This window comes from Flagellimonas lutimaris (assembly GCF_051494225.1).
Taxonomy (GTDB): domain Bacteria; phylum Bacteroidota; class Bacteroidia; order Flavobacteriales; family Flavobacteriaceae; genus Flagellimonas; species Flagellimonas lutimaris_A.
On the sequence record NZ_JBNPYE010000002.1, the window covers coordinates 519043 to 576713 of the forward strand.

At 40.3% G+C, this 57671-nt stretch carries 53 protein-coding genes (2 of these 53 only partly in view); 25 read left to right on the forward strand and 28 right to left on the reverse strand.

From position 1 onward, the window contains the following. Both ACQQ5U_RS07545 and ACQQ5U_RS07550 read left to right on the forward strand, forming a co-directional pair. Positions 1-2 carry a 2-nt sliver of a TolC family protein gene (locus ACQQ5U_RS07545; protein ID WP_437396444.1) on the forward strand. Its footprint begins 1414 nt before the window's first position, so a 2-nt sliver of its 1416-nt coding sequence is all that appears in the window; the start codon falls outside the window, past its left edge; the stop codon is cut by the window's left edge — 2 of its three bases fall inside, at positions 1-2. Between the two features lie 197 nt (positions 3-199). Then, complete coding sequence (locus ACQQ5U_RS07550) at positions 200-862, forward strand: thioredoxin family protein (RefSeq protein ID WP_437396446.1); 663 nt, start codon at positions 200-202, stop codon at positions 860-862. Here ACQQ5U_RS07550 and ACQQ5U_RS07555 read toward each other — a convergent pair. From ACQQ5U_RS07555 to ACQQ5U_RS07575, 5 genes are all read right to left on the reverse strand, one after another. Further along, a complete protein-coding gene (locus ACQQ5U_RS07555) occupies positions 845-1564 on the reverse strand; it encodes an energy transducer TonB family protein (RefSeq protein ID WP_437396447.1) in 720 nt (239 codons plus the stop codon). The genes ACQQ5U_RS07550 and ACQQ5U_RS07555 overlap by 18 nt on opposite strands. Positions 1565-1612: 48 nt before the next feature. Then, entirely contained in the window at positions 1613-2317 is a 705-nt protein-coding gene (gene truB / locus ACQQ5U_RS07560) for a tRNA pseudouridine(55) synthase TruB (protein WP_437396449.1), read from the reverse strand. A gap of 391 nt (positions 2318-2708) precedes the next feature. Continuing rightward, positions 2709-3503, reverse strand: coding sequence for an undecaprenyl-diphosphate phosphatase (locus tag ACQQ5U_RS07565; protein WP_437396450.1), 795 nt, complete (start codon positions 3501-3503; stop codon positions 2709-2711). A 1-nt stretch (position 3504) separates the two neighbouring features. Further along, positions 3505-3771 (reverse strand): DUF3098 domain-containing protein, encoded by a 267-nt coding sequence (locus ACQQ5U_RS07570; protein ID WP_437396451.1) that lies wholly within the window; start codon positions 3769-3771, stop codon positions 3505-3507. A gap of 9 nt (positions 3772-3780) precedes the next feature. Then, on the reverse strand, positions 3781-4659 hold the full coding sequence (locus ACQQ5U_RS07575) for a cell division protein FtsX (RefSeq protein WP_437396453.1): 879 nt from the start codon (positions 4657-4659) through the stop codon (positions 3781-3783). Between the two features lie 89 nt (positions 4660-4748). Here ACQQ5U_RS07575 and ACQQ5U_RS07580 point away from each other — a divergent pair, with 89 nt between their 5' ends. From ACQQ5U_RS07580 to ACQQ5U_RS07590, 3 genes are all read left to right on the forward strand, one after another. Continuing rightward, positions 4749-7778, forward strand: coding sequence for a leucine--tRNA ligase (locus ACQQ5U_RS07580; protein ID WP_437396455.1), 3030 nt, complete (start codon positions 4749-4751; stop codon positions 7776-7778). 286 nt (positions 7779-8064) lie between these two features. Continuing rightward, positions 8065-9165 (forward strand): alanine dehydrogenase, encoded by a 1101-nt coding sequence (gene ald / locus ACQQ5U_RS07585; RefSeq protein WP_437396457.1) that lies wholly within the window; start codon positions 8065-8067, stop codon positions 9163-9165. Between the two features lie 97 nt (positions 9166-9262). Beyond that, entirely contained in the window at positions 9263-9964 is a 702-nt protein-coding gene (locus tag ACQQ5U_RS07590) for a zinc metallopeptidase (protein ID WP_437396459.1), read from the forward strand. A gap of 72 nt (positions 9965-10036) precedes the next feature. Here ACQQ5U_RS07590 and ACQQ5U_RS07595 read toward each other — a convergent pair whose 3' ends face one another. From ACQQ5U_RS07595 to ACQQ5U_RS07610, 4 genes are all read right to left on the reverse strand, one after another. Beyond that, entirely contained in the window at positions 10037-10555 is a 519-nt protein-coding gene (locus ACQQ5U_RS07595; RefSeq protein WP_437396460.1) for a ferritin, read from the reverse strand. Positions 10556-10663: 108 nt separating this feature from the next. Then, positions 10664-10984, reverse strand: a complete 321-nt coding sequence (locus ACQQ5U_RS07600) for a hypothetical protein (RefSeq protein ID WP_437396461.1) — start codon at positions 10982-10984, stop codon at positions 10664-10666. A 39-nt stretch (positions 10985-11023) separates the two neighbouring features. After that, positions 11024-11494, reverse strand: a complete 471-nt coding sequence (locus tag ACQQ5U_RS07605; RefSeq protein WP_437396463.1) for an Lrp/AsnC ligand binding domain-containing protein — start codon at positions 11492-11494, stop codon at positions 11024-11026. A 47-nt stretch (positions 11495-11541) separates the two neighbouring features. Further along, positions 11542-12915: a saccharopine dehydrogenase family protein gene (locus ACQQ5U_RS07610; protein WP_437396464.1), complete on the reverse strand. Its 1374-nt coding sequence runs from the start codon at positions 12913-12915 to the stop codon at positions 11542-11544. 79 nt (positions 12916-12994) lie between these two features. Here ACQQ5U_RS07610 and ACQQ5U_RS07615 point away from each other — a divergent pair, with 79 nt between their 5' ends. Together ACQQ5U_RS07615 and pckA are read left to right on the forward strand one after the other, a co-directional pair. Next, a complete protein-coding gene (locus ACQQ5U_RS07615) occupies positions 12995-13387 on the forward strand; it encodes a DUF423 domain-containing protein (protein ID WP_437396465.1) in 393 nt (130 codons plus the stop codon). A gap of 64 nt (positions 13388-13451) precedes the next feature. Then, complete coding sequence (pckA, locus tag ACQQ5U_RS07620) at positions 13452-15068, forward strand: phosphoenolpyruvate carboxykinase (ATP) (RefSeq protein WP_437396466.1); 1617 nt, start codon at positions 13452-13454, stop codon at positions 15066-15068. A gap of 56 nt (positions 15069-15124) precedes the next feature. On the opposite strand, the gene ACQQ5U_RS07625 is transcribed toward pckA, so the two are convergent. From ACQQ5U_RS07625 to ACQQ5U_RS07635, 3 genes are read right to left on the reverse strand one after another with little or no spacing between them, the layout of a single operon-like run. Beyond that, entirely contained in the window at positions 15125-15868 is a 744-nt protein-coding gene (locus ACQQ5U_RS07625; RefSeq protein WP_437396467.1) for a uroporphyrinogen-III synthase, read from the reverse strand. Positions 15869-15874: 6 nt separating this feature from the next. Beyond that, positions 15875-16534 carry a DUF4271 domain-containing protein gene (locus tag ACQQ5U_RS07630; RefSeq protein WP_437396469.1) on the reverse strand — a complete coding sequence of 220 codons (660 nt, stop codon included), beginning with the start codon at positions 16532-16534 and terminating at the stop codon, positions 15875-15877. Next, on the reverse strand, positions 16531-18186 hold the full coding sequence (locus ACQQ5U_RS07635) for a glycosyltransferase family 39 protein (protein ID WP_437396471.1): 1656 nt from the start codon (positions 18184-18186) through the stop codon (positions 16531-16533). Before ACQQ5U_RS07635 ends, ACQQ5U_RS07630 begins: the two co-directional genes overlap by 4 nt. Positions 18187-18308: 122 nt before the next feature. Here ACQQ5U_RS07635 and ACQQ5U_RS07640 point away from each other — a divergent pair, with 122 nt between their 5' ends. Genes ACQQ5U_RS07640 through ACQQ5U_RS07650 form a run of 3 tightly spaced genes read left to right on the forward strand, consistent with a single transcriptional unit; the run spans position 18309 to position 20824 of the window. Then, on the forward strand, positions 18309-19037 hold the full coding sequence (locus tag ACQQ5U_RS07640) for a polyprenol monophosphomannose synthase (RefSeq protein ID WP_437396472.1): 729 nt from the start codon (positions 18309-18311) through the stop codon (positions 19035-19037). A 2-nt stretch (positions 19038-19039) separates the two neighbouring features. Continuing rightward, positions 19040-20374 (forward strand): dihydroorotase, encoded by a 1335-nt coding sequence (locus ACQQ5U_RS07645; protein WP_437396474.1) that lies wholly within the window; start codon positions 19040-19042, stop codon positions 20372-20374. Positions 20375-20377: 3 nt separating this feature from the next. Then, positions 20378-20824 (forward strand): DUF4296 domain-containing protein, encoded by a 447-nt coding sequence (locus ACQQ5U_RS07650; protein WP_437396476.1) that lies wholly within the window; start codon positions 20378-20380, stop codon positions 20822-20824. Here the strand turns inward: ACQQ5U_RS07650 and ACQQ5U_RS07655 are convergent. After that, positions 20808-21812 carry an NAD-dependent epimerase/dehydratase family protein gene (locus tag ACQQ5U_RS07655; protein WP_437396478.1) on the reverse strand — a complete coding sequence of 335 codons (1005 nt, stop codon included), beginning with the start codon at positions 21810-21812 and terminating at the stop codon, positions 20808-20810. The genes ACQQ5U_RS07650 and ACQQ5U_RS07655 overlap by 17 nt on opposite strands. 85 nt (positions 21813-21897) lie before the next feature. Here ACQQ5U_RS07655 and tyrS point away from each other — a divergent pair, with 85 nt between their 5' ends. Further along, positions 21898-23193 carry a tyrosine--tRNA ligase gene (gene tyrS, locus ACQQ5U_RS07660; RefSeq protein ID WP_437396480.1) on the forward strand — a complete coding sequence of 432 codons (1296 nt, stop codon included), beginning with the start codon at positions 21898-21900 and terminating at the stop codon, positions 23191-23193. Positions 23194-23230: 37 nt separating this feature from the next. Here tyrS and ACQQ5U_RS07665 read toward each other — a convergent pair whose 3' ends face one another. From ACQQ5U_RS07665 to ACQQ5U_RS07690, 6 genes are all read right to left on the reverse strand, one after another. Beyond that, complete coding sequence (locus ACQQ5U_RS07665; RefSeq protein WP_437396482.1) at positions 23231-23776, reverse strand: quercetin 2,3-dioxygenase; 546 nt, start codon at positions 23774-23776, stop codon at positions 23231-23233. Between the two features lie 118 nt (positions 23777-23894). After that, entirely contained in the window at positions 23895-24881 is a 987-nt protein-coding gene (locus tag ACQQ5U_RS07670; protein WP_437396484.1) for an acyl transferase, read from the reverse strand. A gap of 68 nt (positions 24882-24949) precedes the next feature. After that, positions 24950-25273, reverse strand: a complete 324-nt coding sequence (locus ACQQ5U_RS07675) for a T9SS type A sorting domain-containing protein (protein WP_437396486.1) — start codon at positions 25271-25273, stop codon at positions 24950-24952. A gap of 148 nt (positions 25274-25421) precedes the next feature. Further along, a complete protein-coding gene (locus ACQQ5U_RS07680) occupies positions 25422-25733 on the reverse strand; it encodes a T9SS type A sorting domain-containing protein (RefSeq protein WP_437396488.1) in 312 nt (103 codons plus the stop codon). A gap of 152 nt (positions 25734-25885) precedes the next feature. Continuing rightward, the gene (locus ACQQ5U_RS07685) at positions 25886-27082 is read right to left on the reverse strand and encodes a multidrug transporter (protein ID WP_437396489.1); all 1197 of its coding nucleotides are present in this window, start codon (positions 27080-27082) and stop codon (positions 25886-25888) included. A gap of 20 nt (positions 27083-27102) precedes the next feature. After that, positions 27103-29928 carry a TonB-dependent receptor domain-containing protein gene (locus ACQQ5U_RS07690; RefSeq protein WP_437396491.1) on the reverse strand — a complete coding sequence of 942 codons (2826 nt, stop codon included), beginning with the start codon at positions 29926-29928 and terminating at the stop codon, positions 27103-27105. A 186-nt stretch (positions 29929-30114) separates the two neighbouring features. Here ACQQ5U_RS07690 and ACQQ5U_RS07695 point away from each other — a divergent pair, with 186 nt between their 5' ends. Further along, positions 30115-30801 carry a response regulator transcription factor gene (locus ACQQ5U_RS07695; RefSeq protein ID WP_437396493.1) on the forward strand — a complete coding sequence of 229 codons (687 nt, stop codon included), beginning with the start codon at positions 30115-30117 and terminating at the stop codon, positions 30799-30801. Continuing rightward, positions 30801-31877 carry a sensor histidine kinase gene (locus ACQQ5U_RS07700; RefSeq protein WP_437396495.1) on the forward strand — a complete coding sequence of 359 codons (1077 nt, stop codon included), beginning with the start codon at positions 30801-30803 and terminating at the stop codon, positions 31875-31877. Before ACQQ5U_RS07695 ends, ACQQ5U_RS07700 begins: the two co-directional genes overlap by 1 nt. Here ACQQ5U_RS07700 and ACQQ5U_RS07705 read toward each other — a convergent pair. Continuing rightward, positions 31781-32893 carry a glycosyltransferase gene (locus ACQQ5U_RS07705; protein WP_437396496.1) on the reverse strand — a complete coding sequence of 371 codons (1113 nt, stop codon included), beginning with the start codon at positions 32891-32893 and terminating at the stop codon, positions 31781-31783. The genes ACQQ5U_RS07700 and ACQQ5U_RS07705 overlap by 97 nt on opposite strands. 84 nt (positions 32894-32977) lie before the next feature. Between ACQQ5U_RS07705 and trmB the strand changes: the two genes are divergently transcribed. The 3 genes from trmB to ACQQ5U_RS07720 are packed head-to-tail and all read left to right on the forward strand — an operon-like array spanning position 32978 to position 34610. Next, entirely contained in the window at positions 32978-33646 is a 669-nt protein-coding gene (gene trmB, locus ACQQ5U_RS07710) for a tRNA (guanosine(46)-N7)-methyltransferase TrmB (RefSeq protein WP_437396497.1), read from the forward strand. Between the two features lie 3 nt (positions 33647-33649). Next, the gene (locus ACQQ5U_RS07715) at positions 33650-34285 is read left to right on the forward strand and encodes a LysE family transporter (RefSeq protein ID WP_437396499.1); all 636 of its coding nucleotides are present in this window, start codon (positions 33650-33652) and stop codon (positions 34283-34285) included. A gap of 1 nt (position 34286) precedes the next feature. After that, a complete protein-coding gene (locus ACQQ5U_RS07720) occupies positions 34287-34610 on the forward strand; it encodes an MGMT family protein (protein WP_437396501.1) in 324 nt (107 codons plus the stop codon). Here the strand turns inward: ACQQ5U_RS07720 and ACQQ5U_RS07725 are convergent. After that, positions 34607-36274, reverse strand: a complete 1668-nt coding sequence (locus tag ACQQ5U_RS07725; protein WP_437396503.1) for an amidase — start codon at positions 36272-36274, stop codon at positions 34607-34609. The genes ACQQ5U_RS07720 and ACQQ5U_RS07725 overlap by 4 nt on opposite strands. 226 nt (positions 36275-36500) lie before the next feature. Here ACQQ5U_RS07725 and ACQQ5U_RS07730 point away from each other — a divergent pair, with 226 nt between their 5' ends. From ACQQ5U_RS07730 to ACQQ5U_RS07745, 4 genes are all read left to right on the forward strand, one after another. Then, positions 36501-37640: a P-loop NTPase gene (locus ACQQ5U_RS07730; protein ID WP_437396505.1), complete on the forward strand. Its 1140-nt coding sequence runs from the start codon at positions 36501-36503 to the stop codon at positions 37638-37640. A gap of 11 nt (positions 37641-37651) precedes the next feature. Beyond that, on the forward strand, positions 37652-37888 hold the full coding sequence (locus tag ACQQ5U_RS07735; RefSeq protein WP_108246045.1) for a NifU family protein: 237 nt from the start codon (positions 37652-37654) through the stop codon (positions 37886-37888). Between the two features lie 63 nt (positions 37889-37951). Beyond that, positions 37952-39010 (forward strand): NAD(P)/FAD-dependent oxidoreductase, encoded by a 1059-nt coding sequence (locus ACQQ5U_RS07740; protein WP_437396507.1) that lies wholly within the window; start codon positions 37952-37954, stop codon positions 39008-39010. 57 nt (positions 39011-39067) lie between these two features. Continuing rightward, complete coding sequence (locus ACQQ5U_RS07745) at positions 39068-39400, forward strand: ferredoxin (RefSeq protein WP_437396509.1); 333 nt, start codon at positions 39068-39070, stop codon at positions 39398-39400. On the opposite strand, the gene ACQQ5U_RS07750 is transcribed toward ACQQ5U_RS07745, so the two are convergent. Continuing rightward, positions 39397-41133, reverse strand: a complete 1737-nt coding sequence (locus ACQQ5U_RS07750) for an ABC transporter ATP-binding protein (protein ID WP_437396511.1) — start codon at positions 41131-41133, stop codon at positions 39397-39399. The genes ACQQ5U_RS07745 and ACQQ5U_RS07750 overlap by 4 nt on opposite strands. Positions 41134-41251: 118 nt before the next feature. Here ACQQ5U_RS07750 and ACQQ5U_RS07755 point away from each other — a divergent pair, with 118 nt between their 5' ends. Both ACQQ5U_RS07755 and ACQQ5U_RS07760 read left to right on the forward strand, forming a co-directional pair. Further along, positions 41252-42289 carry a TPM domain-containing protein gene (locus ACQQ5U_RS07755; RefSeq protein ID WP_437396513.1) on the forward strand — a complete coding sequence of 346 codons (1038 nt, stop codon included), beginning with the start codon at positions 41252-41254 and terminating at the stop codon, positions 42287-42289. A gap of 51 nt (positions 42290-42340) precedes the next feature. After that, positions 42341-44515 (forward strand): acylase, encoded by a 2175-nt coding sequence (locus ACQQ5U_RS07760; protein ID WP_437396515.1) that lies wholly within the window; start codon positions 42341-42343, stop codon positions 44513-44515. 9 nt (positions 44516-44524) lie between these two features. Here the strand turns inward: ACQQ5U_RS07760 and ACQQ5U_RS07765 are convergent, their stop codons facing one another. The 3 genes from ACQQ5U_RS07765 to ACQQ5U_RS07775 form a co-directional block, all read right to left on the reverse strand. Further along, complete coding sequence (locus ACQQ5U_RS07765) at positions 44525-45190, reverse strand: hypothetical protein (protein ID WP_437396517.1); 666 nt, start codon at positions 45188-45190, stop codon at positions 44525-44527. 76 nt (positions 45191-45266) lie between these two features. Further along, positions 45267-46409, reverse strand: coding sequence for an acyltransferase family protein (locus ACQQ5U_RS07770; protein WP_437396519.1), 1143 nt, complete (start codon positions 46407-46409; stop codon positions 45267-45269). A gap of 89 nt (positions 46410-46498) precedes the next feature. Continuing rightward, positions 46499-47662: a helix-turn-helix domain-containing protein gene (locus ACQQ5U_RS07775; RefSeq protein ID WP_437396521.1), complete on the reverse strand. Its 1164-nt coding sequence runs from the start codon at positions 47660-47662 to the stop codon at positions 46499-46501. A gap of 79 nt (positions 47663-47741) precedes the next feature. On the opposite strand from ACQQ5U_RS07775, the gene ACQQ5U_RS07780 reads away from it, so the two are divergent. Beyond that, complete coding sequence (locus ACQQ5U_RS07780; RefSeq protein ID WP_437396523.1) at positions 47742-49001, forward strand: aminotransferase class V-fold PLP-dependent enzyme; 1260 nt, start codon at positions 47742-47744, stop codon at positions 48999-49001. On the opposite strand, the gene ACQQ5U_RS07785 is transcribed toward ACQQ5U_RS07780, so the two are convergent. Further along, positions 48998-49894 carry a metallophosphoesterase gene (locus ACQQ5U_RS07785; protein WP_437396525.1) on the reverse strand — a complete coding sequence of 299 codons (897 nt, stop codon included), beginning with the start codon at positions 49892-49894 and terminating at the stop codon, positions 48998-49000. The two genes, ACQQ5U_RS07780 and ACQQ5U_RS07785, sit on opposite strands and share 4 nt — an antisense overlap. A 117-nt stretch (positions 49895-50011) precedes the next feature. Here ACQQ5U_RS07785 and ACQQ5U_RS07790 point away from each other — a divergent pair, with 117 nt between their 5' ends. Beyond that, the gene (locus ACQQ5U_RS07790) at positions 50012-52387 is read left to right on the forward strand and encodes a GAF domain-containing protein (RefSeq protein WP_437396527.1); all 2376 of its coding nucleotides are present in this window, start codon (positions 50012-50014) and stop codon (positions 52385-52387) included. Position 52388: 1 nt separating this feature from the next. Here the strand turns inward: ACQQ5U_RS07790 and ACQQ5U_RS07795 are convergent, their stop codons facing one another. Next, positions 52389-53582: a Pycsar system effector family protein gene (locus tag ACQQ5U_RS07795; RefSeq protein ID WP_437396529.1), complete on the reverse strand. Its 1194-nt coding sequence runs from the start codon at positions 53580-53582 to the stop codon at positions 52389-52391. A gap of 53 nt (positions 53583-53635) precedes the next feature. Between ACQQ5U_RS07795 and ACQQ5U_RS07800 the strand changes: the two genes are divergently transcribed. Beyond that, complete coding sequence (locus ACQQ5U_RS07800; RefSeq protein WP_437396531.1) at positions 53636-57349, forward strand: metallophosphoesterase; 3714 nt, start codon at positions 53636-53638, stop codon at positions 57347-57349. 2 nt (positions 57350-57351) lie between these two features. On the opposite strand, the gene ACQQ5U_RS07805 is transcribed toward ACQQ5U_RS07800, so the two are convergent. After that, positions 57352-57671: the 3' end of a hypothetical protein gene (locus ACQQ5U_RS07805; RefSeq protein ID WP_437396533.1), read on the reverse strand. The gene runs 538 nt beyond the window's last position; the window shows 320 of its 858 coding nt (coding positions 539-858); its start codon lies off the right edge, out of view — the gene reads right to left on this strand; it ends in the stop codon at positions 57352-57354.

Consider the following 57671-nt stretch of genomic DNA (forward strand, 5'->3'; position numbering starts at 1 on the left):
AAGAGCCCGTTTCGAATTATAATTGAAATCCATCAGTTAGAGTAATTTTTTGGTGATTGAGCGAAGTCGAAACCAAAGGAAAATCGTATCGAGAAATAGAATTTCACTCGAATTGACGGTTTTTGGGATATGAAACCTTCAAAATAAACAAGTTTGTAAGGATTAGGTTGTAAAAACAACCAATGACAAAAGTCAATATATGGCCAGATTGCCATATGTACTTTTGAAAAAAATAATTTTTATGGAAGTATTGGAGAGAAATAGATTGGAAATTGTTCAGAAATACATTTCAAAAGGAATGGATTATCTCAAATATCGTGAGTTGGTTCATCAATTGGCAGAAATTGGAAAAACAACTGGGGATGAGCAATCCGAAGCTAGGATAGATTTCACCAAATTGAATGACCGCAGGATGACTCGATGGGATAAAACTTTTAAAATTCCGGAAGACATCCAACAAAAATTGCAAGCATTAGATAAGGAGCTCATGTTTTTGGTAATTACCGAAGGTTGGTGCGGAGATGCAGCAGCCAGTTTGCCTGTGGTAAATAAAATAGCCGAAATAAGCCCAAATATTTCTTTGAAGGTAGTTTTAAGGGATGAAAATCCAGAATTAATTGATGCTTTTTTAACCAATGGCGCCCGTTCCATTCCTAAAGTAATTATTTTGGATACAGCCAATAATGAAATAATTGGAGAGTGGGGTCCTAGACCGAGCATTGCCACTCAAATGGTAGCGGACTTCAAAGAAGAGCATGGAAAATTAACCGCTGAGTTCAAACAAGAACTACAGGTTTGGTACAACAAAAACAAAGGACAAAATATTCTAGAAGATATCTTAGGATTACTTGCTTTGGAATAGATAAGTAATCGTTCCAATCTGCGAATTTCGGGAATCTGAACTAAAACGGGCTTTAAGGGCATAAGCGATTGCATTGTCTACCAAACAACCGTTATCTGTTCCGGAACTTTTATCGTTAAAACTTGCTTCGGTTACATACCCATTGTTGTCCACGGTTATGTTTACAACAACCTTTCCGCCTTCAATACAGGTATAAATGGGTGGTGGAAGATGATAAGCGTTCCGGTCTACCAGGGAATACGAAATGGAAGTACGTCTATCCTTTAAATAATTGGTGTATTCTTCTTTTTGGGCATCACGTTCGCCTAATTTTTCCTTGTTCTCGTCTCGCTTGGCCTTTAATTGTTTCAACTGCTCTTCAAAACCGGAGTTGTCCGCATATTCTCCTGTTTCACTGTTAAGGGCTCTCTCTTCCATGAGCTCTTCCAAAGTTTTTAAGGGTTCGGGGTTTCCAACGCTGGGCTTTGCGGTTTCATTGAGCGCCATATGACTTTTAATGGGGTCACTGTTGGCCTTCAGTTCTTCAAGTCGTTCTTCTTCCTCTTCGAGAAGTTTCTCAATGTCCTCATCGGCCAGGCTCATTTCAATGACATACTCATCCTCTTGTACGCCTCCTAAGTGAATATTGAAAAGCAATAAAATCACTATGGACATAGAGAAAAAAGTAATCAAAAGTGATAACTGGCTCTTATTTAAGTTCATGGTTTAACTATAACCGCTTTTTTTAAAAAATATTTTATGCCAACCATTCTAGGTTGAGCTCTCAACACCTAAGTTTTCCCTAAAAACAATGGGTGTGGTAGCATTATCTACGTTGAAATGCCCTATTTTGGTTCTTCTAAGCTTGGATAAGTGGGCCCCAGAGCCCACAGCCTTTCCAAAATCATGTGCTAAGGAACGTATATAGGTCCCTTTGCTGCAGACGACCCGAAAGTCCACTTCGGGGAGGGAAATTCGGGTAATCTCAAACTCAAGGATTTCTATTTTACGTGATTTTATTTCTACTTGTTTGCCTTCACGGGCAAGTTCGTACAGTCGTTTGCCATCTTTTTTTAATGCTGAAAAGATGGGTGGTACTTGGTCAATCTCGCCCAAGAATTCTTTGGTAGCTTCTTTGATAGATGTGTCCGTAATATGGTCTGTTGGAAAGGTCTCATTCACTTCGGTCTCCAAATCATAAGATGGTGTAGTGGCACCCAAGGTGAAAGTTCCAGTGTATTCTTTAACCTGACCTTGCAGCTCTGGGATTTTTTTGGTGAATTTCCCTGTGCAGATAATCAATAGTCCCGTGGCCAAGGGGTCCAAGGTGCCTGCATGACCAATTTTTATCTTTTTAAGGCTGAATTTTTTTCGAATGGCCCATTTTAGGGCATTCACCGCTTGGAAAGAACTCCATTCCAGCGGTTTATCGATCAATAAAATTTGACCGTTTAAAAAATCCTCTTTGGTGTTCAAAACTAAAAGATTATTAATGATAAAAATAGAAGTATTGGTGGTCCGATCAGATATATTGATGTTAAAATATAGATATGGAAAACTTTTTTAGAATATGTAGCTTCTAAATTGTTTGGATACTTTTTCATCATACTTTTCTTAAAAAAATAATCGAACAATAAAACCAATGTGCTGATTGCAATAATCAATTCCCATTTGTAAGTACGTAGAGGAAGATTATATTGAAAAAAAGCATCCACGATATACACCAATAGAAAAAATAAGTAGACTACACTTAAGGTTAAGACAAATGTTGTTAGGCGCGTGGATTTTTCAATCAATTTGGTATGCGTTAGCTCCTTGTTATTTTTCTTTGCTAATGTATAGTAGTTGATGAAAAGTTTCTCGAAAATCATCCCCAAATGCTCCACGCAAGAGCGATAAGCCCTACAACTAAACAGTAAATGGCAAAATAGCTAAGCTTGCTTTGGCGTACCAGTTTTATCATCCAAGTACAGGCAGCCAAACCGGCAATAAAAGCAGCTACAAATCCTGCTCCCATAGCTATGGCTTGGTCACCGTGAAAGGAGATTTCACCACCCATCAAATCTTTGGCGACTTTTCCCAAAATCAATGGGACCACCATCAAAAAAGAAAAACGGGCCGATTTTGTTTTATCTACTCCCAAAAGAACGGCGGCTGAAATTGTCGCTCCACTTCGTGATATTCCTGGCAGAATAGCCACGGCCTGGGCCATCCCAATGGCAAAGGCGCTTCGAAACGATACCACTTTGTCTGTGGTTTTGGCAAGGTCTGCCAAGTACAATAAAAAAGCAGTGATTATAAGCATAATGCCAACAATCACGATGGCACCATCAAAAAACACCTCAATGAAATCATTCAAAAAAAGTCCGACCAATGCGGCAGGAATCATGGAAATGATAATTTTTAAAGAAAATTGGGTTTCTTCATTCCATTTAAATTGAAAAAGCCCCTTAAAAATATCAAATACATCTTTTCTGAAGACCACCAAAGTGCTTAACGCAGTGGCAAAGTGTAAAATTACCGTGAACAAAAGACTTTCTTCAGGAACGGCCTGCGCTCCCAAAATGGCTTTTCCTAATTCTAAGTGACCGCTGGAGGAAACAGGTAAAAATTCGGTCAATCCTTGAATGATTCCAAGGATGATAGCATCGATTAATTCCAAATTATTCCTTGTTTTTCTTGTGAGGATTCAACAAAATGGCATACACTTGAATGCCAAGGCCAATAAGAATCAATGTAGGCGCGAGGCGAATTCTTCTAAAGTTATATATCTCGGGATTGAATACTTCGGGGTCGTCACTTCCACCACCGCTCATCAAAATAAACCCAAGGACTATAAAGGCAATACCTATAAACAGAAAGAGATAGTTTTTCTTTTGGAAAACAAACTCTTTGGTAGGCTTTTGACCGTTGTTGTTTTTCTTGCTCATGTCGCAAAGTTAATAATAAAGATCATCCGTTCTCAGGTTTAAAAAGCGTTGCGTGGCAAAATGGGTGCTGGCCCATGAAATAATTACGCCTAAACCAAATACTCCAACGAACAATATGATTAGTACAATATAATCTTGTAATAAATTTAACTCAGGGAAATTTTTGTCAATATAATATACCAAAACACCCAACCCGATCAAGGCGACAAAAGCTCCTGCCATCCCCAATTTAATATTCGTCCAGATGAATGGTCTTCGAATAAACGTTTTCGTTGCCCCAACCATTTGCATGGTCTTGATGATAAATCGTTTGGAATAAATGGAAAGGCGAATGGAACTGTTGATCAGCAAAACAGCAATTACAGTAAAAACGCCACTGGCCACTAATATCCATAGGCTAATTTTTCGCGCATTATTGTTGAGCAGGGAAATCAAGGGTTTATCGTAACTCACTTCATCAACATAGGCTTTGGCTGCGAGTTCCTCTGCAATCTCATCAATCTGTTGGGAGGATACGAAATCAGCTTTCAAATTCACATCAATGGAATTTTTTAATGGATTGTAGCCCAAAAACTCTTCAAAATTTTCACCAATATCCTCGCTGTATTGCTCTGCTGCATCTTCCTTGGAAATATATACGGCAGATTTGGTATACTCCGCTAGCGTTAAACTTTTTTGCAGTTGATCTATTTCCACAGGTTTGGCATTGTCCTTTAAAAACACCGAAATCGTGATCTGCTCCTTAAAGTGATCCGCCAATTTTTTGGTATTGAGCACCAAAAGGCCCAAAACACCCAAAAGAAACAGGACCAGGGCAATGCTCAAAGCCACGGAAAAGTAAGAGGAAATCAGTTTTCGTCGCTGATATCGTTCAATATATTGGCTCATATGGTAGAATCAGTACGTAAAAATAGAAAAGTAAATTGTATTTAGGGGATTAAACCTATTTTTGCACACGAAATTGAACAAGATTAACAATGAATTACGATTTCCGCGAAATTGAAGCCAAATGGCAGAAGTATTGGGCAGAAAATGAAACTTTTAAGGCATCCAACGATTCCGAAAAACCTAAATTTTATGCATTGTCGATGTTCCCTTACCCATCAGGGGCGGGGTTGCACGTAGGGCACCCGCTGGGGTATATTGCCACGGACATCTATTCGCGTTACAAAAGACATAAAGGATTCAATGTGTTGCACCCCATGGGTTACGATTCCTTTGGGTTACCGGCGGAACAGTATGCGATTCAAACAGGGCAGCATCCGGCCATCACTACGGAAAATAACATTAACAGATACCGTGAGCAGTTAGATCAGCTCGGTTTTTCTTTTGATTGGAGCCGCGAGGTGCGTACCTCCAACCCGCAATATTATAAATGGACGCAATGGGTCTTTATTCAATTGTTCAATGCGTGGTACAACAAGAAATCCGACAAAGCAGAAAACATTTCCAGTTTGATTTCCATTTTTGAAAAAGAAGGAAATGCCAATGTCGAAGCAACTTGTGATGATGATACCCCAAGCTTTGATGCAGCAACTTGGAATGGGTATTCCGATAAGGAAAAGCAAGAAATCCTTTTAAAATACAGATTGACCTATTTGGCGGATACCGAAGTCAACTGGTGTCCCGCCTTGGGAACCGTTTTGGCCAACGATGAAATCGTGAACGGAGTTTCCGAACGTGGCGGTCACCCCGTGGTGCGTAAAAAAATGACGCAATGGAGTATGCGCATTACTGCGTATGCCCAGCGTTTGTTGGACGGATTGGATAAAATTGATTGGCCACAACCTTTAAAGGATTCCCAGACCAACTGGATCGGACGTTCCGTGGGTGCATCGGTTACTTTTAATGTATTGGACGCTGAGCGCAGTCGAAGCGACCAAGATGGGGTCTCGGGCGACGATATCACTTCGAGCGCAGTCGAGAAGCCTTATGAGATAGAAGTCTTCACCACTCGCCCCGACACCATTTTCGGGGTAAGTTTTATGACCTTGGCCCCAGAGCACGAGTTGGTGGCCAAAATCACTACGCCAGAACAAAAAGCTGAAGTAGATGCTTACGTGGAAGCTACGGCAAAACGTTCCGAGCGTGACCGTATGGCCGATGTGAAAACCATTTCGGGGGTGTTCACGGGCGCATATGCAGAGCATCCGTTCACCAAAGAGCCCATTCCAATTTGGATTGGCGACTACGTGTTGGCCAGTTACGGAACGGGAGCGGTTATGGCCGTGCCCTGCGGCGACCAACGTGATTACGATTTTGCAAAACATTACAATATAGACATCCCCAATATTTTTGAAGGGGTAGATATTTCCAAAGAGGCCTTTGCTGACAAGGAAACAACGGTAATTGCCAATTCTGATTTTCTAAACGGATTGCCGTATAAAAAGGCGATGAAGAAAATCATTGTAGAGTTGGAAAAGATCGGGCACGGCGAAGGCAAAGTGAACTACCGTTTGCGCGATGCCGTATTTAGCCGTCAGCGATATTGGGGCGAGCCCTTCCCCGTGTATTATGTGGATGGTATGCCGCAGATGATCGATGTGGAGCATTTGCCTTTGCAATTGCCCGAAGTGGAAAAATACCTCCCTACCGAAACAGGCGAACCACCATTGGGCAACGCTACGGAATGGGCCTGGGACACCGATAAAAATGAAGTTGTTTCCAATGATTTGATTGATCACAAGACCATTTTTCCTTTGGAATTGAACACGATGCCCGGTTGGGCGGGAAGTTCCCAATACTTTAATAGGTATATGGATCCACGGAATGACGACGCTATTTTCTCCCCCGAAGCCATCAACTATTGGCAAGATGTGGACTTATATATAGGAGGTAGCGAACACGCTACGGGCCACTTGTTGTATTCCCGTTTTTGGCAGAAGTTTATGTTTGATATGGGGTATGTGCCCAAAGACGAGTTTGCCAAAAAGTTGATCAACCAAGGGATGATTACGGGGACTAGTGCGTTTGTATACTTTACTTATTACTCAATCTTGGAAAAAGGGGGTACAGGAAATATACTTGTTGACAAGAAATTCATTTTTATCTCCAAAGAACTTTATTATAAATCCTTAAACGAAAGTAATGATGAATTGACTCGTCTTGTTAAGTCTGATATCGATTCAGAATTATTGAAAAAAATTGAAAAGGATGAATTAATATTGATAACTCCATTAAATTCTGTTCATGCTGATGTTTCTTTGGTAAATGCATCGGATGAATTGGATGTGGAAGCCTTCAAAAAATGGCAACCGGAATATAAGGATGCAGAGTTTATACTTGAAGATGGAAAATATATTGTAGGCCGTGAAGTTGAAAAAATGTCCAAATCCAAATACAATGTCGTCAACCCCGATGCCATTTGTGAGGAGTACGGGGCAGATTCGTTGCGTTTGTACGAAATGTTCTTGGGTCCCTTGGAGCAGTCCAAACCTTGGAACACGGCGGGAATCACGGGCGTGCATTCCTTCCTAAAGAAACTTTGGAAGTTGTATGCACCATATACAAATGGCTCGCTGAGCGGAGCCGAAGCGGAACCCACTGCTGAAAATCTAAAAACCCTGCACAAGACCATCAAAAAAGTGGAGGAGGATATCGAGAATTTCTCGTTCAACACCTCGGTGTCCACCTTTATGATCTGCGTCAACGAATTGACATCCCAAAAATGTACCAGCAAGGCCATTTTGGAACCTTTGGCCATTTTGGTGTCGCCTTATGCACCTCACATTGCCGAGGAGCTTTGGAGTCGTTTGGGTCATTCAGAGTCCATTGCCGAAGCACCCTTCCCCAAGTTTGAGGAAAAACATTTGGTGGAAAGCAGCAAGGAATATCCAATATCCTTTAATGGTAAAATGCGCTTCAAATTGGAGTTGCCTTTAGATATGAGTAAGGATGAAATCGAGGCAGCCGTTTTGGCCCATGAAAAAACACAGGCCCAATTGGAAGGCAGAACACCTAAAAAGGTGATTGTGGTGCCTGGAAAGATTGTAAATATCGTAGGATAGTCCCAAAATAGGATTATTAGAAGAATTATTTAAGAATTTTATAGTAATACCCCCTAAAAAGCATGCCAATCGGCATGCTTTTTTATTATTATGCATATATACCCTTTAAAAATTAGGGGTATTATTTATAAAACGTGTTTAAAAATAATTTGACCCCATAAAAATAAGGGTATAAATGTTAAAATATGGTTATTTTGGCGTAACACCCCTGTTTTTTGTCGAGTATTTGTGTTTTTATTTGATTTTTTTATTCAACTTTGGCCCATCAACTATATAAAACAACATTATGACTGTTGGGATACCTAAAGAAATCAAAAACAATGAGAGCCGGGTGGGCATGACGCCCTCTGGTGTATTTGAATTGGTAAAGAACAACCACACTGTATATGTGCAATCCGGCGCAGGTGAGGGAAGTGGTTTTTTTAATCAGGATTACCAACGGGCAGGGGCCACTATTTTGGACACTATTGGTCAGGTGTATGTCATGAGCGATATGATCGTAAAGGTAAAGGAGCCCATTGCAGAAGAATATAATTTGATTCAAGAAGGGCAAATTGTCTTTACCTATTTTCATTTTGCCTCAAGTGAGGCGTTGACCAAGGCCATGATCAAGAGCAAAGCTATCTGTATTGCCTACGAAACGGTGGAGGATGAAGATGGAACCTTGCCTTTGTTGACGCCAATGTCCGAAGTGGCGGGTAGAATGGCCATTCAGCAAGGAGCTAAATATCTGGAGAAGCCTGTAAAAGGGAAAGGAGTGCTTTTAGGCGGAGTTCCCGGAGTGTCCCCAGGACGTGTTTTGGTGCTCGGAGCGGGTACGGTGGGTATTCAGGCTGCTAAAATGGCAGCAGGATTGGGGGCCCAAGTAACCATTTTGGATGTGAACATGAAACGTCTCAGATATGTGAATGACATTATGCCAAGTCATGTAGTAACCGGTTTTTCGAATGAGTTCAATATCAGAAATCATATTAAAACAAACGATTTAATTATCGGTGGTGTCCTTTTAAAAGGAGCAAAAGCCCCTAACTTGATTACAAGGGATATGCTCAAGGACATGCATCCAGGAACCGTTATAGTGGATGTAGCGGTGGATCAAGGTGGATGTGTGGAAACCACCAAACCAACGACCCATGAGGATCCCATTTATATTATTGATGATGTGGTCCATTACTGTGTAGCCAATATGCCAGGGGCAGTGCCTTATACTTCTACAGTTGCCTTGACGAATGTAACACTGCCCTATGTGCTAAAATTGGCCAATATGGGATGGAGAAGTGCCTGTAAATTGGATAAATCTTTGGAAAAAGGATTGAACGTGGTCGAAGGTGAGATAGTGTACAAAGAAATTGCTGAAACTTTTAAGCTAGAGCCAGTATTGGTTTAAAACACTAACATTTTGACAGTTAAAGTGCCCTGCCATTATTTGGCGGGGTTTTTGCTTTTATATGGTATATTTATATTCAATTAAACGAGTTTAGGCTATGATGACATATTATATATTGATTGGTGGAATTGCGCTGATCAGCTGGATGGTGAGCAACCAATTGAAGAGCAAGTTCAAAAAATATTCAAAGGTTCATTTGCGTAATGGCATGAGTGGTGCTGAGATTGCTCAGAAAATGCTTGACGACCATGGGATTCGGGATGTTAAGGTAATTTCGACTCCTGGGATGCTAACGGACCATTATAATCCTAAAAATAAAACGGTTAACCTTAGTGAAGGCGTATATAACCAACGTAATGCTTCCGCAGCAGCGGTTGCTGCCCACGAATGTGGACACGCCGTTCAGCATGCTCAGGCTTATGAGTGGTTGACGATGCGTTCCAAGTTGGTTCCTGTGGTAAGTGTTACCTCTGGAATGTCCACTTGGGTGGTATTTGGAGGTATTATGTTGATGGCGGCCACTGGTGTAGCAGGTGGTATAGGTTTTTATATCGCGGTAGCCGGATTGATCATGATGGGCTTTGCCACTTTATTCAGTTTTATAACCTTACCTGTGGAATACGATGCCAGTAAAAGGGCATTGGTATGGTTAAAACAGAAAAATATGGTGACCCAAGAAGAGTATTCTGGTGCTGAAGATGCCTTGAAATGGGCAGCAAGAACCTATTTGGTAGCGGCCTTAGGTGCTTTGGCATCCTTGCTTTATTGGGCATTACAGATTTTTGGAGGAAGAGATTAAAAGTAAATTGCAAAGCAATTCAATAAAAAAGGGGCCTTTTGGCCCCTTTTCTTATGTCCAGTATAATACGAGTTAATCAATCCAATTGGCAACTTGGTTATCGATCATTTGCAGCCCAACACCTTCGGTGCCGGTTACCTCGATCATATCCAAAATATCCCTGATTGTATTTTCTTCTTCAACCTGTTCCATCACAAACCAATCCAAGAATCGTTCAGCAGTGATATCTCCAAGTTCACGGGTTTTGTTTACAATGTTATGAATGGATTTGGTCACTTTGATCTCATGTTCCAAGGTAGATTCAAAAACATCTACAATGGATGAATAATCATGATTAATATTGGTAACCTCCGGTGAAATTGGGTTGCCGCCAGTGTCAATCAAAAAGTTGAAAATCTTCATCATGTGCTCGCGTTCCTCTTCGGTTTGTTTAAAGAAAAACTTGGCGCTAGTAAAAAAGCCATTTTGCTCACACCAAGAGGCCATGGCCAAATAGAGCGCTGAAGCGTGGGCTTCCATTTTTATTTGTGCGTTGAGCATATCCATGGATTCCACTTTTATGCTCATGCTTTGTCTTGCTATATCTTTCATACTATATATGGCTATTGTGATTGTCTATAAAGTTACAGAATTTTATCTGTATAGTATAGCTTAGGGCCTTATTTAAAAGGTAACTAAGACTGGATTAAAATTGTTGTACTAGTAAGTTTGCAACGCTCTGTTTACGGAGAGCCCGATTGCAACAAAACTTTCATCGATGAGGTTTTTCAAATCCAAAATCTCCAAAGTGTTAAGGATAAAGAGGTGCTCTTTGTTGCAAAGCATCAAAACTTCAAAGCCGTGAGCGTTCAAATCACTATCAAAATGCGCCTCAATGTTTATGCTCATCACCTTATGCCGAAGTGAGAGTAACTGGCATAAGGACATACGTACTGTCTTTTGACCGAAATCAAAATAAAAACAGCGTTCGTTGGAAGCTTGATACAAGGTGTAATATGCAGACTGAAATATTACATTCATGGGGACAAATGTAATATTTATTTAGATTGAATACAAATATCAAATTCGTATTTGTCGATCAATTTGTTGATCTAATGAGATAAAGGTTTCTGTGCGGGAGACCCCTTCTATTTGCTGTATTTTTTTGTTGAGCACTTGCATTAAGTGTTCGTTGTCCCTGCACAACACTTTAATAAGTATGGACCAGTTTCCCGTTGTATAATGACATTCCAATACTTCGGGAATTTCCTCCAATTGTTTTACTGCCCTTGGATTAGTCATGGCTTTGTCCAAATAAATTCCAATGTAGGCCATAGTGGAATAGCCCAAAACCTTTGGGTTTATAACGAATTTAGAGCCAGCGATTAGTCCTGAGCTCTCCAGTTTGCGTAGTCTCTGGTGAATGGCGGCTCCCGAAATCCCAATATTTCTAGCGATTTCAAGAATGGGTTTACGAGCATCCTCCATAAGGTACCTTAGGATTTTCTTGTCAATACCATCAATCTTCACTGAATTGTTATTGTTTTTCACAACTTCGATTTTAATTTGAAGCTAAAGATATTGAAAATAAAAAAGTACTAACTGGCGACAGAATCTGGGTTGTATCCTAAATAAGGTGTTTTGTATTCTTTAAATTGAATGCCGCTGGCTTGTAGCTCCGTTAGAATGGGTTTGTATACTTCTTTGTTAATTGGAATTTGAACACCTGGAGTTTTAATCTCACCATTCAATATTTTGAGCGTCGCGATTGCCACGGGAAGACCCACGGTTTTAGACATGGCGGTGTACCTTCGGTTTTCACCAGTCACTACCATATTTGCATCAATTTGTTTCTTTTCCCCATTTAATTCGTAACCAAACTTGTGGTACATCACGATCATGTCCTTTTCGTTCTCTTTTAAAGTCCAACTATCTTCAAGGATATATTGGAGCATTTGTGCTGGGGATGCATTTTTCAGCGGAATTTTCTTGGAGTCATCAAAAAGGTTTAACTCCAGTAATTTTCCCCACATAATGTCATCTTGATCAATTTTAAGGTAATGTCTCATTTTTAGTTCTACGGAATCGGTAGGGGAATAAGGGAGAAACAGATTGACAAATTCTCGATATGACATTCCTTCGGAATTTTCGATGCTATAGCTGTCGTCTGTCATCCCAAGAATCACAAACATTTGCCATGCTTTCGAAAAGCCGACCCTTCGCATGGTTCCTCTAAACAAAGTCAGGGCATCCTGCAAACCATAAGCTTCACGGTATTTTAAGGAATCCCGATTCGCGTACGCTTCAAAGGTACCGTAACCCTCAATATCCATAAACTCGGTTCTTCTAAATAACTTTTGATATGGGATGTATTTGTAGGTTCCTTCCTGAATGAATTTGGCAGCACCTCCCTGACCGGCCAGGACCACATTTCTTGGGTTCCAAGTAAACTTATAGTGCCATAGATCGGTATCGCTCTCGGGAGCCACTAATCCACCCGTAAAGGATTCGAACAACAACATTTTTCCACCTGCGTCTCGGATTCTATCAATAACCTCCATCGCGCTCATATGGTCGATACCTGGATCCAGGCCTATTTCGTTCATAAAAACGAGACCTTTCTTCTTTACTTCTTCATCCAAGGCCTTTAACTCGTCGCTCACATATGAAGCTGTAATGAAGTGTTTTTCAAATTCAATACAATCATGGGCAACATTGATGTGCAAACGTGCCGGTAGCATTGAAACCACGATGGAGGCTTCCGAAACTGCCTTTTTTCTTTCGGCTTCGTTGAATATATCCAAAGGGAAAACGGTACAATTTGGGTGTTCGGCAAATTCATCGGGAATATTCTCTGGATGGATATCACCAATCTTGAGATGAATATTTTCTTCGTTTGTTTTTTTTAAGAAATAATCTAGAAGGTATGAGGTTGATTTACCTGCTCCAACAACTAAAATAGTACGGACCATGTGTTTTGTTTACTTTTGAATTGAACGGTCACTAAGGTATTAAAATGTTATATTTTTAAAAAAATAGCAAATAAAAGTTATGAACAGAACAATTTTATTGGTTGGAACTGCAATGGGAATGCTGGCAATTATTTTAGGCGCTTTCGCAGCCCATGGACTGGAAAAATTAGTAGATGCCGAGGCAATCGATACTTTTGAAACTGGTGTAAAGTATCAGATGTACCATGCCCTTTTTCTTTTGTTTTTGGGAATATGGTCCGGTTTGCCCGTAAAGCCAAAAAAAATTGTTTTTTCCCTAATACTTTTGGGTGTTGTTTTGTTCTCTTTTTCTATTTACTTGTTGGCTTTGAACAGTTTAACCTCTTTTGATTTTAAAATTATAGGATTTTTAACACCTATTGGTGGTGTTTTGATGATCATGGGGTGGATTTATTTGGGATATCACATTTTAACCCAGAAAGCACTCAATTAAGCTGGTTTTAAAAGGACAAAAAGCTAATATTTTCTAGTTTTGTACCAACAATTAAAACAAAACTATGAAGGATTCTGCTTCAGTTACGAAATCGATTTCGTTAAAATCGTATGGGATAAACCATGATAATGTGAATTATCAACTTTCTCCGGACGAACTTCATGACACCACCATTGAGTTAGGAATGGGTAAAGAAGCCTCTTCGGGAGCTTTGGCTGTCAATACAGGTGAGTTTACGGGGCGCTCACCAATGGACCGCTTTATTGTTAAGGACGATATTACTTCTGATAAAGTTTGGTGGGGAGATATCAACATTCCTTTCGATAGTGAAAAATTTGATAAGCTCTACGACAAGGTTATCGCCTATCTCAATGAAAAGGAATTGTTCGTAAGAGATTCTTATGCATGTGCCGACCCAGAATACAAAATGAACATAAGGGTAATCAATGAATATCCTTGGTCCAATATGTTCGCATACAATATGTTCCTTCGTCCCACAGAGGACGAACTCGAGGATTTTGACCCAGAATGGACAGTGGTCAATGCGCCTGGGTTCATGGCAGACCCAAACTTAGATGGAACTCGTCAACACAATTTTGCCATTCTCAACTTTAGCAGAAAAATTGCTCTTATCGGTGGAACGGGATATACTGGGGAGATAAAGAAGGGGATCTTCTCTGCACTTAATTTTATCCTTCCTGTGTATAAGAATACCCTGCCCATGCATTGCTCCGCCAATGTCGGAGAATCTGACGACACGGCTATTTTCTTTGGATTGTCCGGTACCGGAAAGACTACCTTATCTACAGACCCCAACAGAAAGTTGATTGGAGATGATGAGCATGGCTGGACCCCCAATAATACCGTATTTAATTTTGAAGGAGGCTGCTACGCCAAAGTAATAGACTTGTCCCAAGAAAAGGAGCCAGAAATTTATGGGGCCATAAAAAAGGGTGCCATACTGGAAAATGTGGTTATGGATGAAAATGGAGTAGTGGATTTTTTGGATACTTCCATTACCCAAAATACTAGGGTCAGTTATCCCATCCATCATATAGAAAACATACAACAACCATCCATCGGGAAAAATGTAAAGAACATCTTTTTCCTTACCGCTGATGCTTTTGGAGTGCTTCCTCCTATCTCCAAACTTACTCCCGCACAAGCTGCCTACCACTTTATTTCTGGCTATACGGCAAAGGTTGCAGGAACGGAAGCTGGTGTGGTGGAGCCACAGCCGTCATTCTCAGCCTGTTTTGGAGCACCCTTTATGCCTTTGCACCCAACTAAGTATGCGGAGATGTTGAGTAGAAAAATGAAGGAATCCGGTGTCGATGTTTGGTTAGTGAACACTGGATGGACCGGAGGACCCTACGGAGTGGGAACAAGAATGAAACTGAAATATACTCGTGCGATGATCAGTGCTGCTCTAAGTGGAGAACTTGGACTTTACAATTATGAGAAGTACCATATCCATTCTGTTTTTGGAGTGGCACAACCAAGGGAATGTCCAGGTGTTCCAACAAAGGTACTAAGCCCAAGGGCAACATGGAACAACGATGAGGCCTATTATAAAACAGCCTTTAAACTGACCAATGCTTTTAGGGAAAACTTTAAAAAGTTTGAATCCTATGCCAGTGAGGAAATTCGAAGAGGAGGACCACAGCGGTATGCTTTCTAAAAATAAAAAAGCCCCGATTATCGGGGCTTTTTTTATTTCTTAATCCAGGTTGTTTTTTATTTATTGACGCTGGTAATGTATTTCTGTAATGCCATGGTCATGGAAGGAGTTTCGGGCGTTGGCGCTTGTATGTCTATCCTAAGTCCGGCACTTGTTGCAGCTTTGACGGTACTGTTGCCGAAAACTGCTATTCTAGTATCGTTTTGTTCAAAATCCGGGAAGTTCTTCATAAGGGATTCGATGCCTGAAGGGCTAAAGAAAACCAAAATATCATAGTAAACATTTCTAAGGTCCGAAAGGTCACTGATCACTGTTTTGTAGAAGATACCACGGGTCCAATTCACACCTATACCGTCCAGCAATTCTGGAACAGCAGGTTTTAAAGAGTCAGAAGAAGGTAATAAGAACTTTTCGTCCTTATATTTTTTGATAAGAGGTATCAACTCGTTAAAAGTCCTTTTTCCAACATAAATCTTTCTTTTTCTGTATACCACATATTTCTGTAAATAATAGGCAACAGCTTCAGATTGACAAAAATATTTCATGGAATCAGGAACTTTGAAGCGCATTTCATCGGCAATCCTAAAAAAGTGATCCACAGAATTTCTACTTGTCAGGATTATTGCCGTAAAATTGTTCAAGTCGATTTTTTGTTGCCTAACGTTTTTGGCTTCAACACCTTCAACGTGAATGAAAGGAACAAAATCTACTTTAACTTTTTCTTTTTCAATTAATCTTGAGTAGGGTGAGTTTTCGACTTTGGGTTCTGGTTGGGAAACCAAAATTGTTTTTACTTTCATAAGTTATCAACCTTTTAAATAGCTTCCAATTAGCACCAAGGGCGTAATTTCGAGTGTGCAAAGGTACAAAATAAAATACATAAAATACGGGAACAGTGCTTTTTGATGGTTCTTCAACAGCTTGGCGATACCGATGCCATTAATAAGAACAATAAGGAAAAATACCACATATATTGTTGTTTTAGAGTCTGTTGAGATGTATATCAACAATATGTTGGCAATGGAAATTAGGATGCTACTGTAATTTAGATAGGATACTTTGCTGAAAATAAGTCCTCCAACTAAATTTATATTGTTAAACACATACCCAGTAAACATTTGAAGCAAAAATTTTATCAGTTCAAATAAGGCCAAAAAACCTAATATTATAAAATAGGTGAGGACTGAATTATGTTGTGGCATTTGGCCAAAGGCTTTTAACGTAAGAAAGATAAAAAGCGATAAGTTGATCAGTTGAAAAAAAGTTAAAAGAAGATGGAACCAATGCGAAAATTGTCCCTTTTTATTGTGAAGCAGAATGTATTTATCATTAAAGGGAAGAATGATAAAGTTCAAAAATTTCTTATGGTATAGGTATTTGCCCAATGCCAATACAACAAAGCTCCCAAATAACATAAGTGTCATCCAGTCCAAAGAAACGATTGTTTTTTCAATGGGATCCATCATTGAATTTTAATAGGTTTTCCATTAAGCCCCGGGGGTAAATTATTTTCAGAAATACCTATTCTAAAGTACGACGGATTTTCCATGGAGGATAGTGGTAGTTCAAAATTATAGCGTATGGTATCCTTTGACTTTAAGAAAGATTGTTGCGGACTCGTGTTTTCGACCTTAAGAGAACGCATTTGCTTAACCTGTTTGTACTTATTGGAATATGAGATGGTGTACTTTAATTGCTCCAAAGGGATATCAAACGGATACGGATTGTACACTTTTAGCGAATACTTAATACCTGTTTCCGGTTTGTCCACAATACATTTTAATTTGCGATAGGATTGAAAGTCATCGATATAACTCCCATAAAAAACCGTACTATCTAAATGCATGTAGTTAATATCCCCGCTCTCCCTGTATTTGGTAACGTATAGAACCTTTTTGCCCCGCACCCGTTCCTCCGAACCATCGATCGAATATTGATTTTTACGATACATAAAGTTGTTCAAAGATATCGCTGGGATCCCTGAATAAAATTCATACATCGGGGCCCGCCGGTAAGAGTTCTCAAAAATAACAGGTACATCGCCCGCCTTTGATTTAAGTTCGTTCACCCATTCCTTATTGCCATGCGTTTCGTAGAGCATGGGAAATAAAGGATAATATATCAGCCATGCTCTGGCATAGAGCAACAGAACCACACTTACAATACCGATTCTATACATCCATTTCCTGCTTTTGGCATGTTGCAAAAGATGGTTAAAAGCGATTATGACCAAAGGAATTGAAATAACAATGGCCCATTGCGCCTGTACCCTTCGGTTAAAACTGGAGATAAAAAAGAAAATCAAAACCCCGTAAACCAAATAGACCAATGCTTTAGAAAACTTGTCCGTGGCTTTAAACTTGAAAAATGAACTATAGATCCAATAAAACAAAAGTCCTATGATAACAATAAGATTTAAGAAATAACCCAATGTAAACTCGTCAAAGGAATAGGCTTGATTGGGGCGTTCGTACAAATGGAAGGTTATGGATACAAAATCGTTTTGATATAACCACACAAAATGAGGAGTGTAGCAAATCAAGGCCAGAACAACGGCCAACCAAGCTTTCTTGTTAAAAATGAGCTTGTAGTTGGAAAGAAAAACGAATAGTATCACCAGCACGGCATGGTACTTACTGTACATAAGAGCTGCCATCACCAATCCCAGGTACACAGCAGTCATTAGGCCCTCGTTCTTCAAGAAGCGTTTGTACAGCCAAAGAAACAAAGCGGTAAAAAACAAAAGGGATGTATCGGGAAGGGTTAAAAATCCATAGGCATTCATCAATGTAAATGAAAATACCAATAAGAAAAAGTGGACCACATAGTCCTTTTTCTTTGGATCATCTATTAATAACCAAAGTAGGATATATGTTCCGGCCGAAAGTACGGTGCTCATAAACCTAACTCCAAGCTCACCATCAAAAATAAAACTGCTGAGTTTTATCAAAAAAGCAACCATGGATGGATGGTCAAAATACCCCCAGGCCATATTTTGGGCATAGTACCAGTAGTAGGCTTCATCAAAAATGAGCTCCGTTACGGATGCTTGAAAAAGGTTGAGTGCAAAAATGACCGCTAAAAGAACAAAGAAAAGCCTAGGAAACTTTTGAGACATCAAAAAAAGGATTTAAAAAGGGCAAAGTTACAAATAATGGACTAGTGGCAATTCGGCTAGCCAACAGTAAGTTGTGTGGGCAAGTTAGAAAACCGTATTTTTGACATTCTAATCTAGTGCGAATGGCAGACGGCTTGGTTATTATACCCACATTCAATGAAATTGAAAACATTGAGGCCATTGTTAAAACGGTTTTCGACCTAAAAAAGGACTTTCATGTCCTAGTGGTAGATGACAATTCTCCCGATGGAACCGCGGATTGTGTTAGGAACCTGCAAAAGGAATTCCCAGAAAGGCTTTTCTTGGAGGTACGAAAGGAAAAATCAGGTTTGGGAACGGCATATATCCACGGCTTTAAATGGGCGTTGAAAAACGGTTACGAATATATTTTTGAAATGGACGCCGATTTTTCCCATCGGCCTGCCGATCTTTCCCGTTTGCACAGAGCCTGCCTCAATGGTGCTGATGTAGCGGTAGGCTCACGATATAAAAAGGGTGTAAATGTGGTTAACTGGCCACTGTTTAGGATTTTACTTTCTTATGGGGCATCATTTTATGTGAAGCTGATTACGGGAATGAAGGTGCACGACCCTACAGCAGGATTTGTCTGCTACAGGAGAAAGGTATTGGAAACCATTAATTTGGACAATGTTCGTTTTATTGGATATGCATTTCAGATTGAGATGAAGTACAGGGCGTACCTTAAAAAATTTAAAATAGAAGAGGTTTCGATTATTTTCACAGATCGAGTGCACGGAAAATCCAAAATGAACTCTGCGATTATAAGGGAGGCCATTTTTGGAGTGATTGCCATGAAATTTAGAAGTATATTTTTTAAAAAGAACTTTTAGTTATGTCGAAAATTCTGTTGAAAAATGCAAAGATTGTCAATGAGAACAGCATTTTTGAATCTGATGTGTTGATGGAAGGTGATTTTATTGCCCGAATAGACACAGATATTTCCGATTCCAATGCCAAGGTCATTGATTTGGAAGGGGACCTTTTATTGCCAGGAATCATTGATGATCAAGTACATTTTAGGGAACCGGGCCTCACCCATAAAGGTACCATTGCAACCGAAAGTAGAGCCGCTATTGCTGGAGGTATCACTACTTTTATGGAGCAACCCAATACAAATCCACAGACCACTACAATACAGAAATTGGAGGATAAATTTGCAATAGCAGCAAAAGACTCCTTCGCAAATTATTCCTTCCTCTTTGGGGGAACCAACGATAATTTGGAAGAATTGAAACGATTGGATAAAAATGCCTGTTCCGGGGTTAAATTGTTCTTGGGTTCTTCCACCGGAAATATGCTGGTGGACGATGAGAAAGTCTTAGAACAGATTTTTAAGAATACTGAAATGGTCATTTCCGCCCATTGTGAGGACGAAGGAACCATAAGAGCCAATCTGGCCAAGTACAAAGAAATGTACGGGGACAATATTCCCATAGAGATGCACCCTATCATCCGCAGTGCTGAGGCCTGTTATCTGTCGTCTTCAAAAGCTATTGCCCTAGCCAAAAAAACTGGGGCAAGATTACATGTATTTCATGTGTCGACCGGAATTGAAACAGAACTTTTCACGAATAAAATTCCTTTAGAGGAAAAAAAGATAACTGCTGAGGTATGCATTCATCATTTATGGTTTTCTGATGAGGATTATGCCAAAAAAGGTACACTGATCAAATGGAACCCTGCTGTTAAGTCCAAAAACGATAGGGAAAAACTTTGGGAGGCACTTTTGGACGACCGATTCGATATTGTTGCCACAGATCATGCTCCCCACACCCTCGAAGAAAAAGACAACCCATATACTAAGGCTCCATCAGGAGGACCGTTGGTCCAGCATGCCTTATTGGCAATGCTCCAAAAAGAAAAAGAAGGGGTTATAAGTTTGGAAAAGATGGTTGAAAAAATGTGCCATAATCCAGCTAAACTTTTCGATATTGACCGACGAGGTTTTATTCGTGAAGGCTATTATGCGGATTTGGTACAGGTAAACCAAAATTCTAAAAATGAGGTTAAAAAAGCCAATATTTTCTATAAATGTGGATGGTCTCCTTTTGAAGGTATTACTTTTGACTCAGAGGTGAAGCGAACCTTTGTGAATGGTTTGTTGGCCTATGAAAATGGTACATTTAGTGCCGAAAAGAATGCAAAAAGGCTCATGTTTAATCGTTAGGAGATGAAATATATCGTCACATTATTTTTTGGTATGATTTTGTTGGTTTCCTGTGCTGAAAAAGTAGTGGAGGAACCCGAAAATCTAATTCCCAAAGAAAAAATGACAGAGATTCTCCATGATCTTGCTATTTTGAATGCCGCAAAATCTGGAGCTGCAATAAAATTTAAAGATTCAGGTATCGATGTAATGGATTTTCTCTATAAAAAATACGGAATAGATAGCACCCAGTTTTCCGAAAGTGACTTGTATTATGCATCGATTCCTTTGGAATACCAATCCATTTACGAGAATGTGGAAAAACGAATACAAGTGCAGAAAGATACGATGGAAGCAAGGGGAGAAAGAAGAAATGATAGTGTTAGAAAAGCAAGTTTGAAACGAAGTGATTCTTTAAAAGCGATTCAAGAAAAAAAGACACAGAAGAAGGAGATTAGCCCTTCTCAATAAACTTCTCACAACAGTATGCCGTGGATTTGTCCAAGTCTTCAAATGCAAAACCCAATTTTGATTTTATCTTTTTGTTGCTATAGTTTTCTTGGTGATATAAACCTTTGGCAACCGCTTTGGACAGCTTTCTTCTTTTCCCAAAAATATTACTGCGTACCCAATCCCACCGCCAAAAGCATTCAAGCATAAATTTTGAAATCTTTTTTGTTGGTGGTGCTACACCCAGTTTTGACGCTATTTTTTGGAACAGCTGTTCGTAGGTCATATTTTGACTGACCAAAATAAAGCGTTCCGATTGGATGTTGGAATTCATTAATGCAGTCATTGCATTTATAACATCGTTTACGGATACAAACCCCGTTCCGCCAGGTATAAGATACTTTTTACCTTTTGATGCGTAGGTAAAGAAGGTTCCACTCCCCGATTTCCAAAATCCGGGCCCAATGACCACTCCTGGATTAACTATCACTATGGAAAGACCTTCTTGCGAGCCGCGCCAAACCTCAAGCTCTGCTTCATACTTGGTAATTCCATAAACAGAAGCTTTCGCTTCGTTCCATTCGTTTTCTTCAGTGGACTCTTCTCCTTTAATACTAGGTCCAATGGCTCCAATGGAGCTTACATAACATAGTTTTTTAATGCCATGTTTTAAGGAAAAGTTCACAACATTGGCAGTACCTACCATGTTGGTCTGCTCTAGAATTTTAAAGTCTTTGGGGTCAAAGGAAATTAAAGCGGCACAATGGTACACGTATTCGATACCGTCAAAAAGAGAATCCAGATCACCTAAGTCGGTAATATCGGCTTTTACCCAATCAATCTGTTCAATTAAATGGGACGGGTCATCCGTATAGTACCCAAAAACTTTGAGGACTTTCTCTATGGACGCTTTGGTCCTATAATTGCTTCTGACGCTGTTCCCATTGCTAATTAAATGGAAAAGTAAATGGGAACCGATCAGTCCAGTACCTCCTGTAACCAAAATCATAAAGTAAAAGTACCTATTTGTGCTGTAAAAATTGAGGGAAATGCCAACTTCATTTTATATTTGCAGCTATTCCAAAATACTGATCATGACGAAGAATTTTGTTCAAGAATTGCAATGGAGGGGAATGGTGCACGATGTAATGCCTGGGGCGGAGGAGCACCTAATGGAAGAAATGCGTGCTGCTTACGTAGGGATAGACCCAACGGCAGACTCTTTGCACATTGGCCATTTGGTAGGTGTAATGATGCTCAAGCATTTTCAATTGGCTGGGCACAAGCCTTATGCATTGGTTGGAGGTGCCACGGGAATGATAGGAGATCCATCTGGTAAGTCCGCGGAGCGAAATCTTTTGGATGAGAAAACACTACGCCATAACGAGGATGCCCTAAAAGAACAATTGAGTCGTTTTTTGGATTTTGAAAGTGGCGAGGCCAATGCTGCGGTTTTGGTGAACAACTACGATTGGATGAAAAACTTTTCGTTCTTGGAATTTATTCGTGATGTTGGAAAACACATTACCGTAAACTACATGATGGCAAAGGACTCCGTAAAAAAACGACTTTCTTCGGATGCCAAGGAAGGGATGTCCTTTACAGAGTTTACCTATCAGTTGGTTCAGGGGTACGACTTTTTATACCTCTACCAAAACCATAATTGTAGCCTTCAAATGGGAGGTAGTGATCAGTGGGGGAATATTACCACAGGGACCGAACTTATAAGAAGAATAGGTGGAGGAAAGGGTTATGCGCTTACTTGTCCGTTGATCACCAAAGCCGATGGAACCAAGTTTGGAAAAACCGAGGGAGGCAATATCTGGTTGGATTCGGAAAGAACCTCTCCCTATAAATTTTACCAATATTGGTTGAACACTTCCGATGAAGACGCTGAGAAATACATCAAGATTTTTACCTTCTTGAGCCAAAAGGAGATCGAGGATTTGGTAGCGGAACATAAAGAAGCGCCACATATGAGAGCTCTTCAAAAGAAACTGGCCGAAGAGGTCACCGTAATGGTACATTCCAAAGAGGACTTGGACAATGCTATAAAGGCCAGCAATATCCTATTTGGAAAATCAACTTCTGAAGACTTGAAACAGCTGAACGAAAAGACATTTTTGGATGTTTTTGAAGGGGTTCCCCAAGCTACTATTGCAAAAGATGAGCTTGAGCCCGGTTTGGATATGATTGGAGCATTGGCAGCAAAGACCAGCTTTTTGGGTTCCAACGGAGAAGCGAGAAGGGAGCTGAAACAAAATTCCATTTCGGTAAATAAGGAAAGGGTAAAGGAAGATTATCTGATAACAGCATCAGATTTGATCAATGATAAATTTGTGTTGCTCCAACGGGGCAAAAAGAATTATTTTGTTCTTGTTGTGGAATAAAATGTAAAGCCATCTTTAAAAGATGGCTTTTGTTTTTTTATGCTAAAAAAGAGATGCCGTACCGGCCACATATTTCGCTCACTTTAGCAAAATCTGGTGGGCCAGGCGGTAAATTCCCTAATTCTTCGAACATCAATTCCAGTCCTGCTGGAAAAACGCTTAAGATGGTTTTGCAATCTTGGTCCCCGACTACTTTCCAAGTATGTGGAACATTTTTAGGTGCAAAAGCCAAATCTCCTGCCTTCAAAATGGTTGTTTCGCCACCTACGGTAACTTCCAGCTCCCCTTCCAAAACTTTGAAGATTTCGTCTTCATTGGTGTGCACATGGGGTGGAATCATGGTTCCTGGTGGATTTACCTCTTCAATCAAAGTAAAAAGGCCGTTGGTATCCTCGCTGGTCAGTTTAAAGGTTTGTTGGTCACCTATTACATTTACTTTTTTCCCTTCACCACTTCTTACAATTTTTGGGCTAAGAGGCTTACCATCTTTATCTTCTTTGGAAGAAAAATGGGCAAATGTGGGCAGCGAAGCAAGTGCCGCTGCAGAAAGGGCGCTTCTTTTTAAAAATGCATTTCTATTCATCTTATGTTTGTTTGGTTTCGTAATCAAATTACGCATAAGCCTGAGAACATGATGCTTATGGATATATGAAAGGTGTTGTTTTGTGTGTAAATGGGATAAAATGGACTATTTATATGGTTTAAAGGACCATCAAATTGCATCCTCTGATGTCTGAATCATCAAAGCGACCTAATACTTCAAAAGTTCCGTTGGGATAGGTTTTTCCTAAATCTTGCGTAGCGATAAATGAGCAGGAATAGATGTTGGCAAGATCAATAACGTTGATTCCCCCAGTTTTTCCGTTGGACTGCATGGTCAAAGGATCTTCGGTGTCCCGCGTGATTATTTTCATCCATGGTGGAGTTTGAAAAATCCCTTCGCCTTTGGAGTATCCTTGGGACAAAAGTTCCGTCATCCCGTATTCTGAATGGATTTTGTTGACACCCAATCCTTTTTTTAAGATTTGGTGTAGTTCTTGGCGAATAAGTTCCTTACGGCGTCCTTTCATACCACCAGTTTCCATTACAATGGTATTTTTTAAGTGCATGGGAAATTGTTCGGCCAAATCCAGGAGAGCAAATGAAACACCAATCAAAAGTGTCTTGGTTCCCATTTTATCAAGCTCTTGTAGTTTTTGATACAGTTCCTCAAGATTGTTGAGGTAAAACCCACTATCAGCGTGTTTAGATTTATTAATTAGATTATTCACCATATAAATCAGGGAAGAACCTTCTCTTTCCAGATAAGATGGTAAAAGGGCTAGAATGCACAAATCTTCTGGTGAACCGTAGAACGTTTTAAAGGCTTTCAAAAAGCTTTCTTCGTATAGTTGGAGGTCAGGAACATAATGATTGCTAGTAATGCTTTGTGTAGTGCCACTACTGGTAAAAATAGTTTTTGCTTCCTTTTGGGTTGAGAGTACTTTGTGGGTTTTAAAGAATGCAATGGGTAAAAAAGGGATTTGCAGATAATCGGAAACATTTTGTGGCGACTTTTTCAGATGATCACAAAATTGTTGGTAGACCTTGTTGTTTCCGTATTGAAACCGAAAAACATCCAATGCCAAAGTGTCAAATTCATCCGCATTGTAGATATTGAAAATCCGATGGGTATCAAACTGTTTCATTCAGGCCCAAAAGTACCTAAAAATAAAAAAGCCCTTTGTGAAAAGGGCTTCAAAAATGTGTTGTTCTTTTATTTGACGACCAGCTTTCGGGTCATGGTTTTTTTAAGTTCCGTTACTTGGAGCACATAAACACCCGGAACCAATCTTGATATATCCAAGGTATTGGTCGTAATTCTTTTGGTTAGTACAACTTCTCCAAAAACATCATAAACTCGGATTTCTTTGGCTCCGTTGGATTCTGTAGTAATATATACTTCACTCCCATAAGCAGGGTTAGGGTACATTTTAAAACCTTTGAGCTCTTGTACGGGCTCATTGTTCACTGTAACCAGGTCTTGACCGAAAGAAAATAGTGGTAAAGCCATAAGTAAAACAAAGTAGATTTTCTTCATAAATGCTGATTTGGGGTATATGCGCTAAATAAAAATAGGTAAACATGGGAAAGTTGCCCATATTATGTTGTGAAAACACTAAATATGTAGGTAAACCGTTGAAAGCTGTTGTTTAAGTACCGGAGAAGAGGTGAAAAAGTACAGTAAACTACTTCACTATGAGCTTTCTAGTGGCAACTTTGTCTTTTTCAAAAACCCTTAGGATGTAAACGCCCTTGTCCAGTTCGGAAAGGTTGAGTTCCCTGCCAATAATGGTAGTTTGGAGTACTTGTGTTCCCAGTACATCAAATACTAGAATTTTTTTTGGAGAATTTAGCGTGGTCTCTATATATACCTTGCCTTGGGTAACTGGGTTGGGATAAAGCTTAAACCCGTCAATATCCGCACTTGTCTTGGTACTTTCCTGAGAAAATCCAAGTGCACAGACAAAAAAGAAGATGACTAGGTAAAAGTGCTTCATATGTTAATGGGTGCAAAGGCTATGCCACAAATATATAAAAATTGCGATGCGAAAGTGGAACCGTTTGACGAATAGAGGGTTACTTTTCGATGAAATGCAAAAAAGAAGCCCTCGATAGGTCGAGGGCTCTTTATATTTTAAAAGGAATTTTACTAGTTGATACCTACGGTCCAACCTGCTCCCCAAGTAGCGATATCGGTTCCAGTACCATTTCCTACACCGGTGATGAGGTCAGATTCATTGAAAACCTCACCTGTATTGTTTTCCATAGTTGTTGTTACCGCGTTAAATGTAACATCGATAATGTTCAATACATCATCCAATACACCTTGACCTGTAGGGTTGTCACCTGCATCACCATCTAATCTAAAACCTTTTCCAAAGTCGTTAAGTACAATGTTGGTAAAAGTACCTTGTGTTCCAGCTCTCAATCTTACCGCTTCACTACCATCGTTTGCACCTACAACGGTTACATTTGTAATGGTAGGGTTGGAGTAATAACCGCCTTCGTTACTGAAGTCGGTGTTGTAGCCATCACATTCAAAAGCCTTATCGTGGCTGGTTCCGTGCTGAATATACGCATCGGTTACAGATCCAGCGAAGCCTTCTGTCCAATCGATAGAATCATCCTCTGCATTTACAACAACCAAGTGTTTTGCTTCTACAGTTCCACCGAAGAATTCAAAACCGTCATCCGAACCTTCGTAGACTTCCACATAATCAATGATGGTTTGATTACCCACTGCGTAAACCGAAAGACCGTTAAGTTCGGCGTTACCATCGATGGCACCGCCTGCGTACTCGATTCTAGCGTACTTGATGATGCCTGAATCATCGTTAGGTACGTTACCACCATAAGCCAATGCACCAACTTCTGAAGTTGCAATGTTTTCAGAGTCAACAGGAGTTGAGTTGATAGGAGCTTTTCCCAAAAGAACTACACCGCCCCAGTTACCTGAACTTGGATTAGCAGCATTGGAGGTAAAAACAATTGGGTTGGAAGCTGTTCCAACTGCATTTATTTTAGCACCTTGCTGAATGGCTATATAGGCATTCACACCTATAGGCTCCGCTTTAATGGTCATGCCTGCAGGAATGGTCAAGGTTGCACCATCGGCAATAAGGACAGGGCCCGTGATGATGTATTCCGTATTGGCATCCAAAGTAAGATCTTGCGAATACAGGCCGTTTAGATCAACCGAGGTGCTTTCAGAACCACCTGTGGTTCCATTGTTCGTGGTATTGTTTGTAACACTGCTATCGTTGATAACAATATCGGAGGTATCGTCGGCTTCACAAGCAATGAACAAAGCAGCGGCTATACCTAAAAATAAAAACTTGTTTTTCATCTGTTTAAGTTTAAAAAATATTAAAATTTATATTTAAGGGTTAGCCCAACGTTAACCCCAAGGTTATACTCTCTAATGGTAATATCTCCAATTCCTGTTCCCTCTCTTACCAAGGAGATGTTTGGATTTAAAATGTTTTTGGCTGATAGATTGGCCTCAAAATGCTCTCCGAAGGAGTTTTGCCAAACAAAATTCAAAGTAGGAACAGCTTTTTCCACGATGTTGCCCAAACTACCTGCTCCCAAAGAGAAAATACGATCGGAGAAATAGGAGAAAGCAACAGTGGCTTTAGGTTTGTAGTTGCCAAACACAGGACTATAGTTCAAGTCGGCATTGATGATGAACGGCGAAGCACCTTCCAGTTCATCAGAGTCTCTGTCGAATGAAGTACCGAAAGTGTTTTCCGTTCCCGCAGGAATGTCCTTAAGATCTTGTTCTGTATGTGTGTATGCTGCATTAAGACCTACTGAAACAACTGCATTGTCATCCTCATCTACAAACAGGTTTTTTCTGGCTTCCAACTCAACACCATAGATGTTGGCCTGGTCACCTGTCCTAAAGTAGCGTTGGGTACCGGTTGCATCTGCAGCAACCACTCGGTTCACAGGATTTTTTATGGTTTTGGCAAAGGCGGCCAATGAAATGATTTCGCCTCGTTCCAAGAACCACTCATACTTAAGGTCATAGTTGAAAATATCGGAATAAGTAGGCCCATCGCCGTTCAAACCTCCCAAAAGGTCGGGGTTACCGCCAATCCTTTGCGTAACGGATTCATATACGAACGGCGCAACTTCCTTAAACTCTGGAAAAGAAGCCGTTTTACTGAAACTTGCTCTAAGGTTGGAATTCTCGGTAAGTGAATACCTCACATTCAAACTAGGCAAAAAGATGTTCTCATAAACATTTCTGGAACCGGGATCGGTAGCACTGATGTTGATTACATCATACTTCACTTTTTGACTGAAACTTTCGACCCTAACACCAGGTACAATGCTCAGTTCATCTGTAAGCCCCAATTCTGCTGTTGCATAAAGTGCATGAACGTTCAGGTTACCCTTATAAGTGTTTTCAGGAAGACCGGGTCTGTTAGTGTTTCCAATTTCATTGCTGATCGGGTTAAGAACAATAGTGTTCCAAAGCCCTTCGCCATCAGGAATGTTAATATTGGATACATTGAATATAGAATTGAGATCGTTCACATCGGTAACAGGGGCATTGTTCCTGTCTTGAATATCATATCCATATCTGATACTGCTGAATGTACGCTGCTTTCTTCTTCCGTTGTACCCGAAATTGAACTTTACTTTTTCAGAGGCTTTATAACCCATGTTCATAAAACTGTTCAACTCGTCATCATCGATGCTTTGGAAAAACCTTTGATTGTCAAAAGGTATGTTGGTATAGAAAAAAGGATGGGTGCTGTTGTCATTGTCCAAAGCATATTGGTAGTTTTCCAAGGTGATTCTTTTTCTGTCGGGTTCATCGGAAAACACTTTGTTAAAACCAATTCCCCAATCAAAGGACAATTTTTCATCAAAATTATGTTGGCCCGTCAATTGGTTTACAAAGATCATGTCTTGGTTAAACTGGACATTCATCACATAAAACCCTTCGTCCGAGTTCAAGATGGCATCACGATTGGTACCTTGACCATTTACACCATAATATCCCACGCGGTCTGTGGCACTGTTGATGAACAATGAGCTAAATTTTACTTTGTGGTCGTTGTTGATTCGGTATGTAATATTACCCAAGGCTGTTGTTGTGGCACTGTATGCATACTCCCTTACATTGGGAAAATTAACTTTTAATACATTGGTGAAATCCCTTGCAGGACCTTCCAAAATTTGAAACCCGTTGGAAAAACTTGCAGCTCCAAAAAAGCTCAATCTGGATTCATCATTGTTGAAGTTGAACGAGTATCCTCCCTCTATGGCTCCAGAAATGTTTACAGGTTCCCAAGCAGCTTCAGGATCTACACCATGAGAAAGAACAACAGCAAATGGGTTGTTGTCATAACGGTTGTAGAAACCAAAATCACTTGTCCCTTCGCTTTTCACAAAGTTTTCGCCAGCCGCATTGGTATTGATCCCTCCACCTACTGCAACCTCCAAGTATCCATCACCTGTATATTCTTTGGAATCCACATTTACATTACCTGCGGCAAAATCCCCATAAAAAGTTGGGCTGTACGCTTTGCTTACCGATACATTTTCTATAATACTGGAACCAAAAAGGTCCAAGTTGATATTTTTTTTGTTTACATCGTTGGATGGTAGTGAAAGACCGTTCATTGTTGTATTCTGGTAACGATCCCCCAAACCTCTCACATATACATTACTGGAACCTTGTTGCTTGGATATACCTGAAATTTGTGCAACAGCAGCAGCGGCATCATCAATACCTTTAAGGGTAAGTGCTTCTGCACTGATGGCCTCTTGCATTACCAACGCGTTCTTTTGCTGGAGCAGTAGTGCTATTTCTGAATCTTTACTGGCCGTAGTGGTCACAACAACCTCGTCCAATCCCACACTACTGGCACCAAGGCCTGCATTTATTTCGGTAACTTTCCCCGCCTCAACTACAACATTGGGGACTTCTAAAGTTTCGTACCCCAAAAAACTGAACACTAAAGTATAGGTTCCAGGTTCAACATCGGCAATCTGAAATAGACCGTCAAAATCCGATGTCGTACCTTTTGTTGTTCCTTTTATCAAAACATTGGCAAAAGGTAGAGGATCATCGTTAAGTTCCTTATCTGTAAGTTTTCCCACAACGCTACCGTTCTGTTGTGCAGATAGCATCAAGGTGAAAAAAGAAAAGGCCAATATTAGATATGTTTTCATACGCTACTCTGTAGGATTAATTTTGGGGCAAAGAAACGGGGGGGCTGTAAAAGCCGTGTTAGTTGTATGTTAAGAGTTTATTTCAGTTCTGTTACAATAATGTTACTAGATTAAATCAACGTTAAGCGTTTATCCCGTAAGTGTATTATCTTTACATTTGGGCGATTAACACTGAAATACCATCCCATGAAAAACAAGGACATTAAGATTTTACTGGTTGACGATGAACCTGATATTCTGGAAATTATAAGCTACAACCTTTCTTCTGAAGGTTATGAAGTATTTACTGCCAGAAATGGTGTGGAAGGTGTGGCCAAGGCTAAAAAGAAGGGCCCTCACCTCATTATTATGGATGTGATGATGCCAGAAATGGATGGTATTGAAGCATGTGAAGTGATCCGAAACACTCCTGGATTGGATAATACCATAATTACTTTCCTGACCGCCCGAGGCGAAGACTATTCCCAAGTGGCCGGATTTGATGCCGGTGCGGACGATTATATCACCAAGCCTATAAAACCAAAAGTTTTGGTGAGCAAGGTAAAAGCCTTGTTGAGAAGGTTGAAGGATGATAATAAAGAAGTAGAGGATATTGTTAAGGTTGGTGATATTGTGATCAATAGGGAAGAATACAAAATTGTAAACAATGGAGAGGAAATGGTGCTTCCAAGAAAAGAATTTGAACTACTGTCCCTATTAACGTCCAAACCCAACAAAGTTTTTAAACGTGAAGTTATTTTGGATAAAGTTTGGGGCAATGAAGTGGTTGTTGGAGGGCGGACCATCGATGTCCATATTAGAAAATTACGTGAGAAAATCGGTGATCACCACTTTAAAACCGTTAAGGGTGTGGGGTATAAGTTTGTGCTCTAATGGCCATTAAACTAAAGAAATCATACAAGTTTGCCTTAAGGTCTTCTCTAGTTATTACACTTTTAATTACTGCAGTTTTTGTAGGGTTTCATATGGATTTGGACCATATGGATTGGCCACATACCATTCTTTTTGCCTTGATATGTTTTGTGATATGTTTCGCTATCATCCAAATACGGGTGGAGCGGTTTATTTACCGGCGTATCAAAAGAATTTATGATGACGTGTCATTACTGGAGTCTTCTACATTTTCTTCCAAACCCGTAACCACCGATATGGGGACTTTGGTAGAAGAAATAGAAAAATTTGCCGAAGGAAAAAAAATTGAAATCGATACCCTTAAAATTCGAGAAGAGTACAGAAAGGATTTTTTAGGTAACGTCTCACATGAGTTAAAAACACCACTCTTTACGGTTCAAGGATATATTCTTACTCTGTTGGATGGTGCTATGAAGGACAAAAAACTTCGTAAAAAATACCTTCAAAGAGCAAACAAGGGTGTGGAACGCTTGATTTATATTGTAAAAGACCTCGATTTGATTACCAAACTCGAAGCCGGTGAGTTGAAGTTGGAACGAGAGGACTTTGATATCATCGAGCTTATCCAAAATACCTTTGACCTTTTGGAGATGAAATCTGCTCAAAAGGAAATCTCCCTCACTTTTGACATGGAATATCCCAAACCAATCTATGTTAATGGGGATAAAGAGAAAATCCAACAGGTAATAAGTAATCTTTTGGTGAATTCTATAAAATATGGTCTGCCAAAGGGAACCACCGAGGTAAGTGTGGAAAATCTGATCAAGAACAAAGTGATCATCAGGGTCACGGACAATGGAGCTGGAATTCCAAAGCAGCACATTCCACGACTTTTTGAACGATTTTATCGTGTGGATCAAAGTGGTAGTCGCAGCGAGGGAGGTTCTGGGTTAGGGCTTTCCATTGTTAAGCATATCGTGGAAGCGCACGGAGAAAAAATTTATGTTGAGAGTGAGGTTGATGTGGGCTCCGAGTTTTCCTTTACTTTGGAGAAAACAGCAAATAATTCTGAAAATTCTACTTCAGAATCAAATTGAGCCAAGCCTTTAAAGTTATCCGTTCTAGATAAATCCGCTAAGGTAAAATCTTCCTGATTGCTGTAAGGAACAAGCCCATGCTTTTGCATGCGTTTGGCCAAGTATTCTTGTTCGTACTGGCCAGGAGTGGGTATAAAAAATGCCTTCTTTTCTAACTTCGCGAGATCCATTACGGTGGTATACCCTGACCTGCAGAGTACTTTGTCACTTTGGTTCAAAGCTTTCTCCAGTTCATTGGATTTCATGAAATTATAATGTAGAATTTTACCATGGGGTATATCGATTTCTTCCCGTACCTGATTGCTTTCAATTTTACCTTTTACAAAAAGGATGTTCCCCTCAAACCCTTGCAGTTCAAACAGTAATTTCTCTTCCAGCATGGTTCGTTGCGGTTCAGGGCCAGAGAGCAAAACCATCAAATCGTTGGTAGTTGGAAGTTTCTCTTTTTCAAATCGGCTCAAAGGTCCCAAATAGGCAATGTTCAGCTTGGATTTTTTTAGATGGCCCAGTTTTCCCGTTAAATTCGGTTTTTCTTTTACATCCGGAACCCAACAGACATTGAACTTTTTTATGATTTTTTGATGAGCCTTGGAGCTCATCCAAGTGGTATTTCCAGAGAGTACATTAAGTTGGTGGGTGATAAACACACAAGGGACCTTTTTGTAATAAGCACCCAATCGGTTGTCCGAAATAATTCCTTGCAAATCATGCTCCTTGACCAAACGTTTTACTGCTTTTTTCTCCTTGGCAATGGCTTTGAGCACTTTGGGAGAGTCCCAAATCATTTTTATTTTAAAATTTTTGCCCTTCTCCGCATAAGAGATTTTGTAGGAGGGCAATTCAAAAGCTGGTAAATCAGGAAACTCCTTTTTTAGAAGTGACAGGGCCACCCCATCTGAAGCAATATATGGGCAATGCCCTTGATATAATAATTCACGAATAATTGGTATGCACCTAGTGGCATGCCCAAGCCCCCAATTTAATGGGGCGACCAGAATCCGTTTGGAATTTTCCATTCAACAAAAAAACAAAATGCGAATTGCTTTTAGATTTCCTTAGTTTTGCCAAATCATTAATTTTTTGCTCAATTAAATACGGAAGTGGGAAGTAAGAACAAACTCAAAAGGTTTAAAGAGAACGAAACATTTGCCAACGTGGTACAACCTACTAGGGAGGATGTTATGGCTGGTTTCAAGTATAAGAGTAATTGGGCATCCTTTTTTGGCAACGACAATCCAATTGTATTGGAATTAGGTTGCGGCAAGGGAGAATACACGGTAGGTCTCGCCCAAATGAACCCGAACAGAAACTATATTGGTATAGATATAAAAGGAGCGAGATTTTGGCGAGGTGCAAAGACTGCTGTGGAAAAGGAATTGGACAACGTAGCATTTTTACGCGCCCAAATTGAACTGGTGGACCATCTTTTTGGAGAAGGAGAAGTGAGCGAAATCTGGATAACCTTCCCCGATCCACAAATAAAGTACAAACGTACCAAGCATAGGATGACAAATCCTGTATTTTTGGAACGATATAAAAAAATTCTGAAACCCAACGGTATTATAAACTTAAAGACCGATAGCGAGTACATGCACGGCTATACACTAGGGCTTTTACAAGGTTTGGGGCACGAAATTTTATATGCCAATCACGACGTCTATAAAAACGAGGGAAGTCCTTCCGAAGTTCTTGAGATTCAGACTTTCTATGAAAATCAGTATCTTGAAAAAGGAAAACCAATTACCTATATCCAATTTAGGATCAACTAACCAATGACCCACGTACTTATTCTCTTTTTCGCCACATTTTCGGCAGCCTTTATGGCTACCGTGCCACCGGGCTTGCTCAACATGAATGCGGCCAAGGTTAGCGTGGAAAAAGGAAAATTGAACGGGGTTATTTTTAGCTTGGGGGTTTCAGGCACCATTATGGTGCAAGCCTATATTGCTGTATATATCTCTAAATTTTTATACAAAAATCCAGAGGTAATAGATGTCTTATTCAAGATAGCCGTGGCGGTATTCGCCTTTTTTGCAGTTTATTTCTTCATTATGGCAAAACGGAACAAAGCCCAGACCAAGGCTATAAAGGAGGTCAATCTGAGTAAAAAGAACAGTTTTTTTAAGGGGGTTCTGTTAGCGGCCCTCAATCTCTTGACCATTCCTTATTACAGTGGTCTAAATGCCATGTGGAACGAAGCGGGATGGATTAAATTTGAGGCCAAGGACATTACTACTTTTGTGGTTGCTGCTGGGGCAGGTACATTTTCTGTATTGTACCTCTACACTTTTTATTTTGATAAAATGGAGACCAAAACCAACCGTTTTTCAAAGAACTCCAATTATATTTTGAGTGCCTTGATGCTGTTATTGCTTATCATTACCCTTATTCGAATTATGTACCGCTAGTATGGAGGAAAAAAATTTCTTTGACAAAGTGTACGAAGTGGCCAAACAAATTCCATATGGAAGAGTGACCTCTTACGGAGCCATTGCAAAATATTTAGGAGCCGCCCGAAGTGCACGTATGGTGGGCTGGGCCATGAACAATTCTTTGGCAAAGGATGTACCTGCACACCGTGTAGTGAACCGTGTAGGTGTATTGACTGGCAAACACCATTTTGATGGCAGCAATATCATGCAGCAACTCCTCGAAAACGAAGGAATTCCTGTAAAAGACAATCAAATCGTCGATTTCCAAAAATATTTTTGGAATCCTGCCTCGGAGCTTTAATCAATATATCCCGGAGGGTGCAATTCGTCAAATGATGTGGCATCCTGAAATGCTTTTGCCAGCAATAGAATACTCGCTTCATCATACAAATTGCCCACAAATGTCATACTTGTAGGGTGGTTTTTCTTATCAAGACCGGTCGGAACCGCAATTACAGGATGTCCAGTAAGGTTGGTTGCTAAGAGTTGGTCATTTCCAAATGTGGGGGAAATAAGTACATCGTAATCTTTCATCAAATCCTGCATTTTTTGAATAAGTACTTGGCGCTGTCTATTCGCTTGAAGATATTCCACAGCAGGAATAAATCTACTCTGCCTTAATGAATTAGCTCTAGAACGCTGGTCTTGTTCCACCATAACATCAACGCCTCCCGAACGTACAAGCTCATCAAAAAAGGTTCCCGCCTCTGCTCTTAGGATAATATCAAAACCTCGATAAGGCACATCTTCGGGCATTTCCACAGCTGTGGGCTCAATGCCCAATTCTTTGAGTGATTTGAGTGCGTTTCTAAGATTTTCACCAGTTTCCGTGGTGTCCTTTTCAATATCTTTTTTCAGATAGGCGACTCTTAAGTTTTTAATCTCCTTTTTCCAATCAACGCCAAAAGGAAGGTCAATAGTGGTTAAATCATTTTTATCTTTTCCTTGAATAGCTTCAAAAACAATGGCACAATCTTCGGCATTTCTACCCAATGGCCCGACTTTGTCCATGGACCAGCTTAGGCTCATTACCCCATGGCGGCTTACCCTACCGTAAGTTGGGCGTAGACCGGTAACCCCGTTTCGGGTACTCGGAGACGTAATGGAGCCCAAAGTTTCAGTTCCCAAAGCGAAAGGAACAAGTCCTGCCGATGTTGCTGAACCTGAACCGGCCGAGGAACCGCTGGCTCCTTGGGTGGTATCCCACGGATTTTTTGTTTTCCCATTGAACCAAACATCACCCCGGGCCAATGCCCCGGATACCAATTTTGCCACTAAAACAGCGCCAGCATCTTCCAGTTTTTTAACAACTGTTGCAGTTTCGTTTATCATTTGGTCTTTGTATGGAGCAGCACCCCAAGTCGTTGGATAACCGGGAACGGCCATAAGGTCTTTGGTTCCGTAGGGGATTCCGTGTAAAATACCCCGGTATTTCCCATTTTTAATTTCTTCATCTGCTTTTTTGGCCTGGGCCAAGGCAAGACTGTCTGTTATGCTGATACTACACTGCAAAGCAGGTTGGTATTTTTTTAATCGGGCCAAGAAAAACTTGGTCAACTCGGTAGAGGTTATTTTCTGGTTTTTGATCAATGATGCTAGTTGAGGAATGGTGTAAAAAGCCAATAGATCGTATGGTTCGGGAATTTCTACATTATCGGGGATGTTCCATACAGTTCCAGTTTGTTGTTCTGGCATGGAAAAGCCAAAAGGGGTAGGGTCAAAACGAATGGCCGGGAAGACATCATGGCCAAGAGGGTATTTTCTCAAGGAATCAAACCCACTTCGGTTACGTTTTAAATAGGGATAGAGGGTGTCAATATCTTTATTGGCAAAATGTAGCCCTATCAGTTTTTCCGATTTCTTTACATCTCTTTTGGTAAAGGTGTTTTTGTTGGTGGAACAAGAAAACCAAGTCAAGGAGATAAACAACAATATAAAGTGGGGGATTCTGTTTTTTGGTAACATGTTGGTTGATAATTTCAAATAGAAGCATCTAAACTACATTTTTTCAAAAAAATGACCACAATTACGGGTAGCTTTTATAGTTGTAAGAACGATTTATTCAAATCCCTACAATTTATAGCCGTATGATTTTTTTGAAATTCAATGGCACAACTTCTTAATCTAACGTCAACACCGTATCTTTGTAGTTTAGAATCAGTTCAAACAGCTGGTTGCAAAATTTGGATTCATGAAGTTGAAAAAAACAGACATTCTCAAGGCATTGGAAAAAATATCCGCTCCCGGTGAAGGCCAAAATTTGGTCGAAAGCGGCTCCGTAACCAATATACAGGTATTTGGTGATGAGGTTGAAGTGGATGTGACCATCAAAAACCCTAGTCTTCAAGCCAAAAAGAAGACCGAAGTGGAAATTTTGAAGATAATCCACAGCGAGGTTTATGAAAAGGCCAAAATAAAGGTCAACCTAAAGGTTGATGCTCCCGCAAAACCTAAGGTGAACCAAATAAAGGGTAACCCAATTCCGGGTATTCAAAATATTATAGCTGTTGCATCCGGTAAAGGAGGTGTTGGTAAATCTACCGTGACCGCTAACTTAGCCGTGACCTTGGCTAAAATGGGTTTTAAAGTGGGGCTATTGGATACCGATATTTACGGACCATCCATGCCTATTATGTTTGATGTAGCTACGGAAAAACCATTGTCCATCAATGTGGATGGCAAAGCCAAGATGAAGCCAATCGAAAACTATGGTGTAAAGTTGCTTTCCATTGGATTTTTCACCCAACCCAACCAAGCCGTAATTTGGAGGGGACCTATGGCAGCAAAAGCATTGAATCAAATGATTTTTGATGCTCATTGGGGAGAATTGGACTTCCTTTTGTTGGATCTGCCCCCAGGAACCGGGGATATCCATTTGAGCATCATGCAATCCTTGCCCGTAACAGGGGCAGTGGTTGTAAGTACGCCACAAGAAATCGCATTGGCGGATGCCAGAAAAGGAGTGGCCATGTTCCAACAAGAATCAATTAATGTGCCCGTATTGGGAATCGTGGAGAATATGGCGTATTTTACACCAGCGGAACTGCCAGACAACAAGTATCACATTTTTGGTGAAAACGGAGCAAAAAACCTATCAGAAGATCTAGGAGTACCATTTTTAGGAGAGATTCCATTGGTGCAGAGCATCAGGGAGGCAGGTGATGTGGGAAGACCGGCAGCTTTGCAAACAGCTACCCCAACAGAAGAAGCGTTTGAAGAACTTACGAAAAATGTGGTTCAAGAGTTGGTGAGAAGAAATACAGACCTTCCCCCGACCGAAGCAATAAAGATTACAACCATGGCAGGTTGTTCCGCTGTTAAAAAGAAATGAGCATGACAACAATGACATCAGAAGAAACAAGGAGCAATGTAGAAAAGGCGTTGGAAGAGATACGTCCATTTTTACAGAGCGACGGAGGTGATATTACCTTGATTTCCATCGAGGACAACACCGTTAAGGTCCGTTTGGAAGGAAATTGTATTGGGTGTAGTGTGAATCAAATGACGTTGAAGAGTGGCGTGGAAATGACGATTAAGAAATACGCTCCCCAGATTGAAGAGGTAATCAATATCAGCTAACTGATAAAAATCATGAATCCTTTTTTAGGCAAGCAGTAAGTTGCGAGCCAAAATTTCTAGTATATGATCAAAACCGATATTCTGATAATTGGAGCGGGACCTACGGGTCTTTTTGCTGTTTTTGAAGCAGGTCTTTTACAGCTCAAATGTCATTTAATCGATGCATTGCCACAAGCAGGCGGTCAATGTTCCGAGATATATCCCAAAAAACCCATTTACGACATTCCTGGATATCCCGAAGTATTGGCAGGAGATTTGGTGGATAACCTCATGGAACAAATCAAGCCGTTCCAACCCGGTTTTACCTTGGGAGAACGTGCTGAGACTATTGAAAAATTGGACGACGGGACTTTTATTGTCACAACTAATAAAGGAACAAAGCACCATGCTCCCATTGTTGCCATAGCAGGAGGTCTTGGTAGTTTTGAGCCGAGAAAACCCTTATTGGAAAATTTGGGAAAATATGAGGACAACGGTGTTGCCTACATGATCAAAGAACCCGAAATATACCGAGGTAAAAAAGTATTGATTGCTGGCGGAGGTGATTCCGCTCTGGATTGGTCCATCTTTTTGGCGGATGTTGCCGATGAGGTCACTTTGGTTCACCGTAGAAATGAGTTTAGGGGTGCTTTGGATTCAGTAGAAAAAGTACAACAACTCAAGAATGAAGGTAAAATCAATTTGATAACTCCCGCCGAGATAGTTGCACTTAAAGGAGAAGACCACTTGGAGAAAGTGACCGTAAAAAACACATCAACCTCAGAAGAAACCGATGTGGAGGTCGATAATTTTATCCCATTGTTCGGATTGTCGCCCAAGTTGGGTCCAATTTCCGATTGGGGATTGGAGATAGAAAAAAACGCCATCAAAGTGGATAACACCTACGATTACCAGACTAACATTCCTGGAATCTATGCCATTGGTGATGTCAATACATATCCAGGCAAACTAAAATTGATTCTTTGCGGTTTTCACGAAGCTACCTTGATGTGCCAAAGTGCCTATCAGAAAATATTCCCCGACAAAAAGTATGTCATGAAGTATACCACTGTCGGCGGTGTAACGGGATTTGATGGAAGTAAAAAAGAAGCGCCGAAAGCTGTAGTTAAAGCTATCGACTAAGAATAAATTAAATGTTAAATCGTTAAGGGAAGTCCATTTAGGAGTTCTCGAATAGGTATGAGCGATATCAAATTAAAAATTATAGACCGTGAAGGCGAACTACATGAGGTAGACGCCCCAACCGATATGAATATGAACCTGATGGAAGTGGTACGTTCCTACGAACTTGCTCCAGAAGGAACTATCGGAATTTGTGGAGGAATGGCTATGTGCGCTTCTTGCCAATGCTATATAAAATCTGACCATCAATTGCCAGAAAAGTCGGATGATGAAGAGGCCATGTTGGCCGAAGCCTTTTTTGTGAAGGACAACAGCCGATTGGGTTGTCAACTTCATATTACGGAGGATTTGGACGGTCTGGAAGTCGAATTGGCCCCAGAAGAACCTTAAATTCTCGCTTGGTAGGTAAATAGATGATAATATCTTCCTTCGGAAGCTATCAATTTTTCGTGCGTTCCTTGTTCCAGAATATGGCCATTTTCAATCACTAAAATTTGGTCCGCTTTGCGAATAGTGCTCAGTCGGTGTGCGATAACAAAGGTTGTCCTGCCTTTGGTCAACTCTCCCAAACTTTTTTGAATAAGTGCTTCGGATTCTGTGTCCAAGCTGGAGGTGGCTTCATCCAAAACCAAGATTTTTGGATCGGCTAAAATAGCTCTTGCAATAGCAATTCGCTGGCGCTGACCACCTGAAAGTTTTACACCGCGTTCCCCGATGAGGGTGTCCAAACCTTTATCAAAACGGTCGGTGAATTCATCCACGTAGGCCGCTTTTACGGCTTCACGTAATTTTTCTTCGCTAGCATCGGGTCGTGGGAAAAGTATGTTCTCACGGATGGTGCCTTCAAACAAAAAATCATCTTGTAGCACAACTCCTAAATGTTGACGGAAACTGTTTAAGTTCACTTTGGAAAGATCGTGTCCATCAATCGTGATTCTTCCTGAATCAGGGTTTAAAAAACTGGCTGCTAAGCCAGCAATAGTCGATTTTCCGGAGCCAGAGCTACCGACCAAGGCGATAACTTGCCCAGGTTCCACATCAAAATTGATGCTGTGCAGTACTTGTTTGTCTTCCTCATAGGAAAAAGAGACATCAGAAAAGGACATTTTACCAACTACATTATCCAAAATGATGGTACGATTTTCCTCATCCGATTCTTCTTCCAAATTCATTAATTCCTCGGTACGGTCCAAACCAGCCAATGCTTCTGTTAATTGACTTCCCACGCTGCTCATTTGAACAATCGGGGCAATCATCAGACCCAACAACACGGTAAATTCCACAAATTGACCTACGGTCAACGTATCTTGAATTATTTTATAACCTCCAAAACCCATAACGCTTGTGGTGGCAACACCCAATAAAAAGGTGGACGAACTGGTCATAAAAGCGGTGGTGGTCAAGCTCTTTTTTACGTTTTCATACAAACGTTCCACGCCTACTTCAAAAACTTCCTCCTCTTGCTTTTCGGCATTGAAACCTTTGATAACACGTATGCCGCCTAAAGTTTCTGTCAATCTACCTTTTACTTCGGCATTTATCTTGCCACGATTTCTAAAAATAGGACGGATGATTTTAAACGCCTTTAAGGCAATTATGGCAAATATGGTCAGTGGGATAAAAGTGAAAAGCGTCATGAAAACGCTGATTTTCATAAGCAATGTCACAGAAACCACAGCGGTGATGATTCCTCCGACCAGTTGCACCAAACCTGTGCCGATTAAATTCCGAACTCCTTCAACATCCGACATAATACGGGATACCAAAGCTCCAGACTTTGCATTGTCAAAAAAACGAACGGGCAATGCCAGTACTTTTTTCTGTACTTGTGCCCGTAGTTCCGAAATCAGGTATTGCGCTTGAACACTTAAAATTTTGGTCAATAAAAAGGATGTGACCGCCTGTACCAAAATGGCCAACATAACACCTGCGACCAAATACTTGAGCATATCCAGATCCTTTTTTACAATTACATCATCAATGAGGTATTTGGATGCAATTGGGGCAACAAAACTGGCTGCTTTACTAATAGCAATCAATAAAAGGCCAATGAATACCAGTTTACGTTTTGGCCAAATAATGGTCTTAAAAGCGGTGAGGATGCTTACTTTTTTTTCGGGCATAACAATTTTTAGAAAGAAGTTGCAAGTTACGGCAAATTAAAGGGACATCTATTTGAAGGTGGTTTGAAATAAGATAGATTACAAATGTTATATTTAGATACTTGAATTTAAAAAGGTTATGCTTAAAGTAAGGTTTTTCGGTTTTTTACTTTTTGTTTTTTCATGGTGCGTTGCACAAGAAGAACATCCTACATTGACCGAGATTGTAACGGACAATGCCCATATCTTTACCCAACCACAGCTTGAAGGGCTTCGTACAAAATTATATCAATTTGAATCGGAGACTACCAATCAATTAGTGATTTTGACCATTGATGAATTAAGGGGTGAGACTATTGAACAGTACGCTTTGGAAGTTTTCAATCAAAATAAATTGGGTCAAGAGGGTAAGGACAACGGGATTCTGATTCTTTTCTCCAAATTGGATAGGGAGGTAAGAATAGAAGTTGGCTATGGTTTAGAGCCCTACATTACCGACGCAGTGGCCTCTCGCATTATTCGAAATACGATGATTCCAAGATTCAAGGAAGAAGATTATTTCGGTGGATTGGATAGTGCTTCGGACCAAATTATTGAATTTTTGAACAATCCCGAAGCCCTGGAAGAGTTCAAAGCAGAAATAGCGGACGAGGATGAAATGCCTTGGTGGCTGGTAGTCGTTATTGGTTTGTTCTTAATGATGTTCGTGGCTGCAGGGGGATTCTTTTTTTACAAAGCCTATTCCACACTTATAGAAATCATTCGTGGAATGTTCATTGGTAAACTTGCAGTGATTCGTGGAGTGTTTATGGCTGCTTTTATGATGCTTCCCTTGATTTTTGGACTGGTATTCATCGGGATGCCCATATTTTTTATGGTGCTATTGTTAGGCTATGACGATTTGTTGAATGGATTGGTCAAAGATTTTACATGGATCCTATTTGTAGTTATCTTATTTATTGGGCTTACCCTTGTATTGGTTGTCAAGAAAATGAGGACCAAAGGTGATCAAGACTTGAAACTCTCATTTTTTAAATCAGATAAGGATTATATCAGTAAAACTTTTTCCTCTTCTGGTACCCATTCCTTTGGCTCTGGCTCTAGTGGAGGTTCGTCCAGTAGTTTTTCCGGCGGTGGAGGAAGTTCTGGTGGTGGAGGAGCCAGCGGAAGTTGGTAATTGTTTCCGATTTACCGTATTTTCACCAAACTAATTAAACCAATCCCCGAGATGAGAATTACAATCCTTGCAGCAATTTTTCTGTTTATTTCCTGTTCCGAAAAACCTCAAACCGAGGAGGAGCAATGGGAAGCCCAAGCTGAAAACATTACAATTATCCGAGACGATTTTGGAGTGCCCCACGTTTACGGCAAAACGGATGCCGACGCTGTTTTTGGATTGTTATATGCACAATGTGAGGATGATTTTAATCGTGTAGAACAAAATTATATCTGGGCTACCGGTAGATTGGCAGAAGTTGAAGGAGAAGATGCTTTGTACAGTGATCTTCGCGCCAAACTCTTTATGACCGAAGAAGAGGCCAAGGCCAATTACGAAAAAAGTCCAGAGTGGTTGAAAGAGCTTTGTAATGCTTTTGCGGATGGAATCAATTATTACTTACATACTCATCCCGAAGTTGAGCCCAAACTATTGACCCGTTTTGAGCCTTGGATGCCAATGTATTTTAGTGAAGGATCCATTGGTGGGGATATCGAGCGTATATCGACCCGAAAAATCAAACGTTTTTACGAGAGTGGGATGGAATTGCCCGAGATGGAAGCCCTTCAAATCAAAAAAGAGGAGGAAATGGCAGAGCCACAAGGTTCCAATGGAATCGCTATTTCCGGAGATTTGACCGAATCTGGCAATGCGATGCTGTTGATCAATCCTCATACTTCATTTTATTTTAGGGGAGAGGTACATGTGGTGAGCGAAGAGGGCCTGAATGCCTACGGTGCAGTAACTTGGGGTCAGTTTTTTGTGTACCAGGGTTTCAACGAGAAAACGGGGTGGATGCATACATCTACCTATACCGATGTGATGGATGAGTTCAAGGAAACCATTGTTAAAAATGATGGCAAGCTGTTTTATCAATATGGTGAAGAATTGCGTCCGGTTGATTCTAGCACAGTGACTTTAAAATATAAAGAAGGGGAAAGTTTAAAAGAGAAAACATTTCCGATGTATAGAACCCACCATGGTCCGATTACCCATCAAGTTGGGGACCAATGGACTGCTTCCGCTATGATGTGGGAGCCTGTTAAGGCGTTGGAACAGTCCTATATCCGAACCAAGCAAGATGGTTACGATGGTTTTAGGGAGATGATGGATATCCGTACCAATTCTTCCAACAATACCGTTTATGCCGATGCGGAAGGGAACATAGCCTATTTCCATGGCAATTTTGTTCCGAAACGCGATACCATTTTTGATTACACCAAACCTTTAGACGGTAGCAATCCGAAAACCGATTGGCAAGGTTTGCATACTGTGGATGAAAATATTTTGGTGCTCAACCCAGAAAATGGTTGGATTCAAAACTGTAATTCTACCCCGTATACTTCAGCTTTGGAGTTCAGCCCAAAGCGTGAAGATTACCCCAATTATATGTCCAGAGACCAAGAAAATTTTAGGGGTATTCATGCCATTGAGCTGTTGACCGACCGCAGTGGTTATACTTTAGATGGACTTATTGAAATGGCCCACGACCCTTATTTGCCAGCTTTTGAAGCATTGATTCCAGGATTGGTGAAAGCTTATAATGAGAATGCAAAAGCGTATCCGGAACTACAAGAACCGATAGAAGTTTTGAGGGAATGGGATTTCACTACATCAAAAAAATCTATTGCGATGACTTTGGCACATTATTATGGTACACTTTGTTATTCCAAGGCGGAAAGACCTAAAGATATGTACCCTATGGAATGGGTTGAATATTGGGGCAGTGAATGGCCCGACGCTCAAAAACTGGATATGTTTCAAGAGGCCCTATCTATATTGGAAAAGGATTTCGGTACTTGGAAAATGTCTTGGGGCGAGGTAAACCGTTACCAAAGATTAAATGGAGATATTCGCCAAGCTTTTGATGATGCTAAACCCAGTATTCCAATCGGTTTTGCCAGTGGACGATGGGGTGCATTGGCTGCTTATGGCGCTCGTTACGATAATGACACCAAAAAGATTTACGGTACACGAGGTAATAGTTTTGTGGCTGCAGTAGAATTTGGTGATAAAGTGAAGGCGAAGACCATGCTAGCTGGAGGTCAAAGCGGAAATCCTGAATCACCTCACTTTAATGATCAAGCGCAACGCTACGCGGATAAGGAATTTAAAGATGCTGCTTTTTACAAGGAGGATGTTTTAAAACGTGCCGAAGTAACCTATTCACCGGGCGAAAAATATTGAGGGAACTGTTTAGTTGCTTTTTTCTATGCCACTATCCTCTTCTTTAACAATGATCAGGCTGGCTTTGGAACCTGTGGAAAGGTTCCAGCGATTGTTGTGAATGACTACACCTTTATCATCGGTTACAATGACCTGCGCAGTATTTGGCCCAGAAGACCCTTGGTTAAGAGCCTCAAATTCTATGCGGTTAAAGCCTTCTACTAAATCCAAGTTAATTCCTTTAAAGGAACCGGACAACAGTAGATTGTACTCCGCAACTTCCCCATTTACATAGATTTTGATTCGGTCACCATCCACATATTCGTGGTCTCTGGCCACAATGCCGACAAATTTGGCCGTGGTTTTAAAATCACCCAAATATTGGTCTCCAAAATGCTCGTTGGCACCTTTTTCCCTTTTTTCAATCACTTTAGGGTCGATGACCATATCATGGCCAGCTTGAAGCAACTCTCGGTCCGGCAACATTTTAACGCCGGGTTTTTCATTTTTGGAAGTAAGATTTTCATCTAACACCGAAGGCATGCGAAGTAATGTACCTTGATTACTTGCTTTTACGTCAAGTTTATTGTTGTTGCCAATTTTCAATGGTCGTGTAGTGGGTAGGTCCGACGATTGTGCGAATGTCGAAACCAACCCAAAAGTAATTCCCATTAAGGTGAAAATCAGTCTTTTCATAACAAGAGTAAGCAAGTGTCTTGATATAAAATTAGCAAATACCTTGCCACCAACATGATAAATTGTAGTTAAATCGTTAATCTGCAGGCTCTTTTTTGTTTTTCCCTTTCAAACCAAATAGTGGATGCAACAGAGGAATACGCAGAATAATCAAATCATAGATCAACCAACTAATGCCAAATGTTCCCGCTACAAGGATAATGGCTTTTGGCAAAAAGCCCCAACTAAAATCCATCAAAAAATAGGCAATACCAACCGTAATGGTCTGGTGCAAGATGTAGAATGGATAAACTGCCCTATTGGCATAGGCAAGACCTTTACTGGGTTTGTTGAGGTACCGCGCCGCGTAGGCAAAAAGCACTAAAATCCAGGACCACAGGTTCACCACTTTCAATAGCGCTTCGGTGAAGTGGATTACATATCCATCTTCAAAAAACAGCCATATAATTACCTGGCCCGAAAACCCAATAATTCCTAAAATCAAAGCTTTATACTTTATTTTGGCAATTGTTTGCCAAAACACATCTCCGGTAGCTATCAGAACAAAACCATAGAAAAACAAGATAATACTGAATATAAAATTGAACCAATCGTTTATTAAGGCATGGGTAATGGGGAAAAAAGGCTCTACCAAGGATTCTGCAAAATACAGCGGAATTACAAATATATAGATGCCCCATGTTCTTTGAATCAAACGTTTTACCCAATCAATAAAGCGGGTATTGTGCTTTCTTAGGTAAACAAAGAGCGGTGCCAAAATCCATGAAAACACCAAAAGATAGGGCAAAAACCAAAGGTGGTGCCAACTGTAGTTTCCTTCCGGATAGATGCCATCAAAAGCAATAGTGGTAAAATATTTCCAGTATGAGCCTGTAAATGTCCCATCCACCAAACGCTCCAAATATACTTGTGGGGGCACTATCAGAATCATGCCTACCACTAAGGGAATTCCTAAACGAAGGAAGCGTTCCCACATAAATTTACCCATGCTTCTTTTGCCCAAGGCATAATAGGTTCCCATCCCGGATATAACGAATAGGATGGGCAAACGCCATTGGTTCAAAAATGACATGGGCCAGCGGAGCCAATCGTAAATCACATTATTTTTTAAATGCCAGCCCCAGGGCACAAAAAACATTCCTACGTGGTAAAATATAAGCAGTGCAAAAACAATAACACGTAGCCAATCCAAATCGTAACGTCTGATAGTAGTTTTCATCCTAAAATTTTTTCCAAAGATGAAAAGTGCCGACCAAACAGCGTTGTTTTTTGGTAAGGGAAACGTCCTGAATTGCAATTATGGAGAAATTACGCCCTGTTTTGCTTCATAAATGCGGATGGGGATTGCCCCGCATGCTTCTTAAAGGCATTGTAAAAGGCGGATTTGGACCTGAACCCGACCGATTCGCCAATGGCTTCCACAGTAAGCTGCTTGAATTCAGGGTCAAATAGCCTTTCCTGTGCCAATGCGATTCTTTTTTGGTTGATGTAATCGTTAAAATTGATTCCGGTTTCGGAATTGATCAATTTAGAGACTGTATTGCTATTGGTATCCAACCTTTCAGCCACCTTTTTCAATGTAACATCTTGATGGGAATAATATTGGGATTCCATCATAAAGTTTTCTATGTTATCAAATTCAATGGAATTGCTGGCCAAGGTCTCATATTTTTCTGCAATCCATGATTTTTCAAAAAAACGTGATTCCGAAATAATAAAAAAGGAGGTAAGGAAAATAGTCACCGTCTGTATTATCCCAACAATATGATCTCCACCATCATCATCATAATTCAAGTAGATAAGGAACAAGGAAACCATCAACACAAAAAAGAAAATAACCGTGTTTCTGGAAAAAATGTATTTGTCCACTTTAATATGCTTAGGGGCTACCCATCCTTTTTTCTTGGTTTTTATGACCAATAAAAGTGAGAGCACTAAATAAAATGCAAAACTGAACAGTACCAACCACCTAAACTGGTCTTTGAGGTAATGATAAGAATAGTTAATGTTTCCAGGAACGTCTATGAATCCCAAATCTCTATGGTACGCGCCTAAATAAGCGTTGAGCTTTACCTCGGTGGGACTCAGGTAATAATTGATTTGAGAAATAGCGTATAACACCGGCAATACAAAATGGGGCCAATGTTTTTTTAGGGTGATTGGTTTTCGTTCCAATAAGGTATAGAGGAAGAAATAAAGCGTAGGGGTGATAAGGAGTACCAAAAATTCGGTAGAATCGTTCAGGTAGATTACGTATTTCATCAAACCCGTGTAGCAGAGGTATACATCTAAAAACACTAGGCATTGCACTAAAAGTGACCATCCGAACAGATTGATGGCCGATTTTCGATTTGCCCTTAAAAAAATGACCAGCGCCAAGAAAAACCCTTGGACAATGCCCAATAGCATAATGTGGGACGCCAGGTCGTAGTGAATGGGAATTTGATCAAATATAACCTTCACATCAGTCATGTTATCGGTGTAAGTTGTATCTTCAAGACAAAGTAAAATAGAAAAGTACCAATCTTTTTTTAATCAACCGACCACTAAAATGAAAAAGCGACAATTCATACGTTACATGGGAAGTGCCGCCATGGCTGCCCCACTTTTTCCAATTACGCTGGATAACGTTAAACTCAAAGAAATGCCATATCCAGATATAGATAACGAGGCATTTTGGGAACGGATACGAAAAGACTATAGATTGAAATCCGATTACATCAATCTGGAAAGCGGGTACTACAATATTGTTCCCACGCCCATTCTGAACAAATACATGGAACATATACAGCATGTAAATTACGAAGGGTCTTACTATATGCGAACCGTGCAATGGGACAACAAGAAAAAGGCGGCCGCTCGTGTGGCCGAACTGGTCAATTGTTCGGAAAAGGAATTGGTCATAACCCGAAACACTACGGAATCCTTGGATATGATCATTGGAGGCTACCCCTGGGAAGCGGGGGACGAAGCTATTTTTGCCGTGCAGGATTATGGGGCGATGCAGGTACATTTCCATCAAATGGAAGACCGTTACGGAATTATTTGTAAAAAAGTGTCCTTGCCCAACCACCCTGAATCTGATGAGGAAATTGTAGCGCTGTACGAATCCCAGATTACACCAAAGACCAAATTACTGATGGTGTGCCATATGGTAAATGTCACGGGCCAAATTCTGCCCGTTCGCAAAATATGTGACATGGCACATTCACATGGTGTTGAGGTGATGGTAGACGGCGCCCATTGTATTGGACATATAAATGTTGATTTAGCTGAATTGGATTGCGATTACTATGGTTCCAGTTTGCACAAATGGCTATGTGCCCCTTTAGGGGCGGGGATGCTTTATGTGGCCGAAAAGAATATTCCAAAAATATGGCCCTTATTGGCGGAACATGAAAACGATAAAACGAAAATACGAAGGCTGAACCATACGGGAACCCATCCTGTACATACGGACTTGACCATAAACGATTCTGTAGATTATCTGGAAATGATTGGAATGGAGCGGAAGGAAAACCGTATGCGTTATTTACAACGATATTGGAGCGATCAATTAAGAGATGTGGACAATGTGGTGGTAAACACTCCTATTGAACTGCACAGGAGTTGCGGAATTGCTAACGTGGGTCTCAAAAACATGAAACCAAGCAATATGGCCAAAACCTTATTGGATGAATTTAATGTTTGGACGGTGGCCATTGATTTTGAAAACGTGCATGGATGTAGGATTACTCCAAATGTTTTTACTACTACCGAAGAGTTAGATGAATTTGTAGATGCCATTAAAACCATGGCAAAACGAGCTTAACGGTCAATGTAATCTTGCAATTTTTCAGGACCTTCCAATAAAACCCGGACAATTTGAAGTGTACCATCGGGCTTGGTATCAATATGCCATTTGATAAGGGAAATTTTTCCATTTTCAATCTCTATTCCCGTAATGCTCCTTGGGTGAACACAGCTCCCATCGTTAAAGAATGGAATTTGGCCGGGCTCTGGAAACCGAGGTCTGTGCGTATGACCAGCTAAAGTAATGAGCAAATTTTTCTTTAGAATCCACCGTTTTATCCGTTTTTCAATGCGAATCAGCTCTTTATAATTTTTGGCAGGGCTTGTTGGGTCCGCAATGCCCACCACTTGAAGGGGTTTCCATAAAATTCGTACTAAAAACCTACCGATACGCCAACACACGTAATTCCACCAATCCGCTTGATGGCCGTGGACACAAAAAATTTCCTGACCGGTATCGGTATGTTTTAAAATGAGTGCTTCATGATAGGTGATGCCTTCGAAAAGTTCTTTGTCGGAACCATCAATAGGTTCAAAATAATGGGAAAGGTGTTTGTTCACATAATCGGGGTCCCTATACACCATATCGTGATTGCCCCAGAGCATGTGGAGCCGCTTTTCCAAATGAAATCGTCGTAAAAGTTGATACACATTTTTATGTGCTTCAATAATCGAATCAAAACTTAGATTTTCCCATAGCTCGTCCCCATCTCCTAGTTCAATATAATTAAAGCCTTCACGGTAATAATGGTTCAATGCATGGAAATAAATGTTCCGGTTATTGGCGAAGTCGTCGGCAAAGCTATTGTCTCCTCGGTGACAATCACTAAAAAAGATGAATTTGGAATCCTCATCGAATGGGATCGTCATTGCGTTTTTGTAGGCTCTGTCTAATCGGGTTGAAGAGGACATGAAAAAGTTTTTGCTAATTATCCTTAAAAATGGTGATTCGCCCATAAAGATATCTATTAATGGGCATGCATTCCTACTTTTTGTAACTTTGACGGCTAAACCTCGACTAACTTGGGAATGAAGCACGATTACCATTCGGAAAGCCCACTTGTTCAATTAGTAAGTTTCAACAAATTATTGGAACATTATGATGAACAACTAAAAAGTTCTAATCCACATGTTGCCGAAAGGGCAAAATATGTTTTGGAGACACAGGCGCCATACCCAGAATTGAGAGAAGGTTTTTCTGATTTGTCTTTGTTGGAAAAACACAAGGATGTGATTCGAGTGATTTTGGACGACTCTTTTTCTCCAATTTTAACCAAAAATGAAATCAAGACTGCATCCACACCCTTTGAAAATTTGGTGTTCAACTCTTCTGAGCGGTTTCGTCAAATCTTGAAAGATGCTGGGGAGGATTTTGACCTGGAAATAACCAATATACCTCACGAGTTCGGATACATTATGAGATGTACCGTAATCTTAAAGTTCTATTACGGGTATAATTTGGATTTTAGACGTCCTTTCTTTTATGATATACCAGATACCAATGGAGTGATGCGCAGGTACCGTATTTTGTACAATGCGGATTTTATGGAAATTACTCCAACCGACAAGGCCAAGGAGATTACACAAGATGATGTGGATGAGTTGTTGGACAACTTTTACAACTTGGATTTGTGGAAAGAAAAAATACCTCCAAATAGTTTTGTGGCCAAAGGTTTTGTTATATCCAATATGTTCGATGTAACTGCCGAGCATTCCGTTTCGGAAATAAAGTCGACCTTGATAGGTAAGACCCAAAGAGGCAAGGAGTCCTTTATGGAGAATTTCGAAGACACTTTTAGGTCCTTTTTTAAACTTAACGATATAAAGGTTGGTTTTGCGGGTTATGATTCGGGCGCCAATCACTTTTTTAAGATATATGGGAAAGGCATGGACAGTTATATCCTCAACGGTAAGGATACGGAGGAATGCGATTCTACATTTTGTAATTATTCCCATGGAAAGCTGTTCAAAGAGAATAAATATTTCGCTATTTCCAACGTGGAGAAATATTATAGAAAAACAGAGGGTAAGGTTCAGCCCTATAAAAACTTAATGGCCCAAGGCATTAAAAGTGCCATTTTGGCGCCAATTGCTGTCAATGGAGAGCTATTGGGTGTCCTTGAGCTGGTTTCCGGTAAAGTAAACGAACTAAACAGTGTTAACGCAAACAAGTTGGATGATGTAATGCCTTACATTATTGCGGCTGTAATGCGAACCATTGAGGAAGAAGAAAACTTAATCGATGCAGTTATTCAGCACGAGTGTACCTCTGTGCATCCGTCGGTATATTGGAAATTCCAAGAAGAGGCCAAGCGGTTTATGGCAGACGAATTGGCTGGCAACGAACCTATGTTCGAAGAAATTGTTTTCAAAGATGTGTACCCATTATATGGCCAAATCGATATAAAAGATTCTGCAAAGGAACGTAATCTTGCTATCCAAAGAGATTTAATGATCCAGCTTTCCGAAATCAATGATGTTTTGGAAATCGCTTTCAAAAGATACAAGCTTCCCATTTATGAGGAGTTGATGTTCAGAGTAAACAATTATTTGAATGAGGTTAAGGAGGCATTGTTTACCCATACCGAGCAAGCCGTCTTTGATTTTGTAAAAGAAGAAGTAGACCCCGTATTCGATCATCTTCAAAAAGAGGATGCCGAAATAGCTGCGCTTTTAGATAAATATAACGAGAAGATAGACAAGGCCACCGAAAGCTACTATGATCATCGTAGAAACTATGACAATAGCGTAATGGAGGCCAATATGAAACTTGCTGCTCTTTTGGATAAAAAGCAAGAGGAGGCCCAGGACATGTTCCCGCATTATTTTGAGCGCTATAAAACTGATGGGGTGGAACATAACATGTATATAGGAAACTCCATTGCAAAGGATAAGGAATTCAACGAACTTTTCTTGTGCAATCTAAGGTTATGGCAGCTTCAGCTTATGTGCGAGATGGAGAATAAGTACTACGCCTTAAAGCCACATCTTCCAGTTAAATTGGATGTTGCATCCTTGGTTTTGGTGTATAGCACTTCTCTGGCCATCCGTTTTAGAATGGATGAAAAACGTTTTGATGTTGATGGCACATACAATGCCAGATATGAAGTCATCAAAAAGCGTATTGACAAATCCTTTATTAAGGGGACCAACGAGCGCCTTACACAAAAAGGAAAGCTGGCCATTGTGTATTCGCAACGCAAGGACGAGAAAGAATATCTGCGTTACATTAGTTTTTTAAAGGCCAAAGGCTATTTTACCAACAATATCGAAATTGTGGAATTGGAAGGGGTTCAAGGAGTATCTGGATTAAAGGCGATAAGGGCTGAGATTTTATATCAAAAGGATAAAAAATCGGAGCGAACCTATACTTATGATGACCTTATGGAGGAATTAAGTTCGTGAGTTAGAAAATCAATCTTTCCGGGCCAAAAAACCGAAAGGCAATACCAAAGGCAATAACAGATATAATGATACCGAACATAAAAATGTTGTAGGTTAAACGCAGTATCTTATACTTTCTGTTTAAAACAATACCCAAATAGTAAAGGTCTTTTGTAAGTGAAGAGTATACATAATCCTTATCCTTTACCAATTCCCGTACCGCTGATTGATATTCTTCAAGACCCATTTGGTGGAAGTTGCCAAAGAACAATAGGTTCACCCTTCTTTTTTCCACATCTTCTTTGGTGAATTTACCGCTTGTAATATTAGGTCGGGTAGCCAACACGGACAGGACCATGGAAACAACGCTGAACAGGATCAATATGAATGTGGGATAAATCATATAGGTGTTGGATGGATTGTCCAGTTTGGTAAGTAGGTTGGCCAATACCAGTGAAATAATAATGGCATTCACGGACAACAATATATTTGCCTTTGTGTCGGCAATATCACTAAGTTTTAGGTGATTTCTCAAAGTTACCCGATACAAGGTCTGCACACTTCTATCAGGACTTTCGCTTTTATATTTTGCTTTTAAAGCTTCCTTTTTGGCAATCTTTTTTTCGGCCTTTTTCTCTTTAAGCAGTTTTTTTAGATTCTGTTGTTTTCCCTCTTCCCAATTCTCCTTGGCATAGTCCGTAAAAAAATTATGCTTTGTTCGGAACATTTTAATGTTCTTGTCCCGCCATTCTTTGGCGGAATAATCAGCAATTCCCAATTCTTTGAGTTCCTCTTTTAAAAAATCGGTGGTTTCCCAATAACTTTTCTTGGCAAAATGGGATATATCTGCGTCCCTAATAATTCCTTCCATGAGGTTGGAGGGCGTGTTGCACATTTTTGTTGCCATAATCAACGAGCATACTTGCTCGATACTTTCAGGTTGGTAATCGTTTTTTTTGAGAAACTCTCTGGCAATTTCACAACTACTTTCTTCATGGTTTTCCCAACCTTTTATATGACCAACATCGTGGAACCATGAGGCCAGCAATAACCTCTCGTTTTCAACCTCTTCAAGATTATAATAATTGAGTAATTCTTTAGTACTTTTGACTACTCGTTGGGTATGTCGCAAGTTGTGGTACAAGAACTTGGGGTCAAGCTTGTCTGTTAATAGTTTAGAAACGAAGTGTTTAGTTTTTTCAACAATTTCCGACATATATCCAAATTAAAACATCCAAATTACAAAAAATTGGTATCAACCTCGTGAATATGAAGAAACATTACTTGATTGTTTTCTTGATTGTTTTGACTTCTGGTTGTGCAACCTATGAAGCGAAATATGCCGAACCTTTTTCTGCAAATAATACTTTAGTAGATAAAGACATTGAACACACCTTTTATTTAATCGGGGATGCGGGAAAATCTCCTATGGGCGACCTCAATCCCACATTAAAGGAATTTAAAAAGGTTCTTGATGGCGCCAATAGCAATAGCACTGCCATTTTTTTGGGAGATAATATATATCCCGCTGGATTTGTCGATAAGGGAGATGACGTTGATGGTTACCAACGTTCCAAACACTATTTGGATGCGCAGTTGGCCACTTTAAAAAATTTTAAAGGAAATACCATTTTTATACCTGGTAATCACGATTGGTACAGTAATGGGTTAAAGGGTCTTAAAAGGGAGGAAGAATACGTTGAAGAGGTGTTGAACGATAATGAGGCTTTTCAACCAGAAAATGGTTGTCCTATCGAAGACATTGAAATCAATGAAAATACAATGGTCATTGCCATAGATACAGAATGGTATCTCGTCAATTGGGACAAGCACCCGACCATGAACGATGAATGTAAAATAAAGGACAGGGATCGTTTTTTTGAGGAGTTGGAGGGTTTGATCAAAAAGAACAGGGACAAGACGGTAATCATAGCCATGCACCACCCAATGTTTTCCTATGGTTCCCATGGTGGTCAATTTTCCTTTAAACAAGGAATGTATCCCAGCGGAGGAAAGGTGCCTTTACCAATTTTTGGATCTGCAATCAATCTTATGAGAAAAACTTCCGGTGCCACACCGGAGGACTTATCCAATAAAAGGTACAATGAGTTAAAGAATAGGATACTCACCCTTTCACAATATTCGGACAAGGTAATTTTTACCTCAGGACATGAGCATACGCTTCAGTACATTGAGGAATATGGCAAACCCCAAATTGTTAGTGGTGCTGGAGCAAAGACTGGAGCTACTAGACTTTTGAACGGCAGTAAATTTTCAACGGGAAGAAATGGATATGCGATTTTAAAGGTGTTTAAAGATGGCTCGTCTAAAGTTGAGTTTTATGGAACAGGAACTAACTCCAACGAATTATTGTTCCGGACGCAAGTGCTGCCACCCGATAGGTCGAATAAAAAAATGAAACTTTCCGATGATTTTCCAGCATACAAAATGGCATCTATTTATGGGGAAGAGCAAATAGATAAGAGTGGATTTCACAAATGGTTATGGGGTGAACGTTACAGAAAATATTATGGAACCAAAGTAAAGGTTCCTACTGTGCGATTGGACACCCTTTTCGGAGGATTGACCGTTGTTAGAAAAGGTGGAGGTAATCAATCCAACTCATTACGATTGGCAGATCGGGAAGGTAGGGAATATGTGATGAGGGGCTTGCGAAAAAGTGCCGAAAGATATCTGCAGGCCATTGCCTTCCAAGACCAATACATTATTGGACAATTTGAGGATACATACACGGAAAAATTGTTATTGGACCTTTATACTGGAGCACATCCATATGCTCCTTTTACAATGGATAAACTATCGGATGCCCTTGGGATATATCATACCAACCCTAAGTTGTACTACATTCCCAAACAATCTGTTTTGGGAGATTTTAACAAGGAATTCGGAGATGAGCTGTATATGATCGAGGAGCACGTTTCCGATGATCATGATAATTTGGAAAGCTTTGGTTACACTAAAAAGATAGAGAGTACCTACGACCTTTTGGACAAACTCCGAGAAGATGAGAAGTATAGCATTGACCAAAAAGAATATGTGAAAGCGCGCCTTTTTGATATCCTTGTCGGAGACTGGGACAGACATGTAGATCAATGGCGATGGGCGGAATTTGAGACCGAAGATGGAAACAAAGTGTACAAACCAATCCCGAGGGACAGAGACCAAGTGTTTTCACGCTGGGGAGATGGTCTCATCATGAATTTTGGCTCCAGAGCGGTTCCAGGCCTACGTATTTTTGAAGGATTCCACGAAAAAATAAGGAGCGTAAAAGGATTTACATCGTCACCAAAAACGTTTGCTTTGGATATGGCCCTGTTATCGGAAGCGGATTTGGATATATGGATAGACCAGGCCAAGTTTATTCAGCAAAACTTAGATGGAGAAATTATTGATGATGCCTTTTTGGCCTTTCCTGAAGAAGTTCGGGATGAAACTTTGACCGAAATCAAGAATATTCTTCTGGCCAGAAAGAAAAATCTGGTACAAACTGCAATTGACTACTTTGTTGTTTTGAATAAGTATAGTGTGGTTGCCGGAACGGATAAAGACGATTATTTCAGCATTGTTTCTTTGCCCAATGGAAATGTTGAGGTAAAAGCATACCGTATAAAAGGAGGGGAGAAGACAAATCTTTTCTTCAACAAGGTGTATAACCCGGATTATACCAAGGAAATTTGGATTTACGGTTTGGATGATGATGATATGTTCGATGCCAGAACAGAAACATCAAAAATAAAAGTGCGCATTGTTGGTGGACAGAACAATGATGTTTATATAATTTCCGAAAACTCCAAAAAACTACTGGTCTACGATTTCAAATCCAAGAAGAACACCTTGGATAATGCTTATGGGGGAAAAATTAAACTGATAAATGATTACAACACCAATACTTACGAGTTCTTAAATATGAAAGGTAGTAATAACCAGATACTACCCACAATTGGTTTTAATCCAGATGACGGGGTAAGGGTGGGGTTTACCGATACATACACATTTAATGGGTTCAGAAAAAATCCGTTTACACAACAGCATACGGTTAACGCGGCCTATTATTTTGCAACCAATGGTTTTGATTTAGGATATAAGGGAGAGTTTGCCCACGTGTTTAATAAGGTAAACCTAGAACTACATGCTCTATTTACCAGTCCCAATTTTACTAGAAATTTTTTCGGCTTCGGAAATGAAACCGTTAATAATGACGATGATGAACCTCTGGGATTGGATTACAACAGGGTTAAAATACGAACCCTTAAGTTTGCTCCTTCCTTGGTGTGGCGCGGATTTTTTGGTTCCAAGGCGCGTTTGGGCGTTGCTTACGAGAGTATTGAGATTGAAGAAACTGAAGATAGGTTTATCAATGAGTTTTACTTAGAAAACGGGGAGGAAAATCATTTGAATTTCTTTGGCGTTGATGCTGAATACAGCTATTCCAATACCGATAACGAGGCATTTCCAACGTTGGGAATGGCGTTTGCTTTGGAGGGTGGTTTTAAAACCAATTTGGATGATTCATCCAGAACGTTTGGGTACATTATCCCTGCATTTTCTATGGACCATAAGCTTACTGCAGATGGACGATTGGTCTTGGCCACTAAATTTAAAGGACATTTTACCATTGGTAATGGCTACGAATTTTATCAAGCTGCCAGCATTGGGGGCGACAATGGTCTTCGAGGCTTCCGTTTCCAACGCTTCTCAGGTAAGACGGCCTATTTTCAAAACACGGATTTACGATATAGTTTTAGGCGCACAAAGACAGGTATTCTTCCGGTGACCCCGGGTGTTTATGGAGGGTTTGACTATGGTCGTGTTTGGTTTCCTGGCGAAGATTCAGACAAATGGCACAATTCTTATGGAGGTGGATTTTTCCTGAATGGTGCAGATGTGCTGTCTGCTAATTTTGGACTGTTTAATAGTACGGATGGCCTGCGTTTTGCCTTTGGCCTTGGATTTGGATTTTAACTTTAATCCAATTTCAACTCATAAAGTTTTCGACCCCCGAATCTGTTCTCTTCATCAGCAATCAAGAGTGTATTGTTGTTCGCAAAACTAATCGACTCAATCTGGGTATCAGTTTTTAAGTCAATGATTTTTATGGATGCTTTGGTCAAGTCTGGAATATTAAAATCCGTTAGTAAAAACACGAACCCATAGCTTAATAAGGCAATGGTATTACCATTAGGGGAAATATCGGCGCTTGTCACCGAGCAATGGTCTTGGTCGGCGCATAAGAACAACGAGCCCAAAAATTCTGCTTCGTATTCCCCTTCCTTGTCCGGTACAC

Excerpts from the sequence above, each read along its gene's own strand:
- ACQQ5U_RS07550 (WP_437396446.1), top strand. The coding sequence starts at position 200 with ATGGCCAGATTGCCATATGTACTTTTGAAAAAAATAATTTTTATGGAA.
- ACQQ5U_RS07555 (WP_437396447.1), bottom strand. The coding sequence starts at position 1,564 with ATGAACTTAAATAAGAGCCAGTTATCACTTTTGATTACTTTTTTCTCT.
- ACQQ5U_RS07570 (WP_437396451.1), bottom strand. The coding sequence starts at position 3,771 with ATGAGCAAGAAAAACAACAACGGTCAAAAGCCTACCAAAGAGTTTGTT.
- ACQQ5U_RS07575 (WP_437396453.1), bottom strand. The coding sequence starts at position 4,659 with ATGAGCCAATATATTGAACGATATCAGCGACGAAAACTGATTTCCTCT.
- ACQQ5U_RS07580 (WP_437396455.1), top strand. The coding sequence starts at position 4,749 with ATGAATTACGATTTCCGCGAAATTGAAGCCAAATGGCAGAAGTATTGG.
- ald (WP_437396457.1), top strand. The coding sequence starts at position 8,065 with ATGACTGTTGGGATACCTAAAGAAATCAAAAACAATGAGAGCCGGGTG.
- ACQQ5U_RS07590 (WP_437396459.1), top strand. The coding sequence starts at position 9,263 with ATGATGACATATTATATATTGATTGGTGGAATTGCGCTGATCAGCTGG.
- ACQQ5U_RS07595 (WP_437396460.1), bottom strand. The coding sequence starts at position 10,555 with ATGAAAGATATAGCAAGACAAAGCATGAGCATAAAAGTGGAATCCATG.
- ACQQ5U_RS07600 (WP_437396461.1), bottom strand. The coding sequence starts at position 10,984 with ATGAATGTAATATTTCAGTCTGCATATTACACCTTGTATCAAGCTTCC.
- ACQQ5U_RS07610 (WP_437396464.1), bottom strand. The coding sequence starts at position 12,915 with ATGGTCCGTACTATTTTAGTTGTTGGAGCAGGTAAATCAACCTCATAC.
- ACQQ5U_RS07615 (WP_437396465.1), top strand. The coding sequence starts at position 12,995 with ATGAACAGAACAATTTTATTGGTTGGAACTGCAATGGGAATGCTGGCA.
- pckA (WP_437396466.1), top strand. The coding sequence starts at position 13,452 with ATGAAGGATTCTGCTTCAGTTACGAAATCGATTTCGTTAAAATCGTAT.
- ACQQ5U_RS07625 (WP_437396467.1), bottom strand. The coding sequence starts at position 15,868 with ATGAAAGTAAAAACAATTTTGGTTTCCCAACCAGAACCCAAAGTCGAA.
- ACQQ5U_RS07630 (WP_437396469.1), bottom strand. The coding sequence starts at position 16,534 with ATGATGGATCCCATTGAAAAAACAATCGTTTCTTTGGACTGGATGACA.
- ACQQ5U_RS07635 (WP_437396471.1), bottom strand. The coding sequence starts at position 18,186 with ATGTCTCAAAAGTTTCCTAGGCTTTTCTTTGTTCTTTTAGCGGTCATT.
- ACQQ5U_RS07640 (WP_437396472.1), top strand. The coding sequence starts at position 18,309 with ATGGCAGACGGCTTGGTTATTATACCCACATTCAATGAAATTGAAAAC.
- ACQQ5U_RS07645 (WP_437396474.1), top strand. The coding sequence starts at position 19,040 with ATGTCGAAAATTCTGTTGAAAAATGCAAAGATTGTCAATGAGAACAGC.
- ACQQ5U_RS07650 (WP_437396476.1), top strand. The coding sequence starts at position 20,378 with ATGAAATATATCGTCACATTATTTTTTGGTATGATTTTGTTGGTTTCC.
- ACQQ5U_RS07655 (WP_437396478.1), bottom strand. The coding sequence starts at position 21,812 with ATGATTTTGGTTACAGGAGGTACTGGACTGATCGGTTCCCATTTACTT.
- tyrS (WP_437396480.1), top strand. The coding sequence starts at position 21,898 with ATGACGAAGAATTTTGTTCAAGAATTGCAATGGAGGGGAATGGTGCAC.
- ACQQ5U_RS07665 (WP_437396482.1), bottom strand. The coding sequence starts at position 23,776 with ATGAATAGAAATGCATTTTTAAAAAGAAGCGCCCTTTCTGCAGCGGCA.
- ACQQ5U_RS07670 (WP_437396484.1), bottom strand. The coding sequence starts at position 24,881 with ATGAAACAGTTTGATACCCATCGGATTTTCAATATCTACAATGCGGAT.
- ACQQ5U_RS07675 (WP_437396486.1), bottom strand. The coding sequence starts at position 25,273 with ATGAAGAAAATCTACTTTGTTTTACTTATGGCTTTACCACTATTTTCT.
- ACQQ5U_RS07680 (WP_437396488.1), bottom strand. The coding sequence starts at position 25,733 with ATGAAGCACTTTTACCTAGTCATCTTCTTTTTTGTCTGTGCACTTGGA.
- ACQQ5U_RS07685 (WP_437396489.1), bottom strand. The coding sequence starts at position 27,082 with ATGAAAAACAAGTTTTTATTTTTAGGTATAGCCGCTGCTTTGTTCATT.
- ACQQ5U_RS07690 (WP_437396491.1), bottom strand. The coding sequence starts at position 29,928 with ATGAAAACATATCTAATATTGGCCTTTTCTTTTTTCACCTTGATGCTA.
- ACQQ5U_RS07695 (WP_437396493.1), top strand. The coding sequence starts at position 30,115 with ATGAAAAACAAGGACATTAAGATTTTACTGGTTGACGATGAACCTGAT.
- ACQQ5U_RS07700 (WP_437396495.1), top strand. The coding sequence starts at position 30,801 with ATGGCCATTAAACTAAAGAAATCATACAAGTTTGCCTTAAGGTCTTCT.
- ACQQ5U_RS07705 (WP_437396496.1), bottom strand. The coding sequence starts at position 32,893 with ATGGAAAATTCCAAACGGATTCTGGTCGCCCCATTAAATTGGGGGCTT.
- ACQQ5U_RS07715 (WP_437396499.1), top strand. The coding sequence starts at position 33,650 with ATGACCCACGTACTTATTCTCTTTTTCGCCACATTTTCGGCAGCCTTT.
- ACQQ5U_RS07720 (WP_437396501.1), top strand. The coding sequence starts at position 34,287 with ATGGAGGAAAAAAATTTCTTTGACAAAGTGTACGAAGTGGCCAAACAA.
- ACQQ5U_RS07725 (WP_437396503.1), bottom strand. The coding sequence starts at position 36,274 with ATGTTACCAAAAAACAGAATCCCCCACTTTATATTGTTGTTTATCTCC.
- ACQQ5U_RS07730 (WP_437396505.1), top strand. The coding sequence starts at position 36,501 with ATGAAGTTGAAAAAAACAGACATTCTCAAGGCATTGGAAAAAATATCC.
- ACQQ5U_RS07735 (WP_108246045.1), top strand. The coding sequence starts at position 37,652 with ATGACATCAGAAGAAACAAGGAGCAATGTAGAAAAGGCGTTGGAAGAG.
- ACQQ5U_RS07740 (WP_437396507.1), top strand. The coding sequence starts at position 37,952 with ATGATCAAAACCGATATTCTGATAATTGGAGCGGGACCTACGGGTCTT.
- ACQQ5U_RS07745 (WP_437396509.1), top strand. The coding sequence starts at position 39,068 with ATGAGCGATATCAAATTAAAAATTATAGACCGTGAAGGCGAACTACAT.
- ACQQ5U_RS07750 (WP_437396511.1), bottom strand. The coding sequence starts at position 41,133 with ATGCCCGAAAAAAAAGTAAGCATCCTCACCGCTTTTAAGACCATTATT.
- ACQQ5U_RS07755 (WP_437396513.1), top strand. The coding sequence starts at position 41,252 with ATGCTTAAAGTAAGGTTTTTCGGTTTTTTACTTTTTGTTTTTTCATGG.
- ACQQ5U_RS07760 (WP_437396515.1), top strand. The coding sequence starts at position 42,341 with ATGAGAATTACAATCCTTGCAGCAATTTTTCTGTTTATTTCCTGTTCC.
- ACQQ5U_RS07765 (WP_437396517.1), bottom strand. The coding sequence starts at position 45,190 with ATGAAAAGACTGATTTTCACCTTAATGGGAATTACTTTTGGGTTGGTT.
- ACQQ5U_RS07770 (WP_437396519.1), bottom strand. The coding sequence starts at position 46,409 with ATGAAAACTACTATCAGACGTTACGATTTGGATTGGCTACGTGTTATT.
- ACQQ5U_RS07775 (WP_437396521.1), bottom strand. The coding sequence starts at position 47,662 with ATGACTGATGTGAAGGTTATATTTGATCAAATTCCCATTCACTACGAC.
- ACQQ5U_RS07780 (WP_437396523.1), top strand. The coding sequence starts at position 47,742 with ATGAAAAAGCGACAATTCATACGTTACATGGGAAGTGCCGCCATGGCT.
- ACQQ5U_RS07785 (WP_437396525.1), bottom strand. The coding sequence starts at position 49,894 with ATGTCCTCTTCAACCCGATTAGACAGAGCCTACAAAAACGCAATGACG.
- ACQQ5U_RS07790 (WP_437396527.1), top strand. The coding sequence starts at position 50,012 with ATGAAGCACGATTACCATTCGGAAAGCCCACTTGTTCAATTAGTAAGT.
- ACQQ5U_RS07795 (WP_437396529.1), bottom strand. The coding sequence starts at position 53,582 with ATGTCGGAAATTGTTGAAAAAACTAAACACTTCGTTTCTAAACTATTA.
- ACQQ5U_RS07800 (WP_437396531.1), top strand. The coding sequence starts at position 53,636 with ATGAAGAAACATTACTTGATTGTTTTCTTGATTGTTTTGACTTCTGGT.